Raw genomic sequence first — 56,825 nt, forward strand, 5'->3', positions numbered from 1 at the left:
GGCCATCGCTTTCTTCTCCTTCGATCTTGACTTCGCAATCACGAAGGATCACGCGATGGCCGTCCTCATTTCACGACGCCACGCCTCTACCAGCGGAAACTCTTACACCACTCCCGTGGACGCAACCCTGTCTCCCGGTGCGAACGGCGTGCCGAGCCGCGAGCGGTTGCTGTGTGACGCGTACGGATGCTTTTCCGTCTCCGGTTTCCTCGGTAAGAAGGAACTCGAGCGGCTGACGGAGGCGACGGCCGGATCACCGACTGGGCCGCTCCCGACGGTGGGGCGACGGTCCGCCACGCATCTGGCCGACGCGGCCGCCGCTCGCGTCGCTCCAAGCCCCACGACGCGGCGGGAGTGAGGCAGGGGAGGCAATGAGCCAGTTCAGTAACAGCCATATTGTCACCTTCTACTCCTACAAGGGAGGGGCGGGGAGGACGATGGCGCTGGCCAACACGGCCTGGATCCTCGCCTCCAACGGCCATCGCGTGCTGATCGTGGACTGGGACCTGGAGTCTCCCGGCCTGCACAGGTTCTTCCGCCCCTTCCTGGACGAGAAGGTGATCAGCGGCACGTCCGGCGTGATTGATCTGATCAAGGACTTCGCCTGGGCCGCAACCCGTCCCGACTCGGATACCGCCGACTGGCACACCCCGTACGCGGACGTGGGGCGGCACGTCGTGCCGGTCGAGTGGCCCCACTTCCCCTACGGCGGCTCTCTCGACCTCCTGCCGGCCGGGCGGCAGAACCGCGATTACTCCTCGCTGGCGTCCGCCTTCGACTGGGACGACTTCTACGAGCGGCTGGGCGGAGGGCAGTTCCTCGACGCCCTACGGGAGGACATGCGGCGCGGCTACGACTACGTGCTCATCGACAGCCGCAGCGGCTTGAGTGACATCGCCGACATCTGCACGGTCCAGTTCCCCGATACCGTGGTCCTCGGCTTCACGCTCAGCGACCAGAGCATCGAGGGGGCCGCGCAGGTAGGGGCCGACATCGCCGGACGCTACGCCGATCGCGACATCAGAATTCTGCCCATCCCGATGCGGGTGGACGACGCGGTAAGGGAAAAGCTTCACTCCGGTCGGGCGTTCGCCCGCAGTCAGTTCGACAGGTTTCTCACGGGCATGGACCCGGAACAGGCGAACCGGTACTGGGGGGCCGTCGAGATTCCCTACAAGCCGTTCTACGCGTACGAGGAGACCCTGGCGACCTTCGGTGACGCGCCCGGCTCGCCCGGCTCCCTGCTGGCCGCCTACGAGCGGCTCACGGGCGTCATCACCGGAGGCCGGGTATCGTCCCTTCCGCCGCTGCACGAGGACCTGCGGCTGAGGTGCTGGGAGCTGTTCGTCAGGCGCCACCCGTCGCTGCCGAACGACGCCACCCTGAACTCGCCGCCCTGCTGACCCAGGCCCGCATGTGTGAACGCGCAGCAGCAGCGGCCGCGCTGCTGCGCGCCCTCGACCGACCGGCGGGGACGGCTGCCGCCGGGCAGGGAGGGACGTCGCGGTCCCCCGATATCCAGCCAGCCATCTTGAACCTGGTCGCCGGCGAGGAACGCCGCCTCGCAGGCCACGAGGTGCTGAAGCGGCTGCTGGAACAACCCGCCAGGCCACCGGGCGCGAAGGGCCGCATCCAGGCTCTGTTCGGACTCGGCGGCGTGGGCAAGACAAAGCGGTGAGTCCGTACACCCTTTGAAGATCGCGCCGGAGATCGACGTCTTCACTCGGGGGGAGCCTGGAGCACCTGCGGCGCCCGGAAGCCGACCTCGCCGACCTGCCGCTCGCCATCGAGCAGGCCGTGGCGTCGCCTGCAAGTGCAACATCGCCTGCGACCTGGCCGCGGTGAGCGACAGGCGCTCGAACTCGCCGCGGAGGTCAGGGCGAGCTACGAGGAGACGCTGGGCGTGGACCGGTCGTCGCGGCCGTCCTCAGCCGGCGCCGCGTCGACCGCGAGCTGGAACCCCTCCCCTGGTGACCGGGCTCAGGCCTGCGGTCAGGCCGCCCGTCCGTCTCTGGCGAGCCAGCCCAGCAGGTCGGGCAGCACGTGCAGGGCGTGGAAGTGCGCCGCGCCCCGCTGGATCCGCACCGTGGCCGTCGGTATCCGCCCGGCCAGCCAGCGGGAGTGGCTGACCGGTGAGAAGACGTCGTCCTCGCCGTGCCACAGGAGAGTCGGCACCCTGATCTCGGCGGGGTCGAACCCCCACGGCGAGCAGAAGGCCATGGCGTCGTCGATCCAGCCGTACGCGGAGGTCCGCACGGCCTCCGCGTAGTTCTGCACCAGCATCGTCCGGATGCCGGCGTCCGCGATCACGCTCCTGTCCGAGTCCGGCAGTTCACCGTAGAGGGCGTTCACGAGCCGTACGGGGTCCTCGCGGATCTCGGCGGCGGCCGGGCCGAGCCGTGCCGCGAGCCGCGCCCGCCCCTGCATGGCGGTCGTGTACTCCGCGACGTTGCCATCGGACATGCCGTCGAACCAGTCGAGGCCCTCCGCCTCCAGGGGGGCGAGTCCGACGAGCACCGCGGCCCGGGTCACCCGATGGGGGATCAGGGCGGCGCAGGCGAGCGCGTGCGGCCCGCCGCCGGAGCGGCCCACCACCGCGAAACGGCCCAGGCCGAGGTGGTCCGCGATGGCGGCCACGTCCGCGGCGACGTCCCCTACGCTGCGGCCCTCGTGCCGGTCGGAGTCGCCGTACCCGGGCCGGTCGTAGGTGATGAGCCGCACGCCCAGCCGATAGAGCAGACCTTCCCGTGGAAGGGGGCCGATCCGGCTGCCGGGCGTCCCGTGGAGCAGGAACACCGGTCTGCCTCCGTGGATCTTTCCCCGCTGCGCGATCACGAGGCGCCGCTTGCCATCCGCCGACCACACCCCGTCCGTCAACGCCGGGCCCTCCGTGTCGATTGTTGAAGGATTCCAGGCCCAGCATCCTCCGAACCGGTGTGACGTGAAAAGGCTCGGCGGCCCCGGCACGGCGACGCCCTTCGCCGTACGGCCCCTGGAGCGATCCCTCTTGGCGGGTTATCTTCTATGCCGTTCGAACGGCCGGAACCGGTGGCGTACATGGCCGCCTCGGTCTTCATGCTGGAGCGGGCGGACGAGCTGTTCGCCGTCTGGGACGGGCTGCCGGCGCGCGGGTTCGGCGGCACGGCCGACGTCGTCTCGCACGCCCGCGAGCGGGAGATGCGGGTGCTGGTGCTCTGGCCGCCCGGTTCACGAAGGGACGGGTGAGCGTGACGGCAGGCAGGATCCGGCGGGTCGACGCGCTGCGCGGGTTCGCCGTGTGCGGGATCATGCTGGTCAACGCCTGGCAGCAGAGGGTGCGGCAGGGGCCGACCTCGCTGGACTGGGTGATGGAGAACCTGTTCCAGAGCCGCTTCTATCCCATTTTCGCGTTTCTGTTCGGATTGTCCTTCGCGCTCTTCCTGCGCTCCGCACGGCTGCGCACGCGGCGCCCGCGCGTCGTCATGCTGCGGCGCCTGGCCGTGCTGGCAGCGCTGGGCGCCGCGCACATCCTGATCGACCCCGGCGAGGTGCTGCTGCCGTACGCGCTGCTGGGGGTGGTCGTCCTGCTTCCGGCGAGCCTCCTGCCCCGGGCGGCCGTGCTGCTGGTGGGCTGCGGCGTCCTGGTCGCCGCCGTGCTGGATCCCCATCCGTACGTGCTGATCACCGCGCTGTTCCTGCTCGGCCTGGCCGCCGCCCCGCAGGCGGAGGCGAGGAGGGGCGCCGGACGCCTGGGAGGGGCCGACGGCCTGGGCAGTGGGCCGTTCCTCGGCGTCGTGTGCGGGGCGGCGGCCCTGCTCGCTGCCGGGCTGACCTGGTGGTGGAACCACGCGCCGCCCGGCGGCGGGGTCTACCAGGCGGCGGCGCTGTGCGGCGCGGTGGCCTACGCGACGGCGTTCCTGCTGCTCGCCCGTCATACGGCGGTGTTCGAGGCGCTGGGCCGGATGACGCTGACCAACTACGTGACGGGCACGACGGTGATCGTGATGGCGATGCCGCTTCTGAAGGCCGACGGCACGGGAGCAGCCGTCGTGGTGCTCGCCGTCGTCACCGTCGCCGCGCAGGCGGTCTTCTGCAGATGGTGGCTCGCCCGGCACCGGTACGGCCCGTTGGAATGGGTGTGGCGCACGCTTACCTGGTGGGGCACCTCACGGGGCACCTGGTGGAGCGTGGCGGCGACCGGGCAGACTGTGATCCGTGACCCGCGTAGCGCTGTGCCAGATCCCCGTCGACCACGACCCGGAGACCAACCTCTCGACCGTGCGTGACGCCCTCGCACGGGCGCGGGGGGCGGACCTCGCCGTGTTCCCCGAGGCGACGCTCGCCCGGTTCGGCCCGGGAATCGTCGAGACGGCCCAGCCGCTGGACGGCCCGTTCGTCACCGGCCTTGCCGAAGCCGCGCGTGAGCACGGCACGGCCGTCATCGCCGGTGTCTTCGAGCCCGCCGCGGACGGCAGGGTCTGGAACACGGCCGTCGCCCTGCGGGAGGACGGCTCGCTCGCCGCGGCCTACCGGAAGATCCACCTGTTCGACTCCTTCGGCGCGAAGGAGTCGAAGCTGGTCGCGCCGGGGGACGCACCGGCGGTCGTGGAGCTGGCCGGGCTCAGGGTCGGACTGATCACCTGTTACGACGTCCGCTTCCCCGAACTGGCCCGCGCGCTGGTCGACCAGGGCGCGGACACGTTCGCGGTGATCGCCGCCTGGGGCTCGGGGCCGCTGAAGGAGGACCACTGGACGACCCTCGTCAGGGCCAGGGCGATCGAGAACACCACCTGGACCATCGCGGTCGGTCAAGCGCCCAATCCCGCCATACCGGACGGGTTCGGTGTGGGCCGCAGCATGCTCGTCGATCCGATGGGCGTCGCCCGGCATGACCTGGGCACGGGCCCCGGTGTGCTGATCGCGGAGATCGACGCGGCGTGGACCGAGACAGCGCGCGCCACCCTCCCCTCGCTCGAACACCGCCGGCTCGGAGTCAGCAGATCGTAAACTTGGCCCCATGAGCGAGCCGGGACGCAGGACGCGGATGCAGAAGGTGGTTCCGCCGCGGCTGCTCGTGCCGTACCTGTCGGGCCGTCGCACGATCATCTCCGGCTACGTCTACCGCGTGCAGGACTGCGACCGCCTCACCACCCCCGCCGCGCTCGTCGAGGCCCTCGACCTGTGCTTCGACGGATCGGAGCTGACGCCGGACGTGCCCGAGCTGTACATCTTGCGCTGGGACGCGCGGGACATCGACACCTACGTCGTCCCGTACGGACCGCACATGGGCGGTGATTGGAGCGATGCACCGCCCTTCACCGGGAACGGCTTCACCGCCTCGCGCGAGCAGGTGGTGCCGCAGTTCCACACCATGCCCATGCCGATCCCCGCGGGCGCGGAGATCGTCCACCTCACCGCGGCCGGGGAGCGTCCCTTCGCCGGGTACGACGGCCTGACCTGGCGGCCGGCGCGATGAGCGAGATCGAGCCGGTCGGCCTGGGGTTCGTCGCCCGCTACCGCGACCGGGACTACGCCGCCGCGGTCGGGCCCGGCGGCGACGACGTGGTGCTGTTCAGCGAGACGCCGCAGGAGGGGTTCACCGCCGCGGGCGGCTACTGGCGGCTGCGGGTGAGCCGGGCCGCGCTGGAGCGGCTGACCCTGCTGCGCACGGTCGGGGCGTTCGGCGGCGAGCCGTGCCTCGTGCTCGACGAGGACGACGGCGGCGACGGCGGGGAGGGCGGCCTGCACATCGCCTACACCGGCCACAACGGCCTGAAGGCCGAGGCGCTCGGCTACTGGCTGGTGGACCACGGCGCGTACGAGGTGGTCGTGCCCCGCGACGAGGTCCACGCGATCCGGGTGGAGCGCGTCCCGGTGCCGCTCACTGCTGACCGGGCGGACGGTCACGAGAGCTCCTGAGGACCCGGGCCGAGGCAGCCCATTGCCGGTGGAAGCGGAGGACGGTTCAGGAGCCCAGCGACCGGTAGCGGGCGAAGCGGGCCGCCGTCCGCTCCCCCGCCGGGCGGTCCAGCAGGCCCGCGATCTCGTGTTCGAGCGTGCGGCCGGCCCTGCGGCAGAACTCCTCCGGCTCGTACGCCGCGTCCGGCCGTTCCGGCACGATCCTGTCCACGATGCCGTCCCGCCGCAGGTCGGCGGCGCGCACGCCCTGGGCGGCGGCGATCTCCGGGGCGAAGTCGACGGTCCGGTACAGCAACGCCGACGCGCCCTCCGGCGGGAGCGGCGACAGCCAGGCGTGCTGCGCGCAGACGACCCGGTCGGCCGGGAGCAGGGCCAGCGCGGCGCCGCCCGCGCCCTCCCCCAGCAACAGGCACACGGTCGGCGCGTCGAGCATGACGAGGTCGGCCAGGCAGCGGGCGATCTCGGCGGCCAGGCCGCCCTCCTCTGCCGCCTTCGACAGCTCCGCCCCGCCGGTGTCGACGACCGTGACCAGCGGCAGCCGTAGTTCGCCGGCCAGGCGCATGCCGCGCCTGGCCACCCGCAGCCCGGCCGGGCCGAGCGTGCTGCCCGCCCGCTGCCGCCGCCGGTCCTGGCCGAGGACGACGGCGGGCGCGGCGCCGAATCTGGCCAGCGCCAGCAGAAGGCCGGGGTCGCGCTCCCCCGTGCCGGTGCCGTGCAGCGGGGTCACGTCCCGCGCGCCGTATCTGAGCAGTTCGCGCACGCCGGGGCGGTCGTCGCGGCGCGAGCGGGTGATGGCCTCCCACGCCGGTGCCGGTTCGGCCGCCTCCTCGGGTTCCGGGCCGGGCTCCAGGCCCTCGCGCGGGGCGCAGAGCACGGCCAGCGCCCGGATGGCGATCTCCCGCGCGTCCTCGGCCGAGACCACGGCGTCGACCAGCCCGTGGGCGTAGAGGTTCTCCGCGACCTGGACTCCCTGGGGGAACGGGTAGCCGTGCAGCGATTCGAACACCCGAGGCCCGAGGAAGCCGATGAGCGCGCCCGGCTCAGCGGCCGTCACATGCCCGAGCGAGCCCCACGACGCGAACACCCCGCCCGTCGTGGGATGGCGCAGATAGACGACGTACGGCAGGCCGGCGGCGCGGTGGGCGGCGACCGCCGCGGTGATCTTCACCATCTGGGTGAAGGCCAGCGCGCCCTCCTGCATGCGGGTGCCGCCGCTGGCGGGGGCGGCGAGCAGCGGCAGGCGCTCGGCGGTGGCCCGTTCGACGGCCCGGACGAGCCGCTCGGCCGCCGCCACCCCGATCGAGCCGGCCAGGAAGGAGAACTCACAGGCGACGACGGCCACCCTGCGCCCGTCGAGCGCGCCCTCACCGGTGACGACCGACTCGTCGTATCCCGTCCTGGTCCGGACGCGGGCGAGTTCGGCGGCGTACTCCGACCCGGGCGCGGCCCGGTCCCGCGGAGGCTCGTCCCACGACTTCCACGAGTGCGGATCGAGCACCCTGGCGATCAGCGCCCGCGCGTCCGGCCGGCCCGCGCCGCCTTCGTTCATGGCGAGCGCCGCTCCCGTTCGGCCAGCCAGTCGAGCACGGCGTCGTTGTCCTGGCCCAGGCCGCGAGGCGCGGCGTGCCCGTCATCCGAGGCTCGGCCGTCGAACCGCAGCGGCGGGCCGGGCAGCTCGATCGGGCCGAGCACGGGGTGGTCGACGGTGACGAGCAGGCCCTGCGACCGCACCTGGTCCCAGGCGTACACCTCGTCGATCGACCGGATCGCGCCCGCGGGCACGCCGATCTCCCGCAGCGCCGCGAGCCAGTGCTCGCGATCGTGCGCCGCCAGCGCCTTCTCCATCTCGGCGATCAGCTCTTCCCGATGGGCGAACCTATCCCTGTTTGTCGCATATTTCGGCATTTCGGGATCGATGTCCAGTAGCTGGGCGACCTTGCGCCACTGCCCGTCGTTGGCCACCGCGATCTGGATCATGCCGTCGGCGCAGCGGAAGGCGCCGTACGGGGCGATGGAGGCATGGTGGTTGCCGCCCGCCTTCGGCACCGCGCCGCCGACGGTCCAGGCGGTGCCGTGGTAGGAGTGCACACCCACCACCGACGCGAGCAGGGACGTCCTGACGACCGTCCCGCGACCGGTGCGTTCGCGCTCGTACAGCGCCGCGACCACGCCGTACGCGCCGTGGATGCCCGCGAGCAGGTCGGCGATCGAGGCCCCGACCCGGTACGGCTCGTCGGGCGAAGGACCGGTCAGCGACATAAGCCCGGCCTCCCCCTGGGCGATCTGGTCGTAGCCCGGCCGGCCGCCCTCGGGACCGTCGTGGCCGAACCCGGTGATGGACAGGATCACCAGCCGGGGATTGAGCGCGTGCAGGCGCTCGGCGGAGAACCCGAGGCGGTCGAGCACGCCGGTGCGGAAGTTCTCCACCAGCACGTCGCTCTGCCGTACGAGCCGCTCGATCAGGTCGCGGCCCTCCTCGGACTTCATGTCCACCGTGATCGACCGCTTGTTGCGGTTGGCCGCGAGGAAGTACGTGGATATGTCGCGATCCGGGCCGACGAAGGGCGGGCCCCATCCGCGCGACTCGTCCCCCGACGGGTGCTCCACCTTGATCACGTGGGCGCCCAGGTCGCCGAGCATCTGCGCGCAGTGGGGCCCGGCGAGGGCCCGGGACAGATCGAGGACGACGATGCCGCTGAGAGGTCCCTGCACGGCCAGCCTCCACGGGGGTCGCTAAGGAGAACGTCCTTCGGTCTCCACCGGCAAGCCTGCCAGGTCACCCCGCCTGCACGACAGCCCTGTCCGTGCTCCGGCCGTCCGCACGGCCCGGCGCTCGCGGGCCGCGTCAGCGATGCGTGCGACGGCCGCGCCACTGGTCCATCAGCCGGCGCAGCCGCTGCTGGTTCTGCGGATCACGCACCGCGGTCCTGGCCTTTTCGACGTTCTCCCGGCCCTTGGGGCTCTGCAGGTAGTCCCTGATGCGCTGGACGATAGATGCCATTTATAACTCACCATCCCGTTTGTGCCGTTACTAAACGGCTACCCACGGACACCGCCGCCAATCACCGGTACCGGGGGCGCGCGGGGCGGTACGGTGAAAGCAGGGGACGACGTGCGGTGTCGGTACGCGACCTGGGGGCGAGACGTGGGATCGGATGCACCGGGCACGGGGCCGTTGTCTCCGGACTTCAGCGGCATATCCCCCGGGCCCATGGATCGTTTCGTCAAGGAACTGGAGCACGCCCGCGGGGTCATCGGGGAACGCGCCGAGGCCGTCCGGCGGGTGTTCGCCGCGAGGGGACTGTCCGCCGCGTCCCTGAGCCCCATCGGTGAGGTCGAACGGTGGATCGACGAACGGCTGCCCGACCTGCGCCGCCGCCACCGGATGGCCGTGGGCCTCTCCCAGGCGCCCAGCTGGTCGCCGGGCTCGCTCGTGCCGTACGACGAGAAGAACCTACTCGGGGCGGCCGAGGCCCGGCGGCTGGGCGGCGCACTCGCCGCGGCGTACAAGGACGTCGATCCGGACGCCCCGTTCGACTTCCACCTCGTGGACAAGTACCGCAAGCTCGTCGAGAACCTGGCCGCGCACGCCGACGACTCCGAGTTCACCGCCGCCTTCTTCGCCGGCATCGGCGTACGCCGGACCGTCGAACTGCCCCGGCGGCTGCGCCAGGTGCTGCAGGAGAACGTGGACGAGGCCGTGCGGACCGTGAGCCGGGCGTTCGGCTCGGCGGTGAGCGGAGGGTCCGCGGTCCCCGGCTTCGCGGCCGTCGCCGCCGCCGTGCGCACCAGGGCGGACGACGAGGAGGACCGCAGGGACATCGGCGACCTGCTGTCGGCGGGACGCCTGCCCACCGAGTGGCTGGCCGAGGTGGTGGCCACGCAGGTGTTCCTCCCCGGGGAGAAGACAGGCGGCGAGACGCTGACGCCGTACCTTGAGGCGCTGGCCGCCGATCCCGCGGCGGCGCGGCTCGCGATCGCGCTGGCGACCAGGAACAGCCCGCTGCCGAGGGACGCCGCCGCCCGCCTGCTCACGCGCCCGGGTCTCGGCTCGCGTGACCGGCGGCCCGACCTGGTGACGTTCCTGCGGGACCTGAACGACCGCGCGGCCGTGGACGCCACGTCCGCCGACGCGTTCGGGCGGGTGCTCGCCGCCGCGTCCGGCGCGTACGACGAGAGGGACGGAGCCCACAGCGACGTCGCGGCGAGGTTCGCCTTCGCCGTCGTCACCGGGACCTCGGGGTTCCGCTTCGCCCCGCCCACGCGCGTCCACCTCGCCGAGATCGCGGGCGCGTACGCCACCGAGATGACCGAGGGCGCGAACCTCGGCGACTCCAACCAGTTGCTGCCCAGCGCGTTCGGCCCGGTCGAGTCGCGCGTGCCGGGACTGTCACCGGCGTTCCGGCTGAGCCCGGAGGACACCTTCCGGTTCCTGCTCACCTTCGCGGGCGACGAGTCCGACCGCAGGCCGTTCGACCAGGGCATGGGCGACCTCGCCAAGCGCCTCGTCGGCGTGAACGTGCCACCGATGCTCAAGGCCGCGGACCCCTCTCGCCTGGACGATCTGTTCGCCGCACTGGGCAACGTCCGCGGCTTCGAACTCGCCGCCGCGGAGAAGCACCTCAAGGCTCTCGACGACGTCGCGGAGCGGAACGCCATCGCGGACGACATGGCCTGGGACGTCAGCCAGCTGGTGCTCGGCAAGGCCCTGCCGCAGGGGGAACTGTTGTGGCTGATGCTCGACCAGGGTCGTGGTCTGCTGAACAACATCGGCCCCGGCGACGAGACGAACGTCGAGCGACTGCGCGACAGCGACAACGCCGAGACCCTGGGCCGACAGCACACCGTGGCCGGGCTCCTCCTCGGTGCCGGGTTCCCCGCGGGCGTATCGCCCAAGGACTACCAGGCCGCATGCCCGCCCGGTGTCGCCATCGCGGACGGCGAGGGCAACCTGCGCCCCTTCCCCGCCATAGCCCAGTCAGGCAACCAGGGCCTGCGAGCCCTCGACCAATGGTTCATCGCCAACGGCCTCGGCGGCGACAAAAATTCCTTCGGAGAGGTCACGCGCTTTCTCGCGGATCGGTTCGACGGGCGGAAAGATGCGGCACAGCGCCGCGCAGCCATTTATTAGCCGCGCAAGCTCACGCCCAGACATTCCGTCTCACCACTCACCAAATACTGGCCATTCCCCGGTGATGCAAGTGTCAGGAGTGTGTGTGCGGCGTTGTTCCGCACGCGTACAGGTTCACCCGGATCACCAACAGCGGTGATGTCGTACGGCGCCACACGCTTCAGTGCTCCCACCAAAGAGTCCACAAGAGCAGCCGGTCCCCTCTGGGGGAGATCCTGGCCAGTGGCGGCGAAGGTTTGCTTGGCTTTGCCGTCGCCGCAGGGGATGTTCTTGCCGCCGGGGTCGGTGATGGTCACGTTCTGGGCGTTGCGCTCCTCCAGTAGTTGAAGGACGTGCTTTTTTAGGGTTTGGCCTGCTTGTGCTGCTGTGGGGGAGTTTTCTGTTGTGCAGGCGGTTGAGGTGAGAAGCGCCAGCAGGAGCGCGGCACCGATGGGGCGTAGCCGTACGGAAAGGGGCGCGCCGGGCATCGAGTTCGCCTCCGTGTCTCGCCGGAACCATATCCGGCCACATAATCTCAGGGAGTAGCACGGCACGACCACCTGTCTTTTTCGGTCATTGAAATGGGAGCCCGAAACGTGCCCACGGACGACGACCTGGTGCCGAACCCGAAGTACGACGACCTGCGGGCCGCGCTCGAGACGGTTCGGGAGCACGTTCACGTCCTGGAGACGGCCCTGGACCGGGCCTGCGCCCAGTTCGGCGGTGAACCGGTGTGGGTGGGCCCGGCCGCTCGTGCCTTCGCCGAAGAGCTCAACGGCCGGCGGGCGCGGATGAGGAGCGCCGTTCACCACGTGATCGCCGAACTCGAGACGGAGCTGCGCGCCACACCCGCCAAGGTCTCCCGTTCCGCCGCGATGAGCGGCTGAGGCCGGGGCGGGACGGATGTCCGCGCGCCAGGCCCTCGGCTTCCCGGCGCACGAGCCCACCGTCGGGCAGCGCGCGTCAGACGGTGTCCACCTCAGCGTGCGGGAGGCCCCCGGAGAGTTTGGGGTAGCCGGGACCGCGGTCGAAGAAGGCGGCGGGACGCGTCTCGCGCAGCCGCTCCCGCAGGCGCTCGGTCCCCTCCGCGTCCACGACGACCTCGCCGACGGCTCCGGCCTCGTGTGACACGGACAGCACGACGCCGTAGTCCTCGCGCGCGCCCTCGATCGAGACCTTCCCGTCGCGGACGTCGGCGGCCACCCTCTGCGCCGGCCGGTCGTACGGCGAGCCCCAGCCGCCTCCGCCGGTCGTGCGGATGCGGATGACCTGCCCGGCGCGTACGGGGAAGTCGTCGACCAGGCCCTCCATCTCCACGCCGTCCACCGTGACCTGGAAGGGACGGCCCGCCCGGCCGCCGTTGACGCCCCAGCACGACAGGATCGAGCGGTCGGCGATCGACATGAAGGAGGCGTCCCGCAGCATGCGGATGTGCTTGTCGTAGCCGAGGCCGCCGCGGAACTCCCCCGGCCCGCCGCTGTCCACGGCCAGGCCCAGCCGCTCGACCCGGAACGGCCAGCGTGCCTCGGCGAACTCCACCGGGATGTTGCGGCTGTCGGGCACCACGTGGATGGTGTCCTCCCCGTCGGCGTACCAGCGCCCGCCCGAGCCGCCGCCGAGCACCTCGCGCATGAGGTAGGGCCCGTCATCCGACTCGCCGTACACGCCGGTGTAGCGGATGGTCTCCTGGTCGGCGGGCATGCGGCCGCCGGTGGCCTTGGCCAGCACGCCCGCCAGCACGCCGAGCAGGCGCAGGATCACGAACGTACGGGCGTTGGTGGGCGCGGGGAAGATCGGCGTCAGCAGGGTGCCCTTCTCCGGGAAGACCATCCTGATCAGCGGCACGACGCCCTCGTTGACGTCGAGCTCGGCCATCCGCTCGGGCGTGTCGGCGAGGTTGCGCAGGATCGGCGCCAGCCACTTCTTCAGGAAGACGCCGTCGGCGTAGTCGCCGGCGTGGTTGATCGGTCCCTTGGCCTGGGGCGAGGTGCCGGTGAAGTCGATGGTCAGCGGGGTGTCCGCCGCGTGGTCGACGGTGAGCGTGATCCGCTGGGTGTGCAGGCGCGGCTCGTCCACGCCGTCGTGTTCGGCGTAGTCCTCCCAGACGTGCACACCCTCGGGGATCTTCGTGAGCAGCTCGCGGCGGAACGTCTCGGTCGTCTTGTCGATGATCGCGTCGAAGCACGCCTCGACCGCCTCCCGGCCGTACCGGTCGAACAGCTCGCCGAGCCGCCGGGCGCCCATGAGGCAGGCCGAGCACTCCGCGTCGAGGTCCCCCGCCAGGGAGTCGGGCATCCGCGAGTTGCGCGTCATGATGGTGAGCGCGGCGCGGTTGGGCACGCCCTGGTCCCAGAGCTTGATGGGCGGGACCATCAGGCCCTCCTCGAACGCGCTGCGCGCGTGCGACGGCATCGATCCCGGCACCGCGCCGCCGATGTCGTCGTGGTGGCCGAACGCCTGGACGAACGCGACGACGTCGCCCCCGTGGAAGACCGGCACCGTCACGCACAGGTCGGGCAGGTGGCCGATGCCGCCCTCGGAGAGGTAGACGTCGTTGTGGAAGAAGACGTCGCCCGGCCGCATGGTGTCGATCGGGAAGTCACGGACGATCGGCTGCACCAGCGCCGAATAGGAGCGCCCGGTCAGCTTGCGCAGCCGCGCGTCGTGGATGCCCGCGCGGAAGTCGTGGGCGTCGCGGATCATCGGCGAGCGGGCGGTGCGGGCGATCGCGGTCTCCACCTCCATCTCCACGGAGGCGAGCGTGCCCTCCACGATCTCCACGAGCACGGGGTCGACGGTCCTACCGGTCATCGCTCACCACCACGAGGTTGCCGTAGTCGTCCATGGTCGCCGTGAAGCCGGGGTGCACCGGCAGGGTCGAGCCGTACTCCTCGATCACGGCCGGGCCGCGCACCACGGCTCCCGCGCCGAGGTCGGCACGGCGGTAGATCACGGTCCGGCCCCACTGGTCGTAGTACACGTCGCGGGTCGCGACCGGGCTCGGCTCGTCCTCCTGGCGGGGCCTGCGCGCGATCTTCGGCCGGGTGATCGGGCCGATGCCGGACACCCGGAGGTTGACCCACTCGACGGCGTGGCGCGGGTCGTCGCGGTAGCCGTACCCGTAGAGCCTCTCGTGCTCGGCGTGGAACCGCTCGGCGATCACCCCGAGCCATGCCTCGTCCACCGGGCCGTCGGGGGCCGGCACCCGCACCTCGTACGCCTGGCCGTAGTAGCGCAGGTCGGCGCTGCGCGCGTACACGTGCCCGGCGAATCCCTCGCGGTCGAGCGCGGCCGCCGCCTGGGCCTCCAGGTCGGCGAGGATCTCGCCGAGCGTTTCCGGGGAGGGGTCGCGGGCGACGTGCGTGCGCACGTAGTCGTTCTTCACGTCGACCGTGAGCAGGCCGAACGCGGACACGTTCCCGGGGTCGGGCGGGACGATCGCGGCCCGCAGCCCGAGGATGTCGATGAGGCGGCATGCCAGCAGCGGCCCGGAGCCGCCGAAGGCGACCATCGGGAAGTCCCGCACGTCGAGGCCGCGCTGGACGGTGATCTGCCTGATCGCGTTCGACTGGTTGAACGCGCTGATCTCCAGGATCCCGGTGGCGCAGCGTTCCGGGGTCAGCCCCAGGCGGGCCGCCAGCGCCTCGACGCCCGCCCGCGCGGCGGCGACGTCGAGGGGGATCTCGCCGCCGAGCAGATGCGGGGGCACCCGCCCGAGGAAGACGTGCGCGTCGGTCACCGTCACCTCGGCGCCGCCCCTGCCGTAGCAGATCGGCCCGGGGTCCGCGCCCGCCGACCTCGGGCCGACCTTCAGCGTCCCCTCGGGGGTGACCCAGGCGATGGACCCGCCGCCCGCCCCGACCGTGACGATGTCGATCATCGGGATCTTGCACGGGTAGCGGCCGATGCTGCCCTCGGTCGTCAGCGACGGCTCTCCGTCCACCACGACGGCCACGTCGGTCGAGGTGCCGCCGCCGTCGAGGGTGATGGCGCTCGGATGCCCGGCGGCCCCCGCGATCAGCGCCGCGCCGAGCGCCCCCGCGGCCGGGCCGGACAGCACGGTCGTGATCGGCTGGTGCACCACCTCGGCCGCCGACAGCACGCCGCCGTTGCTCTTCATGACGGAGAACGGCCGGCCGAGCCGCTCCGACAGGTTCTCGATGTAGCGTCGCATGATCGGCTTGACCGCCGCGTCGACCAGCGTGGTCACCGACCGCTCGTACTCCCGGTACTCCCGCAGCACGTCGCTCGACAGCGACACGACCGCCTCGGGGTGCTCGCGCTCCAGCACCTCGCGCATCCGTCGTTCGTGCCCGGGGTTGGCGTAGGAGTGCAGGAAGCACACCCCGATCGCGGTGACGCCCCGCTCCCTGAACCACCGTGCGACGTCCGCGGCCTGCTCCTCGTCGAACGGCCGGACCTCACGGCCGAGGTGGTCGAGCCGTCCCCCGACGGTCCGCACCCGGTGGACGGGCACGATCCGCGGCGGCTTGACCCAGAAGTAGGAGTTGCCGTACCCGTCCGGCACGCTCTGCCGGGCGATCTCCAGGACGGACTCGAAGCCCTCCGTGGTGACGAAGCCCAGGTGAGACGTGCCGTCCGGGCGGTCCTCCAGCAACTGGTTGGTGGCGACGGTGGTGCCGTGGACGAGGGCGGACACGGCATCGAGGGCGCGGGACCCCGCGTGGGCCTCGAGCACCTTGTGAACGCCTGCCATGAACCCGTCGGCCGGGTTGGCAGGAGTCGAGGGAGTCTTGGTCGTGACGATCTGGCCGGACTCCTCGTCGACGAGCACGACGTCGGTGAAGGTGCCGCCTGTGTCGACCCCGATGCGGACGCTGGACATGCTCCGTGTTTACCGATCGCCGCCGACCGGAAGAACCGGCGCACTCTGCCGAAGAATCGCCGTCCTGTCGTCACACCCTGCCCGGATTGGTGCCTTACACGGCGCAGGTGCCGTCGTCGCAGTCCTCGCCGGCTGGCACGCGTACGGCCCTCTCCTCGGCCGTACGCGCCTCGACCTCCCGCAGGGCGGCCACGAGCGTCTCGACGGGCTGCGCGCCGGAGACGGCGAACTTCTCCTCGAACAGGAACAGCGGGACGGCGCGGACGCCGAGCGCACGGGCGCGGGCCAGCTCCGCGCGCACCTCGTCCGCCCCCTCACCGGTGTCCTCGACTCCCGCCTCGGCGGCCAGGGCGGCCAGCGTGGCGGGGTCGCCGACGTCGAGGCCGTCGGTGAAGTGCGCCCGGAAGAGCCGGTCGGACATGTCCGCGTCACGCCCCGCGCGGCCGGCCAGCCGGATCAGCCGGTGCGCCTCGAACGTGTTGGCGGCGACCGCCCGGTCGAAACGGAGCTCCAGCCCGTCCTGCGCCGCCACGCCCGTGACGTGACCGGTCATCTGCGCCACCTGGGCGGCGCCGCCGAACTTGCGCTCCAGCGCGCCCAGCAGCGGCTCACCGCCGGAGACCCCGTCAGGGTCGAGCTGGAACGGACGATGGGCGACCTCGACGTCTCCCTCGTAAAGGCGTACGGCCTGCTGGAGACGGTGGTGGCCGATGTAGCACCAGGGACACACGACATCGGAGAAGATCTCGACTTTCACGACAAGTGCCAACCAGCGCCAGCGACGGCCGATTCCCCGCCGACGGCGTTGCCCGAAGGTGGCGGGGACAGTCGCCGTCGCGCCCGGTGTCAACCGGCCGCGCGCGGCGCTCCTCGGTCCGTGTGGTCGCGGGCCGCACCGGGGCTGGAAGCAGGCCGCCGGCCGGTTGCGGCGCGGCCGGTGCGTCTAGTTCGCTGTGGCGCATGTCACTCGGCGGGAAGCTCCTCATCGCTCTGCTCTCGGCCGTCCTGGTCGCGTCGTGCGCCCAACCCGAGGAGGGGCGTCGTACCGTGCGCGCCTCGTCGGACAGTGACCGGCCGCAGCCGCCGGCCCGGCGCACGCCCCCGCCCGAACAGCCGACCCCGAGGTCCGCGTCCCCGGCCATGCCCGCCCCCACCCTGGCGGGACCGTGGCGGCCGGTACGTGTCCTCCCGGCGACGGAGCCTGTGACGACGTTCGCCGACGTGGCGATGCGAGCGGACGGGAGCGCCTGGGCCGTCGGCGCGGACGTCAACGACGAAGCCTGGGTGGGACGGTTCACCGTACGCGGCTGGAAGCGGGTTCCCCTGGCCGGCGTGGAAGGTCCCGGGCGCGCCGTGGTGGTGGACCGGGAGGATCGCCTGTGGGTCTTCACCGGCGCCCCCGATTACGCCCCGGACACGTCCCGGTCCTCCGCCGCGCGGTGGGACGGCCGATCCTGGCGGATCACCGATCTCGGCGGCGGCCTCGGCATCACCAGGGCGCGGGCGATCGGCCCGGAGGTGTGGTTCCTGGCGCGGAAGGCCGGCGGCGACCAGGCGAACGCCCCCGTCGTCGAGCGCCGGCTGCCCGACGGCCGCTGGACGGACACCCACGTGCCGATCTGGGCCGAGTCGATCGACGGGCACGCCCCCTCGAACGTGTGGGCGGTGGGCCGGGACATGGCCACCCGTCAGCCCGCCGCAGCGAGGTGGAACGGCCGCACCTGGACCGGTGTGGCCCTTCCCCGCCTGCCGTTGGTGCAGGGGTTGAGCGCGCTCTTCCGGGACGTCCTCGTACGCGGCACGAGGGACGTGTGGGCGGTCGGGGGCGTCTTCAACGACACCGGCGAGGAGCAGCCCGCACGATGGCTGATCGGCCACTGGAACGGCCGCGAGTGGTCCATGGACGTCATCCACGACGACGAGTTCGACGGGACCGGTCTCACCGAGATCGTGGACGACGGCAGGCACGGCGCGTGGATCGAGGCGCAGTGGGGCAGCCGGCTCCTCCACATGGACCGGAACGGCCGTATCACCCTGCGCCAGCGGCTGGAGGACGGAAAGTGCCTGGGAGGCGACGTCACGGCCCTGGCCTCCCGGCCCGGGACGCCGGTGCTGTGGGCGGTCGGGACCCGTTCCTCCTGCAAGGCCGGCGGTGTCCGCAGAGCGGCCGTCTACCGCGGCGCCTGATCCGCCCGGCCCACCCCCGGCGTACGCCAGGTCCCCGCCTTGCGGTCGATCGACTCGCAGCCGTATATTCGTTGGCGAGTAAGCGAGCAAGAGGGTGATCGGCGATGGCGAAGCGGCGCAGGGTGGCGAACCTGCTGGCATTGGCGGTGCTCTCCGCGCTCGCGCATCGGCCGATGCATCCCTACGAGATGGCGGCGGCCCTGCGCGGCTGGAACAAAGAGCACGACATGGGGATCAAGTGGGGGTCCCTCTACACGGTCGTCGGCAACCTGGCCAAGCATGGGCTGATCGAGGAACTGGAGAGCGGTCGCCAGGGGCGCCGCCCGGAGCGGACCGTCTACCAGATCACCGAGGCGGGCCGGGAGGAGCTGGTCGACTGGACCCGGGAGCTGCTCAGCGTTCCCCACACGGAGTTCCCGTGGTTTCGAGCCGGCCTGTCGGTCATGGCGGTGCTCCCCCCGGACGACGTGGCCGGGCTGCTCACCGACCGGCTCGTGGCGATCAGGAAGGGGATCGCCGGGCTGGAGGAGCTCTACGAACGTGACAGCGCGCAGGTGCCGCGGCTGTTCCTCATCGAGACGGAGTACGACCTGGCGATACTCAAGGCGGAAGAGGGCTGGATCGGGGCCCTGCTCGACGAGCTGACCGCGGGCACCTTCCCCGGACTGCAGGAGTGGCGGGCCTTCCACGAGGCCGGCGGACTGTCGGCCGAGATGAAGGAACTCGCGGAGAACAACATCACCGACATTTAGCCCTGGTGGCGGTGCTGCAACACCGCCACCAGGAGAACCTTCGAACCGGCATGCGGTGGCCCGAAGATGCAACGAATCGAGGATAACGGGTCTCCTCCCATGACGGTTCGGCGAGCACGTCAACCGACAGGAGGAGAAATGAAGAACGTCGCGATCATCGGCGGCGGCATCGCCGGCCCGGTCACCGCGCTGGCACTGCGCAAGGCGGGCATCGACGCCACCATCTACGAGGCGTACCCGACCAGCGCCCACGGCGTCGGCGGATCGCTCGTCCTCGCGCCCAACGGCATGGCGGCACTGGACATCGTCGGTGCGGCCGAAGCCGTGCGGGCGGCCGCGCAGCCGAGCACGCGCTCGGTGATGACGCTCGGCGGTCGCACGCGCCTGGAGCTGCCCAGCCTGTCCCAGGTCGGACCGCTGCACGCGGTCCGGCGCGCCGACCTCTACCGGGTGCTGCACGACGAGGCCGTGAAGCAGGGCGTCACCATCGAGTACGGCAGACGGCTCACCGGGGTCGAGGGCACCACGGCGGTCTTCGCCGACGGCAGCCGGGCCCGGTTCGACATCCTGGTCGGCGCCGACGGTGTCCACTCCACCGTTCGGCGGCTCATCGATCCGGACGCGCCCGGCCCGAAGTGGACCGGGATGCTCGGCCTGGAAGGCGTGTCCTCGTACGAGGTGCCCGAAGACCCGGAGACGATGGTCTTCGCCTTCGGCAGGCGCGGCTACTACCTCTACTGGCTCAACGTGGCAGGTGGCACCACGTGGGGCGTCAACCTGCCCTACCACCGCCCCCTGTCCCTCACCCAGGCCCGCGAGGTGCCGCGCGAGGAGTGGATGCGCATCCTGTGTGAGACGTACGGCGAGGACGTGCCCGGCGGTGATCTGCTCCGTCACACCCCGGTGACGGCGATGCAGGTGACGGGGGCCCTCTACATCATGCCCAGCGTCCCGCACTGGTATCGGGATCGGATGGTCCTGGTCGGCGACGCCGTCCACGCGCCGTCGAACAGCTCGGGACAGGGCGCGTCGCTCTCCATCGAGAGCGCCGTCGAGCTCGCCCGCTGCCTGCGGGACATCGAGGACGTGCCGCGGGCGTTCGCCACGTACGAGCGGCTCCGCCGCACCCGGGTGGAGAAGGTGGCGGCACGCACCTACAAGATCAACAACGCCAAGACGCCGGGTCCGGTCGTGCAGAAGCTGATACCGCTTCTCATGCCGCTGATGCTGAAGACGTTCATGAATCCGGACAAGACCGTGGGCCCGGAGCAGCGCTACCGCATCGACTGGGACACCCCCGTCGGCACCCTCCCCTAGGAACCCGCGGCCGGAAGCCGGACCACGACAGGCCGGGTCCGCCACGGCGGAACCGGCCTGTCGTGGAGTCGCGGGACGCCGGTGGTCGCGGCGCCCGTCCTACCCGCAGGGGCGCCCGTCCTACCCGCACGGGCGCCCGTCCTGCCTGCGGCGGCGCGTCCTACTCGCGACGGCGCGCGTCCTACCTGCGGCGGCCTTGGCGGCCGAGGAGCCAGCCGATGACGGCGCTGCCCAGCGCCACCCCGGCGCCGGCGCCGAAGGCGGCGAGCATCGTCCAGGCCGGCACACCCGGGCGGGGCGCGGCCGGGACCTCTCGCGTGTACACCCGCGGCGCGACCTCCCCGGTCACGGCCGCCGCCACCGCCGCACGCTCGTCGCCGGCCGCCGCTACCGGCGCGACCTCGGCGACGACGGTTTCCACGGATCCGGCGGGGACGGACAGCAGGTGCCGCTCGACGGCGGAGAAGAACTCCCCCGCGGTCTTCTTGGCGACCGAGGCGAGCATCCGCTGCCCCACGCCGCCGATCATGCCGCCGACGACGGCCTCGGCGTCGTAGTCGATCCGGGTGCCGCCTCCGGCGTCGCTGAGCCGTACGGCCACGGTCGCCTCGACCGTGCCGGGGGCGCCCTGGCCGCGCGCGCCGAGCGTGAACCGGTCCGGCTCCTCCTGGTCGCGCAGCGCCACCTCGCCCTGGTAGACGCCCTTGATGGAGGCGACCCCCGCGGTCACCGTCATCGCGTACACGTCCTCGCCGATCGTCTCCAGGCGCTCGCAGCCGGGGATCGTCCGAACCAGGACGCCGGGGTCCTGGAGGGCGTCCCAGACCCGCTTGCGCTCCGCCGCGACCAGCGCGCTGCCTGAGACCTTCATGGGCCACCTCCGATGCCGAGCACCCTAGAGAATCACCCGTACGGCGAGAACGGCAAGATCTGCCCCGGCACGGCGCCGCGGTCGTGCAGAGTTCACATGCCCCGGAGGCACGGCCGGCTACCCGAGCCATGGCCGTCGCGCCGGCCCTCCACCCGGCCGGCCGCCCCGTACGCCCGTCCACCGATCCGGCCTTCGCGCCGTCAACCGCACGGCGTACGGGTGAATCAGCCGCGCGGCGGACGCGGCACTTGTCATCGTTCGTCCATTCTTGATCCCGTGCCTCCCCAGGAGGCGCTCCCGGCGGGACGGGACCCCCGTCCCTGGCGACCGGGACGGTCCGACCGCAATCGTCGGTACTGCAAGCAACGGGATCCGGCACCGCGAACCGGGGTCCGGGCGGCGCACCGCCCGGCTGTGACGAAGATCGCACTTCGCGGAGCCCTAATGCTCTACAGCTTGTAGTACTACTGGTTATAGAACTACGAGCTGTAGAGCTCCGGTGTGAGGGAGACATGGACGCGCTTGACCTGGCACGGTGGCAGTTCGGGGTGACCACCGTGTACCACTTTCTCTTCGTACCTCTGACGATCGGGCTGGGCGTCTACGTCGCCGGGCTCCAGACCGCCTGGCACCTGACGGGCAAGGAGCACTACCTCAGGCTCACGAAGTTCTTCGGCAAGCTCTTTCTGATCAACTTCGCCATGGGCGTGGTCACCGGCATCGTCCAGGAGTTCCAGTTCGGGATGAACTGGAGCGAGTACTCGACCTTCGTCGGCGACGTGTTCGGCGCGCCGCTGGCGCTGGAGGCGCTGCTCGCGTTCTTCCTGGAATCGACGTTCCTCGGCCTGTGGATCTTCGGCTGGGACCGGCTGCCCAAGCGGATCCATCTCGCCTGCCTATGGGCGGCCGTCATCGGCTCCAACCTGTCGGCGTACTTCATCCTCGCGGCCAACGCCTGGATGAAGCACCCGGTCGGCTACGAGGTCGTGGACGGCAGGGCCAGGATGACCGACCTGTGGGCGGTGCTGACCAACTCGACGGCCCTCGCCCAGGTGCCGCACGTCATCGCCGCCTCGTTCGTCGTGGCGGGCGGGTTCGTCATCGCCGTCGCGGGCTACCGCATCCTGCGCGAGCGCGGGCTCGGCCTGCGGCCCGAGCGGTCTCGGAAGAACGGTCACCTCGCCCGTACGGCCGCCGGGGACGCCACCACGCCGATGCGCCGCCTCCCGGACATGTGGCGGACCAGCCTGCGCGCCGCGCTCGTCATGACGGCGATCGCGGGGGCCGTCGTCGCCGGCAGCGGCGACCTGTCCGGCCAGCTGCTGCGCGAGCAGCAGCCGATGAAGCTCGCCGCGGCGGAGGGCCTGCGCCACGACACCGCCGGGGCGCCGTTCTCGATCGCGCCCGGCGTCGAGGTGCCCGGCCTGCTCAGCCTGCTCGCCGCGCACGACCCCGGCGCGACGGTCCAGGGGGTCGACGACATCCAGGCGCGGTACGAGAAGACCTTCGGACCGGCCGACTACACCCCGAACCTGCCGGTCGTCTTCTGGTCGTTCCGCGTGATGATCGGCTTCGGCATGGCGACGGTCGGCCTGTCCGTGCTCGGCCTGTGGCTGACCCGGCGGCCCCGGCGGCGGCACGGCGGCACGGCGAAGCCCGTGCCCGGCTGGTTCGCCCGCCTGTGCGTGCTGGCGCTCCCGCTGCCCGCCGTCGCGATCATCTCGGGATGGCTGCTCAGCGAGATCGGCCGTCAGCCGTGGACCGTCCAGGGCGAGCTCATGACGGCCGCCAGCGTGTCGCCCGGGGTCTCGCTCGGCGAGGTGGCGATCACCCTGGCGATCTTCACGGTCCTGTACGGCGTGCTGGCGGTGGCCGAAGGCGTGCTGCTGGTGCGGCACGTCAAGGCGGGCCCGGAGTTGCCGCCGGTCGAGAGCGCGCCCGCAGGCACCGTTCCCGCCCGCCCCGACGAGGCGCGGCTCACGCCGACGCTCATGTACTGAGGAGCCACGAGATGACGACCTTCTGGTTCATCGTGATCGCGTTCCTCTGGACGGGTTACTTCGTCCTGGAGGGATTCGACTTCGGCGTCGGCGCGCTGCTGCCGCTGCTGTCGCGCTCCGAAGCCGACCGCAAGCAGGTGCTGGCCACCATCGGGCCGGTCTGGGACGGCAACGAGGTGTGGCTGATCACTGCGATCGGGGCGATGTTCGCCGCCTTCCCGGCCTGGTACTCCGGCCTGCTCAGCGGCTTCTACCTGGCGGTCTTCCTCGTCATCGCCGGCCTGGTCGTACGCGGCGTGGGCCTGGAGTGGCGGGGCAAGGTCCACTCCCGGCGCGAGGTCGCGCTGTGCGACGCCGGGATCGTCACCGGCAGCGTGCTCCCGGCGTTCCTGTGGGGCGCGATCTTCGGCGACCTGCTGTTCGGCACGGCGCTGGCGACCGTGCTCGGCGGGGCCCTGTCGCTGTCGGTGGCCGTGCTGCACGGCGCGGTGTTCGTGGCGCTCAAGACGACCGGCGGGGTCCGGGCCCGCGCCCGCCGTGCCGCGCTGCTCGCGGCCGTCGGGGCGGTGCCGGTGGCGATCGGCACGCTGCCGTCCGTGCCCGGCAAGGGGCCGATGTGGACGCTGGGCACGGCCCTGCTCGCCGCCGCGGCGCTGGCGGCCGGGGTGACGCTGGTGTGGGGCCGCCGGGAGGGCTGGGCCTTCATCGCGACCGCGACCGCGATCGCCGCGACGACCGCCACCGTCTTCGGCGTGCTGTGGACCGCTCCCCTGCCCGGGCTCACGCTGGCCGAGGCGGCCTCGGCGCCGTACACGCTGACCGTCCTCACCTGGATCGGCCTGATCGCCCTGCCCGGCGTCATCGCCTACCAGGCCTGGACCTACTGGGTCTTCCGCAAGCGCCTCACCGCCGAGGTCTCCTGAGTTTCTCCGGGCCTGTGCACGATCGGGCACGGAGGGCACTCGGTCCATGACCGACTGTTGTGAAATGCTGCGGGAGACGGTCAAGCTCCCGACGAGGTCATCCGCGAGGCGATCGTGATGGCCTGGCGGCTGCGGACTGGTGCGCTGAAGGTTCCCGGCTCTCGGGCCGCCGCCGTACTCAGCGGGTGAGGCGCAGGTGGTGGAGGTCGGAGGGAGAGATGGGCATCCGGGCGATCGTGATGCCCTCGGCGTCCTCGACCGCGGAGGCGATGACGGCCGAGACGGGGATGACCCCGGCCTCCCCGGCGCCCTTGATCCCCAGCGGGTTCAGCGGTGAGGGCGTCTCCAGGTGGGCCGTCTCGATGCGCGGCACCTCCGTGGCGTACGGCATCAGGAAGTCCATGAACGAGGCGTTCAGCAACTGGCCGTGCTCGTCGTAGACCATCTTCTCGTACAGCGCCCCGCCGACGCCCTGGGCGACCCCGCCGTGGATCTGCCCCTCGACGATCATCGGGTTGATGAGCTTGCCGCAGTCGTGGACGACGGCGTAGCGCAGGATGCTGATCTCCGCGGTCTCCGGGTCGGTCTCCACGATCGCCGCGTGCATGCCGGCCGCGAAGGTGGACCTGACCGGCGAGTAGTAGTCCCGGCCCTCCAGGCCCGGCTCCTCCCCCTCCGCCACCGGCGGGCGGTCGTCGGAGGCGGGCCCGGCGAACTGGGTGGCCCGTTTGGCCTCCTCGTCGAAGGCGTACCGCAGCGGGTTGGACAGCACGGCGACGGTCGCCAGCGGGATCGACGCCGACGGCACGCCGGCGACGTGGACCATCCCGTCGGTGATCTCCAGGTCGCGCGGGTCGGCCTCCAGCGCCTCCGCCGCGATCCGCAGCGCCTTCTCCCTGACCTTCCGGCAGGCGAGCGCGATCGCGTTGCCGCTCATCACGGCCGCCCGTGAGGCGAAGGTGCCCACGGCGTACCCGAAGCGCCGGGTGTCGCCGGTGACGACCGACACCTTCTCGATCGGCACGCCGAGCTCGGTGGCCGCGATCTGGGCGAACACGGTCTCGTGCCCCTGCCCCTGCGAGGTCAGGCCGGTCGAGACGTGCACCCGGCCGTCGGAGGTGATCTGTACGTGCCCGCCCTCGTAGGGGCCGACGCCGGTGCCCTCGACGTAGCAGCCGACGCCGATGCCGATCCTGCGTCCCTCGGCCGCCGCGCGGGCCTTCTCCTCCGGGAAGGAGTCCCAGCCGATCAGCTCCTTGAGCATGCGCAGCGCTTCCGGGTAGTCGCCGCTGTCGTAGATCAGCGGGCGCCCGTCCTGGAACGTCATGCCCTGGTCGTACGGGAACTCGTGCGGCTGGATGAAGTTGGCCGCGCGGACCTCCGTACGGTCCCTGCCGAGGTGGGCGGCGATGCGGTCCATCGTCCGCTCCATACAGAACACGCCCTGCGGGCGGCCCGCGCCACGGTAGGGCGTGACCTGCACCGTGTTGGTGTAGATCGAGGAGAACTCGACCCGGTAGGCCCCCACCTTGTACGGCCCGAGCAGCTGCGTCGAGGTGATGATCGGCACGATGATCCCGTACGGCGTGTAGGCGCCGTGGTCGTGCAGGATCTCGACCTCGAGGCCGAGGACGCGCCCCTCGTCGTCGAACCCGACCCGCACGTGCTGGACCTGGCCGCGCTCGTGCGACGACGAGACGAAGTGCTCGCGCCGGTCCTCGGCCCACTTCACCTCGCGGTTCAGCAGCCGGGCCGCCCATGGGACGAGGACCTCCTCGGGCCACGGATGCACGATCTTCACGCCGAACCCGCCGCCGACGTCGGGCGCGATGACCTCCACCTTGGGCAGCGGCAGCCCGAGCTTGGCCGCGATCGCCATCCGCACGCTCGTGGACGTCTGAGTGGAGGAGTAGACGCGCAGCGACCCGTCGTCGGCGTCCCAGCGGGCGTACACGCCCTTCCCCTCCAAGGGCGTGCACGCGCTGCGCTCGACGTCGAGGCGGAACTCCAGCGTGTGCGGGGCGGCCTCGATCGCCTCTCGCGCGGTCACGCCGCCCGCTCCCGGCACCTCCTGGACGAGGTGCGCGCCGACGTTGCCCGGCACGTCCTCGTGCACGAGATGAACCCCGCGCACGGCCTCCTCGATGCCCACGACGGGCTTGAGGATCTCGTAGTCGACCCGGATCAGGGCGCAGGCGTCCTCGGCAAGGTAGCGGTCGCGGGCGACGACCATCACGACCGGCTCGCCGACGTGCCGGACGATCTCCCGGGCCAGCGGGTACGCCGTGCGGCCGTGGGTGAGCGCGGGGTGCGGGATCAGCAGCGGCAGCGGCTCGGCCAGCGCGCCCGGCAGGTCCTCCCACGTGTAGATCGCGACGAGGCCCTCGACGTCGAGGGCGGCGGACACGTCGATGTCGAGGATCCGCGCGTGCGCGTGCGGCGACCTGACGAATGCGGCGGCCAGCGCGCCCGCACCCAGGTCGTCGAGGTAGCGCCCCTGACCGGTGATCAACCGGGCGTCCTCGCGCCGCCGGACCGGCTCGCCGAACAACTTGGTCGTCACCGGTCCTCCTCTGCTTGAAGCTCCGCCTGAAGCTCCGCCTGAAGCTCTGCCGCCCGGTGGACGGCCTTGAGGATGTTCTGGTAGCCGGTGCACCGGCACAGGTTGCCCGCCACGGCCTCCAGCGCCTCCTCCTCGGTCGGCGCGGGGTTGTCCCGCAGGAACGCGGTGACCGTGCACAGGAACCCCGGCGTGCAGAACCCGCACTGCAGGGCGTGACACTCGGTGAAGGCCCGCTGGACCGGCGACAGCTCGCCGTCGCGCGCCAGCCCCTCCACCGTCGTGATCTCGTGGCCGTCCACGGTGACGGCGAACGTCAGGCACGACCGCACCGGCTCGCCGTCCAGCAGCACGGTGCAGGCGCCGCAGACGCCGTGCTCGCAGCCCACGTGGGTGCCGGTGAGGCCGAGGTCGTGGCGCAGACAGTCGGACAGCAGCCGCCGCCCGGGCACCGTCGCCTCCCGCACGACCCCGTTGACGGTCAGCGTCACGTGATGGCGTGTCTCGTTCACGATTCCTCCCCGCGGGCGGCGGAGGCGGCGTTCCGCAGCGCCCGTGCGGCGAGCACCCCGGTGAGGTGCCGCCGGTAGTCCGCCGTCGCGTGGATGTCGCCCTCCGGATCGATCCGGTCCCGTACGGCTTCCGCCACGGCCTCCCAGCCGGCCGAGGCGGCCGGGCGCGCACCGCACGCGGCGGTCACGTCCACGACCACCGGGACCGGTCCCACGCTCACGCACGCGACGCGGGCGGCGGCGATCCGCAGGTCCTCGTCCAGCGTGACGGCGGCGGCCACCCCGGCCACCGCGTAGTCGCCGTGCCGCCGGGCCACCTCGTGGAAGGCCGTGCCCGACCGAGGGGGCAGCGCCGGGAAGAACGCCGACACGGCCAGTTCGCCGGGCCGCAGGGCCGACTCCATCGGGCCGGTGAAGAACTCCGCGGCCGGCACCTCCCGCTCCCCGCCCCGGCTCGCCAGCCGTACCGACCCGCCGAGCAGGGCGAGCACGGCGGGCATCTCGGCGGCGGGGTCGGCGTGCACGAGGCTGCCCACCACAGTGCCGCGGTTGCGGATCACGGGGTGGGCGACCAGCCGCAGCGCCTGCCGCAGCAACGGCTGCGCGGCGGCGGCCCGCGGCGAGCGCTCCACGGCGGCGTGACGGGCCAGGGCCCCGACGCGTACGCCGGGCGGCCCGGCCTCGATCCCGTCCAGGCCGGGCACGCGGTTGACGTCGACGATGTGGGCGGGCGCGGCAAGCCGCATGTTGAGCAGCGGGATCAGGCTCTGGCCGCCCGCCAGCACCTTCCCGCCGGGCCCGGCCTCGGCGAGGACGTCGAGCGCCTCGCCGAGGGTGGCCGGGCCGTGGTAGCAGAACGGAGGCGGCTTCACCGCGTTCGCATCCGCGGGGCGGGCCGTTCAGACGGCCGGGTCGCGTTCGAGCCCGATCTCCCCACCCGTGACCTCCTTCGCTCGTCTGCCCGCGATGGCGCGGAGCAGGTGATAGCCGGCGAGCACCACGATCGTGCCGAGCGCGATCCCGGCGAGCGAGAAGTCGCCGGTGATCTGGTGGGTGACCGGCCCGATCGCGAGGATGATCCCCGCGCCGATCGGCACCATGTTGACCGGGTCGGCGAAGTCCACCCGGTTCTCCACCCAGATCTTCGCGCCGAGCAACCCGATCATGCCGTACAGGATGACCGTGACGCCGCCGAGCACGCCGCCGGGCGTGGCGGAGATCAGCGCGCCGAACTTGGGGGACAGGCCGAACAGGATCGCGATGACCGCGGCGATGTAGTAGGCGGCCGTCGAGTAGACCCGCGTGGCCGCCATGACGCCGATGTTCTCGGCGTACGTCGTGGTGGGCGAGCCGCCGACGGCGGTGGCGACCACGGTGCCGACGCCGTCGGCGATGACCGCTCTGCCCATCTGGGGGTCGACGTCGGCGCCGGTCATCTGGCCCACGGCCTTGACGTGGCCGACGTTCTCCGCGATCAGGGCGATCACGGCGGGCAGCACGACCAGCACGGCCGACACGTGGACCGACGGCGCGTGGAAGTGCGGCAGCCCGAACAGGTCGGCGTCGGCGACGCCCTGGAAGCTCACCCGCGGGTGGGTGTCGATCTTCCCGGTGCCCGCGTTGTAGGCGGTGATGTTCCCGAACACCTTGTCGGCGAGCCAGGAGACGACGAACCCGAAGATCAGTCCCAGCAGGACGCCGATCCGGCCGAGGAAGCCGCGGAACACCACGATGAACACGAAGGTCGCCAGCATCGTGATCAGTGCGATCCACGGGTCCTGCGGCCAGTAGACGTCGGCCACCACGTACGCCAGGCCGAAGCCGATCAGCATGACCACCGCGCCGGTCACGACCGGCGGGAAGATCCGGTGGATGACCTGCACGCCGAGCACGTGGATCACGACGCCGCACACCGCGAGCACCAGGCCGGCGACGAGGATGGAGCCGGTCACGACCTTGTCGGCCGCCGGGGTGTCGCCGCCGAACATCTCGCGCACGGCCGCCACGCCGCCGACGAACGAGGCCGACGTGCCGAGGTAGCTGGGGATCCGTCCCTGCGTGATCAGTAGGAACAGGATCGTCGCGACACCGGACATCATCACGGCCGTGTTCGCGTCCAGCCCCATGACGAGGGGGAACACGAAGGTCGCGCCGAACATGGCGATCACGTGCTGGGCGCCGATGCCGACCATGCGCGGCCAGCTCAGCCTCTCGTTCGGTTTGACGACCTCTCCGGGGGCCAGCCCTCTCCCGTCGCCGTGCACTGTCCATCTGAAAGCCATTTACGCCCCTCTTGGTACTGGGCCGTGGGCCGGTCGGCCACCCCGCAGGCGTCCCTCCGCGGCGTTCTAGACCGTTTGGGGCACTTTAGGACTGGCGTGCGCGACAGACATGGGCATGATCTGCCAAACCGGCGAGCTCCGGAGCGTCACACCACGCGGATCCTGTACCCCTCGCCGGTGACGACCTGGCCCGCCCGGATTTTGCAGGCCTTGCGCAACTCCACGCGTCCGTCGACACGCACCCGGCCCTCCGCCACGAGATGCTTGGCCGCGCCGCCGCTGTCGGCGATCTGGCAGAACTTGAGGAGATCGCAGAGCGGGATGTAGTCGCCGTCCAGCTCGAAGGTGATCGCTGGGGCCTTCGCGTCGTTCACGCCGCCAGCTTAGATAGTCAGATACCCCTCATGCGCAGGACGTGCAGGGCGAGGGTGAGGTTGAGCCGCAGGTGCGCGTCCTCGGTGAAGTTGCCCAGCATGCGCTCCAGCTTGCCGATCCGATAGCGCAGGGTGTTGTAGTGGAAGTGCAGCCGGCGCGCGGTCTCCGCGACGTTGAGGTTGGTCTCCAGCAGCGCCTGCAGGGTGCGGCGCAGGTCGGCGTTCTCCGCGTCGTCGTCGCCCGCCAGCGGGCCCAGGGTCTCGCGGACGAAGGCGTGCAGCTCGTCGGTGTCGTTCACCAGCGACAGCAGCCGGTAGACGCCCAGCTCGTCGAAGTGGGCGACCGCGCCGGCCCCGTGGAGCTGCCGGCCCACCCTGGCGGCCTTCAGCGCCTGGCCGTACGCGCCGGGCAGGGCGTCCACCCCGGAGGCGACCCGGCTGAGGCCGGTGGAGAACGTGCCGTCGGAGACGGCGGCGAGCGCGTCCCTGGCCACCTTCGCCGGGTCGGCCGCCGCCCCGACGATCGCCACGACCTCGTGGGAGAAGCCGGCGACGGCGCCGCGCGGGTCGTGCTTGCGCACCGACGCCTGCCACGCCGCCAGCATGCGGTCCTGGACCGGTCGTTCCTCGGCGTCCGGGTCGATCTCGGCGACCAGCACGCTCACCGGGCGCTCCAGGTCCCAGCCGAACGCCTGGGCGCGCTCGGCCACCCGCAGCCCGCCCCTGCCGGTGAGCACGTCGCGCAGGAAGTCGGCACGGTACTTGCTCTCGACGGCGGTGACCGCCTCCTGCTTCGTGATCACCAGCGCGGCGACGGTCGCGGCGCGCTCCAGGATGCCGATGTCGCTGGAGGTCAGCGTGCCGTGGGCGCTGTAGGCCGCGATCCTCCCGTGATGGTGCCCGCCCGCGACGACGGGCACCGCCGCGTAGTGCCCGTCGCCGGCCGCGGGCGTGGCCGCCGGCGTCCGCGCGAGGACCGCGTTGATCTCCCGCAGCCGGGCCACCTGCGCGGACTCTCCGGCGGCCGCGAGGAGATGACCCGCGGCGTCGGTCGCCCCCACGGCCACCTGCAGCAGCCCGGCCACCTCCGCCGTGACCTCCCGCATCCCGCCCCCGGCCAGCACGATCTGCACGAGCGCCCGGTGCGCCTCCTCCGTACGGGCGAGGATCGCCGCCTGGCGGTTGAGTATGTCGGTGAGCACCTGGTTGAGGATGTCGTCGAAGCCCACGTCGTTGGGCAGCAGGATCAGCGGGAAGCCCAGCCGGTCGGCCTGCTCGACCATCTCACCCGGGAGCTCGTCCAGGTAGCGGCCGAGCTTGATCGCCAGAGCGGCGAGGCCGCGCTCGTCCAGGTCGGCCACGAGCCGGTCGAGCGACTGCGGCGTGTTGCGCAGCGGGTAGCCCGTGGTGAGCAGCAGCTCGTGCGGCTTCACCCACGCGAGGATGTCGGGCACCTCCATCACGTTGAGGCGCTGCACGATGCGATCGAGGCCGGCCCGACCGGCGATCAGGCGGGCGTCCGCCAGCGTCGAGACCCCGAGCACCTCGCCCACCGACACGCCGTGGAGGATCGTTCCAGTGCTCGCCAGGCGCATGGCGGGCGGGGCCGGGTCGTTCTGCAATGCCGTCTCCGAGAATGCCGTCATGGGGGGTCGCGACGTCCTCGGGTCATCGGTCGCTCACCGCTCCTCGTTCGCTACGCGGGCCGCTCGTTCCTCGCGGACCCGCTCCGGGGACGTCTCAGGCCGATTCTGCCCGACCGTGGTCCTGTCAGGAAGAGCCAAGCATTCGGCCGACTGTTGGCATCTTTCTCCGTACGGAGGGGGGAGACCGGGCCTTAGCGTCGGCAACGACTGGCTTCGGGAGGTCCGGTGAGTGTTGGCACGCGCCCGAGAGGGCGGCGGGCGACGACGCCCGCGTCCCGCCCCCCGGCGGCCCCCGCCTACGTGAGCGGCGCCGCGAGCGTCGCCGTACGGCCCGCGCTCGAGGCGCCCCGCCGCCCGGCCAGGGTGCTCGCGGTCTTTCCTCTCGCGCTCTACCTGGAGATCAGGAGCGAGGCCGAGCCGCACGTCGTCGCCGTGGTGACGGGCGAGGCCACCCGCCTGCCCAACGCCGTGGTGCTCGCGGAGCGCCTCGACGGGGTGTCGGCGGGCGACGACGCCTGGGTCGGCGAGGGCTCCGTCGAGGTCGGCGGCGTGTCGATCTGCGTGCGCCGCTGGTGGGACCCCGCTCCCCCGCTCGGCCCCGCCGACCCCGTACGGCTCGCGCCCGCCCTCGGCCTGCTCGGCCGTGCCCGCACGGCCTCACCCCGGCGGCCGGGGCTGGACCCGGACGGCGCCCCGGCGCTGCTCGAGAGCGGCTGCCGCGCCGGTTCGCTGGTGGAGAGCATCACCGCGGCCGAGCGGCTGATCGGCCTCGGCCCGGGGCTGACCCCGAGCGGCGACGACATGCTCGCCGGCCTGCTGGTCGCGCTGCGGCACCTCGGTGCGGCGGCGGGAGTGCCGCGCGCCGTCTGGCTGGCCGACTGGCTCGCCGCGGCGGTCACCTACGACGCCCGCACCCGGACCACGCCCATCTCGGCCACCCTGCTGCACTGCGCCGCCAGGGGCGAGGCGAGCCCGGAGGTCACCGGGGTGCTGCGCGGCGTGGCCGGGCACCAGCCGCTTGAGCCGGCCGTGCACCGCCTGCTCCGCCTCGGCCACACCTCGGGCGCCGATCTGGCGTGGGGCGTGCAGATCGGCCTGTCCGCCGTCCTCGCCCACCGGGAGGGCCGTTGAACGATCTGGTCGAGGTGCGCCCCGGGGTCTACCGCGACTCCGTGACGCTGATGCGGGTGAGCCGGGCGCTCACCGGATCGCCCGGAGTGGCCGTCGCCGTCGTCGCGATGGCGACCGAGCTCAACCTGGGCCTGGCCCGCGATCTCGGCTTCGCGGTGCCGCCCGCGACGCCCGGCGACCTGCTGGTGGCGGTCCGGGCCGGCTCGCCTGCGGAGCTGGAGGACGCCGCCGCCGAACTGGAGCGACAGCTCGCCGCACGGGCGCCGGCGAGCGGGACGCGGGGCGAGGCGCCGCCGCGTACGACCCGGTCGGCGGCGCGGGCCTTCGAGGCGAGCCTGGCGCTGGTGAGCGTGCCGGGCGAGCACGCCTTCGCCGAGGCGCTCGACGCCGTGGAGGCCGGGCTCTCCGTGATGATCTTCAGTGACAACGTGCCGGTGGAGCAGGAGATCCTGCTCAAGGACCGGGCACGGGCCAGGGGTGTGCTCGTGATGGGGCCCGACTGCGGCACCGCGGTCGTGGGCGGGGCCGGCCTGGGTTTCGCCAACGTCCTGCACCCCGGGCCCGTCGGTCTCGTGGCCGCCTCGGGGACCGGCGCCCAGCAGGTGACGAGCCTGCTCGACCTCGCCGGCGTCGGCGTGTCCCACGTGCTCGGCGTGGGCGGCAGGGACCTGTCCGCCGAGGTGGGCGGGCGCTCGGCCGTGCAGGCGCTGCGCGCGCTCGACGAGGACCCGGCGACCGAGCTGATCGTGCTGGTCTCCAAGCCCCCCGCCCCCGAGGTGGCCAGTGCCGTACGGGACCTCGACCTGGCGACGCCGGTCGTCGCCGCGCTGCTCGGGCCGGGGCAGGACGACCTGACCACCGCCGCGGAGAAGGTGCTGCGGGCCCTCGGCCGCGACGTCCCCGAGTGGCCGTCCTGGCCCGCACCGGCGCGGGCCGGGCGCCGGGACGCGGCGGGGACCCTGCGAGGGCTCTACGCCGGCGGCACGCTGTGCGCGGAGGCGGCGCTCGTCGCGGGCACGGGCGAGTTCACCGACTTCGGCGACGACGCCTACACCCAGGGCCGGGCCCATCCCATGATCGACCCGGCGCTGCGCCTGGAGGCGCTGCGGGGCGTCGCCTCCGGCGTCGTGCTGATGGACGTCGTGCTCGGGCACGGCGCCGACCCCGACCCGTCCTCCTGGCTCGCGCCCGCCATCGGCGACGCGGCGGCCAGGGGCGTGGACGTGGTCGTGGCCGTCGTCGGCACCGACGGCGACCCCCAGGGGCTGCGCGCCCAGGCCGCCCGGCTGAGCGAGGCCGGGGCGGCGGTCTTCACCTCGAACGCCGCGGCCGCCCGGCACGCCCGCCTCCTCGCGGGCGGGTGACGGGTGTGGCCGCGCCGACCTCGATCGGAGCTTGATGACCCTCTCCATGCTGTACGGCGAGCCGCGCGTCATCACGGTGGGCGCGCAGGTGCTGGGCGAGGCGCTGGACCGGCAGGCCGTGCCGCGGCGGGAGGTCGACTGGCGGCCGCCGCTGCCGGGCGCCTCGGCGGCCCTCGCGCGGGTGCTGGCCGACCCCCGGCGCGAGAGCGCCAACGCCACCGCCGTCGGGCGGATGCTGTCCGCGCGGCCCATGCTCACCGGCGTACGTCCGGCACGTGAGGTTCTCGGCCTGGGGGCCGGGGAGTTCTTCCACGCCGGTCCGCCGATCACCTGGGAACGGGCCTCAGGCCCGATGCGGGGGGCGCTCGTCGGGGCGATGCTGTTCGAGGGCCTGGCGGCCACCCCCGAGGAGGCGGAGGACCGCCTGGCCTCCGGCGCGGGGATCACCCTCGACTCCTGCCACCACCACCGCACGGTCGGCCCGATGGCGGGGGTGGTCGGCCCGTCCATGTGGATGCTGGAGGTCGCCGACGCCGAGCACGGCGGCACGGCCTACTGCTCACTGAACGAGGGGCTGGGCAAGGTCCTGCGCTACGGCGCGTACGGGCCCGAGGTGATCGAGCGGCTGCGCTGGATGGGCGAGGTGCTCGGGCCGGTGCTGGCGGCGGCGCTGGAGCGGTGCGGCCCTCTCGACCTGCGCACGCTCATCGCGCAGGCGCTGCAGATGGGCGACGAGCTGCACAACCGCAACCGCGCCGCGACGTCCCTGCTGGTGCGCGAGATCGCGCCCGCGATCGTGGAGGCGGCTCCGCACCACGCGGCCGAGGTGCTGCGATTCATCAATGGAAATGATCATTTCTTCCTGAACGCGGGAATGGCGGCGGCGAAAGTCAGCGCCGACGCGGCGCGCGGCGTGCCCGGGTCGAGCCTGGTCGTGGCGATGGCGCGCAATGGAACCGATTTCGGAATACAGGTGTCGGGCCTCGGCGACCGGTGGTTCACCGGCCCCGCCGGCGTGCCCGACGGCCTGTACCTCGGCGGGTACGGCCCGGACGACGCCAACCCCGACATCGGCGACTCCACCATCACCGAGACGGCGGGCCTGGGCGGCTTCGCCATGGCGGCGGCCCCCGCGATCGTCCGGTTCGTCGGCGGCGAGGTGGCCGACGCCGTGGCGGCCACGACCTCGATGTACGAGATCACCATGGCCGAGCACCCGGCCTACCAGATCCCGGGGCTGGGCTTCCGCGGCACGCCGGCCGGCATCGACGTCGCGCTCGTGGCCAGGACCGGTCTGCTGCCCGTTGTGAACACCGGCATCGCGGGCAGGATCGCCGGAACCGGGCAGGTGGGAGCGGGTCTGGTCAGCCCGCCGGCCGAGGCCTTCACGGCCGCGCTCGACGCGCTGGGCGAGGCATGAATTCCCTTTGACCGTCATCAGACCGTAATATCGTCGTCAACCTCAGATATCCGATGCAATTCGCACGGTCCGGTCGGGGGATCTTGCGGAGCGAGCGTGAATTGGGGACCTAATCTATGACGACAGATCGCCTGCTCGGTATGGTCCCCCCTATGCCAGAGGGTCAGGGACCTGTGGGCCGCATCCCCGCGGGGAGCGCCCCCGAAGGGCAGGGCCGTCTCGTCGGCCGGCGCTACCGGCTGCTGTCCCCCGTGGGCCGCGGCGGCATGGGGATGGTGTGGCACGCCCACGACGTGCTGCTGGACCGGGACGTCGCGGTCAAGGAACTGCTCCTGCCGTTCGGGCTCGACAACGCCGGCGCGCAGACCGCCCATCGGCGCATGCTGCGCGAGGCGCGCTCGGCCGCCCGGCTCAGCCATCCCGGCATCGTCACCGTCCACGACGTCGTCGAGGAGGACGGGCGGCCGTGGATCGTCATGGAGCTCGTCCGCGCCTGGTCCCTGGAACAGGCCGTGCGGCAGAGCGGCCCGCTGCCGGTCGTGCAGGCCGCCGAGATCGGCATCCGGGTGCTCGACGCGCTGCGTCACGCCCACGCCGCCGGCATCCTCCACCGGGACGTGAAGCCCGGCAACGTGCTGCTCACCGCCGACCGCGTGGTGCTCACCGACTTCGGCATCGCCGCCATCGAGGGCGACGTCACGATCACCCAGACCGGGCTGCTCATGGGCTCGCCCGCCTACATCCCGCCGGAGCGCCTGCAGGGCCGCCCGATCACCCACGCCGCGGACCTGTGGTCCTTCGGCGCGACGCTGTACGCCGCCGTGGAGGGCCGCCCGCCGTACGAGGGGCCGGACGCGGTCGCCGTGCTCGGCGCCGTGCTCACGCAGGAGCCCAACCGGCCGCGCCGGGCGGGCGCGCTGCTTCCGGTCATCGAGGGCCTGCTCCGCAAGAACCCGGCCGACCGCCTTCCGGCCGCGCAGGTCGCGGAGATGCTGGAGCGGGTGCTGCACAGCCACGGCGCCGGGCTGCCGGGCCGCGCCGGCACGCCGACGTCGGTGCCGACCCCGCAGGACTCCACGCCCGCGGGGTTGCTGCCGCCGCTCGACATCCCCTCGGGGCCGCTGCCCTCGCGCATCATCGAGACGCCCTCGGGTCCGGTCCGCGTGCCGCTCACGGCGGAGAACCTCGCCCCGGGCGCGGCCACCCCGCCCGGCGCCGCGCCCCGTCCCATGGAGCCCCGTCCCATGGAGCCCCGTCCCATGGAGCCCCATGCCGGGGAGCCCAGGCCCGCCGACCCCGCGTACGAGCCTCCGGGCGCGTTCGGGCCCGTGAACGCCTTCGGGCAGACCCCTGCCTTCGAGACGGGCTTCGACCCGCTGTCGTCCCCCTCGGGGTCGACGCACGCGCCGGAGCGGCCGAAGGAGGCCATGTGGCCGACGCCCACGCCGGGCGACATGCCCGGCGACCTGGGCGGCACGCCGCGAGCGCCGCACCGGCCAGGGCAGCACGCGACGCCCCAGCAGACGGGACCCCAGCACGTGGCGCCGCAACACGGGGCGCCACAACACGCGGCGCCGCAACAGGCCGTCGCGCAGGCCGTCTCGCCGCAGACCGGCGACTCCGGGCCGATCGCGGACACCACCGGTCCGCACGGGCCCCGGGTGGGGCGCAGGCGCAAGGAGCTGGCCGACGAGATCGCCGACGGCGAGGGCCGGTCGAAGGTGCTGCTCGTCGTCGCCGCGGCGGCCGTGGTCGCGGTGATCGTCGCGATCGTGTTCGTGCTGCTGCCGAGCGGCTCGGACGACGAGACCGTGGTCTCACAGCAGGACGGCAGGTCGGGCACCACCCTCGCGCCCACCGACGCCCCCACCACGACCGCGCGCCCGCTGTCGGCCGTACGCGTGCCCGAGGGCTACCACCTGGTGACCCAGGGCGGGGTGTCGCTGGCGGTGCCGAAGGAGTGGACCTCCACGGCCGACGACGGTGTCGTCAGGCTCACGGGCCCGAAGGACAGCGGGCAGAGCATCACGATCAAGAGGATCCCCGACGGCAGCCTGGCGGCGCTGCGGTCCGCCGAGCAGAACCTGGACATCAAGGACTTCACCGACTACACGCAGGTCCAGCTGCGCCAGGTGGACTACCGCTACCCCGCGGCCGACTGGGAGTACACCTACACCAACACCAGCGAGGTCACCGTCCACGCGGTCATTCGCTACCTGGAGGCGGGCGAACGCGCCTACGCGATCATGTTCGCCTCGCCCGACTTCGACTGGAACGAGTCCGCGGCACCGGTTCGGCAGGCCCTCTGGAGCACCTTCCGCCCCGCCTGACGCCCGGTCCTCGCCGGGGCGACGCAGCAGCCCGTGCCTCGCCTCGGCGGCGTCGCGTGGCGACCTGTTCCCGCACTCTTTGGACAGAATGTCCTGATCGACCACGCGTGAATCCGGATTCCGAGGAGTGCCGGTGCGGACCTTCGAGGCGCTGCGGGAGGACGATCCCCGGCAGGTGGGGCCCTTCCGGATCGAGGCACGCCTGGGCGAGGGCGGGATGGGCCGCGTGTATCTCGGGCGTTCGCGGAGCGGGCGGGCCGTCACGGTGAAGGTGGTGCGGCCCGAGTTGGCCGGCGACGCCGAGTTCCGCCGCAGGTTCGACCGCGAGGTCGCCACGGCCCGCAGGGTCAACGGCTTCTTCACCGCGGGAGTGGTCGACGCCGACCCGCAGGGGTCGCCGCCGTGGCTCGCGACGGCGTACGTGCCCGGCATGTCGCTGGAAAACGCCGTGGACGAGCACGGGCCGTGGCCGGAGGAGTCCGTCCTGGCCCTGGCCGCCGGTCTTGCCGAGGCGCTGGAATCGATCCACGCGGCCGGGGTCGTCCACCGGGACCTCAAGCCGTCGAACGTGCTGCTGGCCGGGGACGGCCCCCGCGTCATCGACTTCGGCATCTCCCTGGCCGCCGAGGGCGGCTCGCTGACGAGGACCGGCATCACCATGGGCACTCCCGGGTTCATGTCCCCTGAGCAGCTCAAGGGCGCCCGGGTCGGACCGGCGAGCGACGTGTTCTGCCTGGGGCTCGTGCTGGCGTTCGCCGCGACGGGCACCGGGCCGTTCGGACAGGGGTCGTGGCAGGGGCTGTGGTATCGCATCGTCCACGAGGAGCCCGCCCTCCACGCGCTGCCGCCCACGGTGCGGACGCTGGTCGCGCGGTGCCTGGCCAAGGAACCGGAAGGGCGGCCGACCCTGTCGGCCGTGCTGAACGAACTGGCAGGCGGTGGCCCTGACGCCGCCTCGCCCACCCAGCAGGGCGGGTGGCTTCCCCCGACCGTGGCGCAGGCGGTGCGTACGCGCGTCGCCCCGACCCTCGCCTCGACCGCGTCGCCGGAGCCGCCGCGCTCGCCGCTGTTCGACCGGCCGGGCCCGCAGGTGCTCGCACCCGGTCCGCGGCCGGCCTTCCCCGCGCCGAACCCTCCGTACATTCCTCCCGCTCCCTACGCGGCGGGGCCCGTACGCCCGGCGAGGCCGTACGCGCCGCCGATGCGTCCCGCGGCCGGGCGACGGCCCAGGCGATACCCCGCCTGGCTGCGGCGGACCACACGCGCCTGGGCGGCCCTCTGCGGGCTCCTCATGGCCGTCGCCGCCGTGTGCGAGGTCGGCATGGGCATCTCCGCCACGCCGAGGAGCGTTTCCGGCGACGGCTCTGCGTTGACCGTCGCGCTGAACCCCGCGTTGAAGCCGGCGATCTACGTCTCCGGCGCGTCACCCGATCCGCGCTGCGAGGTCGAGAACGGCCATGGCCGGAACGCCAGGCTCGTCCGGCCGGCGGCGAGCTACCGGCCGTTCGCCACGGGCGACGCCAAGTGGCGGCTGCTCTACGAGATCCGCGCGCCGAAGACGGCCACCTACACGGTGACGTGCTCCGGCGAGGACACCGTGTTCGGCGTCGGAGCGGCGCCCTCGGCCGAGGTCCGGAGCGTCGCCGGCGCCGCCGCGGCGCTCCTGGTGCTCCTCGCCGCCTTCGGAGCGCCGGCCCTGCTTGTGGCCGCTCTCGTCACCAGGAAGTCGCGCCCGGCCCCCTGAGCCGGAAGCGCGCCCGCGCTCACTTGGCGTCGGCGTAGCAGGTGACGGCCACCGCCTCCATCGGGAAGCGGACCGTGGTGTCGCCGAACAGCAGCCGGGTCGCCTCGTGCGCCGCGCGTCCGACGGCCTCGCGGACCTCGCCCGCCACGTCGAGCGGGCAGTGCACCATCACCTCGTCGTGCTGGAAGAACACCAGCCGCGCCGGGTCCGGCAGCAGCCCGCGCAGCACGGCGAGGAGCGTCAGCGCCCACTCGGCCGCCGTGGCCTGCACGACGAAGTTGCGGGTGAACCTCCCCCGGTCCCTGGCCGCCCTGGCGCCCTCGGGACCGGCCACCAGCCGCCGCCACCGGTCCGACGGGGGCGGGCAGGTGCGGCCCAGCCACGAGCGGACCAGCCGCCCCTCCTCCCCCGCGCGTGCCGCGTCCTCCACGAACGCGTACGCCTTCGGAAACCGCTGCCGCATCACGGCCAGCAGCTTGGAGGCGTCGCCGCTGGTCCCGCCGTACATCGCGGACAGCATGGCGATCTTGGCCGACTCGCGGACCCCGCCGAACGCCTGGGCCAGCGCGGCGTACAGGTCGATCTCGCCGGCCGCCCGCGCGAGCCCCCGGTCCCCGGACAGCGCGGCCAGCACCCGGGGCTCGAGCTGCGCGGCGTCGGCGACCACGAGCGTCCAGCCGTCGTCGGCCACCACGACCCTGCGCATGACCTTGGGGATCTGCAGCGCGCCGCCGCCGCTGGTGGCCCACCGGCCGCTCACCACCCCGCCCACGACGTACTCGGGCCGGAAGCGGTCGCCGCTGACCCATTGATCGGCCCAGGTCCAGCCGTGGAAGCTGTACAGGCGGGCCAGTTCCTTGTACGCCAGCAGCGGCGCGACGGCGGGGTGGTCGACCGTCTTCAGCACGCGGGAGCGGGTGGACGGGATCTCGATCCCCGCGGTCTTGAACGCCCGGACGATCTGCTGCGGGGAGTCGGGGTTGACCAGGTGGCCGAAGGCGGCCGACACCTCGTCGGCCAGGGCCTGGAGCTTCGCGGGCCGCATGCCGTGGGCGGGGCGGGGCCCGAGCAGGTCGGTCAGCAGCGCGTCGTGGACGTCCTCGCGCCAGGGCATGCCGTCGTGGGCCATCTCGGCCGCGATGAGCGCGCCGGCCGACTCTGCGGCGACGAGCAGGCGGAACCGCCCGGGATCGGGCGTGCGCGCGACGCGGCGGCGCTGGTCCTCGAACACCTCGGCGACCATGTCGGCCTCGGGCACGCCGTGTCCCTGCGGCGCCGGGTCGAACAGGCTCGCCTGCGTGCCGCGCGCCTGATGCGCGTCAGACGCCTCGTGCGGGTCGTCGGGCACAGGGAGGCCGCGCAGGCGCGCGTAGGCCGCCTGGACCTGTCTGGGCTCCCCGTAGCGCCCGTCCGCCGCCAGCAGGAGGTTCTCGGTCAGCACGACGTCGTGGCAGCGCGACAGCCGTACGCCGGCGGACAGGAGCGCCGGGTAGACGCGGCGCGCGTCGGCCCACACCCAGCGGGGCCGCTCGGCGGCCTCCAGCGAGCGCACGGCCGCCGCGAGATCGGGGACCCGGCTCGCCGGCTCGCCGAGGGGCTTCATGGTGCCGCCCCCCTCGGCGTCGGCCGCCACCACAACGTGCACCCCACCAGCGTGCCAGGCGGCGCCGACATTTCCCCGGCCGCGCCCGTCCGATCAGAGCGGGATCTCGACCTCGTCCTCCAGCGGCGGCTCCTCCTCCTGGGGCAGGCAGCCCGTGGCGGCGAAGCAGCGCAGCCGGAGCGTGTCGCCGGTGACCGACAGGTGGAGGAAGCTCTTGAAGAAGGGCGGGGTGTCCCAGTCGGACAGTTCTGAGATGTACCGGTGGAAGACCCGCCCCACCGGCAGGCGGAACGGCATCGGCCAGCCGCCGAGCAGCCGGGCCGCCCACTTCACCCGCGCGCCGAGCGGCGCCCCCGGCGTCGGCCGGGGCGGGGTGTTGCCGATCCGCCGGGACATCAGGGCCAGCCCCTCCTCAGGGGTGATGTAGAGCCCGCGCAGCCGCAGCCTCCTGCTGTAGAGCAGGCTGTAGAAGGACAGCGAGTCGCCGCGCAGCGGATAGCACTTGAAGTCGTCCTCGTGGACGCCGCCCGCGTCCACCCGGGGGATCGTGTGGGTGGCGTGCATGAACGCCCCGCCGCCCCCGGACACGACGTACTGGATGAGCCGTCCCTCCGCCCGGACCGGGTAGCGCTGGTAGTTGTGCACGTCGCCGCCGATGGCCGCGACGTAGTTGTGCGCGGGGTCGCGGACCACGTCGTCCACCGTGCCGCCGCCCTCGATCTCGCAGGGGTGGTAGGCGTTGTTGACGTAGATCGGCTTGCCGGTGATCAGGATCTTGGGCCGGGGGTCGGTGGAGACCCGGCGCAGCCACTCGCCCTGCTCGCGGTCGAGGGTGCCCTTGATCCCGGTGTCGATGCCGACGAGCAGCAGGCGGCCCGTGTCGATCATCCAGTAGGGCCCCGTCAGCGCCGGGCCCGGGTTGGGCCGCATCTTCCTGGCCTCGGCGAGGGCGTCCTCGTCGATCGTCTCCGGCTTCTTCCACAGCAGCCCGCGCAGCCCGTCGGGCGACAGGCGGAATCCGCGCTGTTCCGCGGACAGGGGGTGGGCGTCGCAGAAGACCCGCATGAAGCCGCCGAGCCCGTCGTACCAGTCGTGGTTGCCGGGCACGGCGAAGATCGGGGCCGGGTAGTCCTTGTAGGGCCGGAAGAACTTGTCGCCGTACTCGTTGCCCGAGCCGGTCGGGTAGATCACGTCGCTCGCGATGACGGCGAACGCGGTGTCCGCGCCGAGCTTGAGCAGCCCGGGCACCACCGCGTACTGCGAGGCGTCGCCCTCGCCGGTGTCGCCGAGCACCAGGAACGAGAACTCCTCCCCCAGGTCGAGCCTGACACGGAAGTCCGGGTCGGCGCCGCGATCGCGCTGGGCCGCCACCCAGCGGCGGCGCACCTGCGGCGAGGGGTCGCCGAACAACTGGGCGAGGACCTCGTTGCGGGACCGCCACAGCGTCGCGGGGTTCAGCCAGGTGAAGGAGTTCCGGTTGGGCCGCAGCGCGTCGAACGTGCCGATCTGCGGGCAGTCCCAGCCCGCTCCGGCCTGCGACACCCGTGACGAGACCTGCTTCCCCCGCGCGGCGGCCGCGCCCACATCGACCATGGGAACAATCTTGGCGTTTCTAGCGCCTCGATCGACAAGATTTGCCCGAACTGAGCGGTGTCCAGAGTGGTGCATCGCAAGGCGGAGGAGGAGCTCGTAGCGGAGCCTACGACCGATCTTCCCGGGCCCCGCGGGAATCCCGAGCCCGCGAGGGATTTTCGTGGGTGGGGCGACAACGTAGCGAGGTGCCGCTCTGGGCGACGCGAAGGGGCGAAGATCGGAGGGAGAGGCGTTAGGGGATCAGCACACCCGGGTTGAGGATCCCGGCGGGATCGAGCCGTTCCTTGATCCCCCGCAGGATGTCGCCGCCCAGGTCGCCGATCTCGGCGGCGTACGCCTCGCGGTGGTCGCGGCCGACGCCGTGGTGGTGCGAGATCGTGCCGCCCGCCTGCACGATCGCCTCGTTCGCCGCGCGCTTGGCGGCCGCCCACTGCCCGAGCGGGTCGCCGGTCTGCGCGGTCACCACGGTGAAGTACAGCGACGCCCCCGTGGCGTACACGTGGGAGATGTGGCACATGACCAGCGGTGAACCCAGCGCGCCGAGCAGGGCCAGCCGTACGGCGTCGTACAGGCGCGGCAGGTTCGACCAGAAGCAGGCGGTCTCCAGCGTCTCCACCGTCGCCCCTGCGGCCAGCAGGGAGTCGCGCAGGTAGGGGACGGAGAACCGGCCCTGCGCCCACTTGTCCCCCGGTTCCGGCCCGAGGTGCACCCCGCCCGCCTCCACCAGCACGGCGGAGGCGCTGTCCCGCCGGTGGGCCACGTCGCCAGGGGAGCCTTCGAAGCCCGCCACCAGCAGGCAGCCGGAGTCGCGCCCCGCCGCGCCGAGGTCGGCGGGCTTCGCCAGCCCGACCATGGTCTCGGTCTCGTCCGACAGCCTCAGCACCGTGGGCGGCGGGGCCTCCTGCTGCGCGAGCCGCCGCATGGCGGCCGCGCCCTCGGCGAAGGTGGCGAAGCGCCAGCCCTCGTACGTCCTGACCTCCGGGGCCCGGCGGACGCGCAGCCGCAGCGAGGTGATCACCCCGAAGGCGCCCTCGGAGCCCAGGAACACCTGGCGCAGGTCCGGCCCGGCGGCCGACCTGGGCGCACGGCCGAGCTCCAGCGTGCCCCGGGGCGTCGCGACGGTCATGCCGGCGACCATGTCGTCGAACCTGCCGTACCCGGCCGAGGCCTGCCCGCTGGACCTGGCCGCCGCGAACCCGCCCAGCGTCGCGTACTCGTACGACTGGGGGAAGTGCCCGAGCGTCAGCCCGTGCGCGGCGAGGAGCTGCTCGGCCTGCGGCGCGCGCAGGCCCGGCTCCAGCTCGGCGATCATGGACACGGGGTCGACGGAGACGAGCCGGTTGAGCCGGGCCAGGTCGAGCGCGACCACGCCGGTGAAGCCCCGCCGGGCCGCCACGAGGCCGCCGACCACCGAGGTGCCCCCGCCGAACGGCACCACGGCCACCCGCTGCTCCGCGCACACGCGCAGCACGGCGGCCACCTCGTCGTGCGAGCCGGGGAGCACGACGGCGTCGGGCGCGTCCGAGGCGTCCCCCGCGCGCATGAGCAGCAGGTCGGGGGTGGACTTGCCCCGGGTGTGCCGGATGCGGGCGTCGTCGTCGGCCCGCACGTTCCCGTCCCCTGCGATCGCGGCCAGCGCGGCCAGGACGGGCGGCGGCAGCGTCACCGGCGGCAGCCGCACCTCGCCGAACGTCGCCGCCGGTGTCGCGGGCGCCCGGACGCCGAGGAGCTCCGCGAGCAGGTCGCGCACCGGCGCGGGCAGCTCGGCGGCCTTGGCGGGATCGCCCCAGCCCGACCAGAGCATGGGTTCCGCCGCGGTGAGAGGGGTTTCCATAGCCGTCGCGCCTCCAGGTAGGTTACTAGAGGGTAATGCGGAAGTAGTGGAGGGGACATGAACTCCTCACTGAACGCGGCCAGGCGCCGGTGGGAGCTCGACGAGGCGGGCACGGACGTCGTGGACGTGCTCGTGGTCGGCCTGGGAGCGACGGGAGCCGGGGCCGCGCTCGACGCCGCCTCGCGCGGGCTGTCCGTGGTCGCCGTGGACGCTCACGACCTGGCGTTCGGCACATCTCGGTGGAGCTCCAAGCTGATCCACGGCGGGCTGCGCTACCTCGCGAGCGGGCAGGTCGGCGTGGCATGGGAGAGCGCGGTGGAGCGCGACGCCCTGCTGCGCTTCACGGCGCCTCATCTGGTCGCCGCCCACCCGTACCTGCTGCCGCTGACGCCGGCCGTCCCCCGGGCCCAGGCCGCGACCCTCATGGCCGGCTACCGCCTGGGCGACGCGCTGCGGGCCGCCGCGGGCACGCCGCGGCGCCTGCTGCCCGGCCCCTCGCGGCTCGCGGCCGGCCGGGCGCTCGCGCTCGCCCCGTCGCTGCGCGCGGACGGCCTGCGCGGGGCTCTGCTGTCGTGGGACGGCCGGGTGGTGGACGACGCCCGCCTGGTCGTCGCGCTGGCGCGTACGGCCGCCGCCCACGGCGCGCGGATCCTCACCCGGTGCCGGGCGCTGGCCCTCGCCGGGGACGGCGCCCGGGTGCGCGACGAGCTGACCGGCGGCGAGTTCGACATCCGGGCCCGTGCGGTGATCAACGCGACCGGCGTGTGGGCCGGGGAGCTGACGCCGTCGGTGGCGCTGCGTCCCTCGCGGGGCACGCACCTCGTCCTGCGCCCCGGGGCCCTCGGCGCGCTGCGCGCGGGGCTGCACGTGCCGATCCCCGGCGAGCGCGCCCGCTTCGCGCTGGTGCTCCCCCAGGCCGACGGGCGGGTCTACGCCGGGCTGACGGACGAGCCGCTCGACGGCCCGATCCCGGACGTCCCCGAGGCCCCTGAGAGCGACGTCGCCTTCCTGCTCGAGGTCATCGGGACGGCGCTGGACCGGCCGCTGTCCCGCGCGGACGTCGCCGGCGCCTTCGCCGGGCTGCGGCCCCTGGTGGACACGGCGGACACGGCCGACGCACCGGACTCCGCCGGCGGCCGGACGTCCGACCTATCCCGCCGCCACGCCGTGCTGCGCTCGCCGGACGGCGTCGTGACGGTCGTGGGCGGGAAGCTCACGACGTATCGGCGGATGGCTGAGGACGCCGTCGACGCCGCCTGCCCCCACGCCCGCGCGAGCCGTACGGCGCGGCTTCCCCTCGTCGGGGCCGGGCCGGTGCGTCCGGGCGCGCCCGGACGGCTGGCCCTCAGGTACGGCTCGGAGGCCTGGGCGGTGCGCGACCTGATGCGCGAGGACCCGGCCCTGGCCGAGCCGGTGGCGCTGGGGATCACCCGGGCCGAGCTGGTGTGGGCCGTGCGCCACGAGGGCGCCCTGGACGCCGGCGACCTGCTGGACCGGCGGACCAGGATCGGGCTGGTGCCCGAGGACCGCGCGGCGGCCCTCCCCGCCGCCGAGGCCGCCCTGGCCTACTCCTGAACGGCGCCCATCCCTCCGGCACCGCCCCTGTCTGGTTCTCGATCGCCGCCGTACATACCGGCAGTATCCGGACATTTACGGATTTAACGTGGATTTACACCCCCGCCCCCGCGACCTCTGACGCAATTGGTTAAGGTTAGTCTTACCTAAGAAACACGAGTGAAGGACGGGACCGGATGGCCAACGGGTGCGAGCACCCCGCCGCCTGCCACACAGGGGAGGCGCCGATCCTGGCGAGCGCGACCAGGAAGGGCCGGCTCTGGCTGCTCATCGAGCACGCGGGGCCCTGGGCCGCGGAGCTGGAGGAGTGCCGGCTGCCGAATGACGTCCACCGGCTGATCTCCCGCGCCAGGGCTCTTGACATCCGGCCGCAACTGATCCGCCGGCCCGGCCGCCGCGAGGCCCTCACGGGCCCCCTGCACGTCTACGTCGCCGCGTCCGCCGTGGACGATCCGTGGCTCGCCGAGGGCTTCGTGGAGCGCCCCGACGATCTTGACCTGGGCGCTCTCGTGCACGGAGTGGTTCCGGAGTCCTGCATACTGGTGAACGAGCCGATGTACCTGGTCTGCACGCACGGCAGGCACAACGCGTGCTGTGCGCGTCTTGGACTCCCGCTGGCGCGGTTCCTCGACGAGAACCTGCCCGGCGAAGTGTGGGAAACCACACATGTCGGCGGCGATCGATACGCCGCCAACCTCGTATGCTTGCCACACGGGCTTTACTACGGCAGCATGTCTCAGGCTGCTGCGATCGCGGCGGCAAACGCGTACCGGCACGGCGAGGTCGTCCTCGACCGTTTCCGGGGACGCGCGGGTATCCCTGAGCCACTGCAGGCCGCCGAGCACTTCGTCCGGGCGCATACCGGCGAGATCTCGGTCGGCGGGGTGGCCGTGGAATCCTCCCGGTCGGTTGACGACACCACGATCTGCGTCGTGCGACGCACGACGGAGCGTGGGACGTCGCGATTCCGGGTCGTGGTCGAGCCCACGGTGTTCACCGCACCGTGCGGGTTGACCTGCGCCGACGGAATCCCGACCTACAGGTTGGCCGAACTGAGCGAGCTCACGCCGGTATTGACCTGAGGGCTCCGCCCCGGAGCCGGGAACACCACGGCCCATCCCGGCGTTGGCACAAGGGACGCCACAAGCGTCCAATGCGGCACAAACACTGAAATACCTCTCACCAAAGGTGGTTTCTCATGTCTCAGGTACGTCGGCAGCTCGCCCGCCCGCGCCCCAGCTGGGGTTGGCAGGATGATGCCGCGTGCCGGGGAGAGGACCTGGTGCTGTTCTTCGGTCCTGACGGCGAGCGTCAGCCCGAGCGCGACATCCGGGAGCGCAAGGCCAAGGCCATCTGCGCTCAGTGTCCTGTGCGAGCGGAGTGCCTCGACTACGCGCTCTCCCGTCCGGAGAAGTACGGCACGTGGGGCGGCCTCAACGAGGACGAGCGCGCGTCCGAGCGTCGCCGTCGTATGCGTCGCGCCGCCAGCGCCGGAATCAGCGCCGTCGCCTGAGCGTTTCCCCCTTCCCCGACACGCGTCACCGCTGGGCGCTTCGCGTCCCGTCCCCCCTTGGGCGACGGCGCACGCGGAGCGCCCTTCAGGTCTCATCCGTCCCTCCGCGCCCCGCGGCGGCCAGCAGGCCCAGCACGTCGTCATCGGTGAGCTGGCCGAACCGCCGATACCACTGGCCCACCGCGCGGAAGTTCTCCGGCGTGGCCGGCACGACGACCTCGTCCGCCTCGCCCCGCAACGCGTCCACCGTCTCCGGAGCGGCGACCGGCACCGCCAGCGTCACGCGGCCCCGCCCCGCCTGGATCGTCCGTACGGCCCGCAGCGCCGCGCGTGCCGTGCCTCCGGTCGCCAGGCCGTCGTCCACCACGATCACGTCACGGGCGCGCAGTTCCGGCAGCGGCCGGTCTCCCCGGTAGACCCGCACCCGCCTGGCCAGCTCACGCCGCTCCCGCCCGGTCACCTCCGCCACGTCCTCCGGCTCCAGGCCGAGCCGGTCGAGCATCTCGGAGTCGAACACGGGCCGCCCGCCCTCGGCGATCGCGCCGACCCCGAGCTCGGGCCGGGCCGGATGCCCGATCTTCCGGGTCACCAGCACGTCGAGCGAGGCGCGTAGCCGCTCCGCGATCGGCGCGGCCACCGCCACGCCGCCGCGCGGCAGGGCGAGCACCACCGGATCCCGCGGGTTCATGCCCCACAGGACCTCGGCGAGCAGCTCACCCGCCTCTGCGCGGTCGGCGTACGGCAGCCGCACCCGCATCGTCTTCACGCCTCGGTCATACCCACCCGAAACGTGAGGCACCCGAGCCTACGGGCGGCTCATTCCCCGCATCTGCTTGTGGATGGTCTTCCACTTGCGGGTCTCCTCGGCGCGCAGCCGGGCGTCGGTGCGGCGGGCCATCCAGGCGGCCTCGCGCTGAAGCCTGTTCCAGCTCTCCAGCCGCCGCTCGGGCAGCTCGCCCGACTCGACCGCCGCCAGCACCGCGCAGCCCGGCTCCTCCTGGTGCCGGCAGTCGGAGAACCGGCAGCCCTCGGCCAGCTCCTCGATGTCGGAGAAGACCAGGTCGACGCCCTCGCTCATCTCGTACAGCCCGACGCGGCGGATGCCGGGGGTGTCGATGACGAGCCCGCCGCCGGGCAGCGGGATGAGCTGCCGGTGGACGGTGGTGTGCCTGCCCCGCCCGTCGGCGGCCCTGACCTGCTGGGTCTCCATGACCTCCGCGCCGGCGAGTGCGTTGACGAGCGTGGACTTGCCCGCGCCCGACGGGCCGAGGATCACCGCGGTCCCCGAGGGGCCGAGGTGGGCGCGCACCAGGTCCACGCCGTCGCCGGTGAGCGAGCAGACCGGGTGGACGTCGACGCCCGGCGCCGCCGCAACGACGTCGGCGAGGAGATCGTCCAGCCCCAGGTCGAAGAGGTCGGCCTTGGTGACGAGCACGACCGGCCGGGCGCCGCTCTCCCAGGCGAGCGCCACGAGGCGCTCGATCCTGCCGAGGTCCGCGAAGTCCGTGGCGTGCATGGACGGCTCGGCCACGAAGACCACGTCGACGTTGGCGGCCAGGACCTGGCCCTGGCCGTCGCCCGACAGCCCTCCGCGCGAGTCGCGGCTCACGCCGCCCCGGACGAAGGCCGTACGGCGGGGCAGCACCTCGGCCAGTTCGTAGCGGCCCTCATCGAGCCGGGCGAGCGCGACCCAGTCCCCCACGCACGGGAGCGCGAGCGGATCGGCCGCCGCGGCCCTGCGTACGCGGGCGCCGAACCGCGCCTGATGGTTTCCGTCGGCGGCGATGACCTCGGCGGCGCCCCGGTCGACCCGCGCCACACGCGCGGGAACGGCGCCGCCGGGCAGGTCGGGAAGCTGCTCCGCGAGCCCGTCGTGCCAGCCGAGAAGAGAAAGATCGTTGAACACTGCTGGTGAACACCCTTCGGAAACCGAGTGTCCCAGCGAGAAGAGACTAGGCGGACACCCGGGAGTTGACGGACGGCATGGTCGTCAGAAAGACCCGCATAGTCCTCACCTCCCTGGTCCTGGCCGCCCGGTGGCGGCGACGGGGGAACAGTAGCAGCACCCCGGCGGCCCCGCGCAACCGATTAAATCCGTCCGGGCCCGCGGCCCCGTGGAATACGAGAACGGCTTCCCGCGACCTCGAAAGGCCGCGGGGAGCCGTCGCTCGTCGATATCGAGGATCAGGACAGGCCGGGCGCGGGGAACCGGCCGGTCAGCTCGGTGACCTCGCCGTGCACCCGTGCGATCACGTCCTCCGCGTCGCCCTTGGCCACGGCGGTGACGACCTCGTCCATCCACGCGCCGATCTGGCGCATCTCGGCCTCGCCCATCCCACGCGAGGTGACCGACGGCGTGCCGATGCGGATGCCGGACGGGTCGAACGGCTTGCGCGGGTCGAAGGGCACGGTGTTGTAGTTGGTCTCCAGGCCCGCCCGGTCGAGGGCCTGCGCGGCCGGCTTGCCCCCGACGCCCTTGGACGTGAGGTCCATCAGGATCAGGTGGTTGTCGGTGCCGCCGGAGACCAGGTCGAACCCGCGGGCGAGCAGCTCGTCGGCGAGCGCCCGGGCGTTCTTGACGATCTGCGCGGCGTACGCCTTGAACTCCGGCTGGGCGGCCTCGTGCAGGGCGACCGCGATGGCGGCGGTGGTGTGGTTGTGCGGGCCGCCCTGCAGGCCGGGGAACACGGCCTTGTCGAGCGCCTTGGCGACCTCGTCGGTGTTCGCCATGAGCATCGCGCCGCGCGGGCCGCGCAGGGTCTTGTGGGTGGTCGTGGAGATCACGTCCGCGTGCCCGACCGGCGAGGGGTGGGCGCCGCCGGCGACGAGGCCCGCGATGTGGGCGATGTCGGCCGCGAGCACCGCGCCGACCTCCTTGGCGATCTCGGCGAAGGCCGGGAAGTCGATCGTGCGCGGGATCGCGGTGCCGCCGCAGAAGATCAGCTTGGGCCGGTGCTCGAGCGCCAGCGCGCGCACCTCGTCCATGTCGATGCGGCCGGTGTCGCGGCGCACGCCGTAGCGGACCGAGTTGAACCACTTGCCGGTGGCGGACACCGACCAGCCGTGGGTGAGGTGGCCGCCGAAGGGCAGGCCCATGCCGAGCACGGTGTCGCCCGGGTTCAGGAACGCCAGGTAGACGGCGAGGTTGGCGGGCGAGCCCGAGTAGGGCTGGACGTTGGCGTGGCTCACGCCGAAGACCGACTTGGCCCGCTCGATCGCCAGCGTCTCGATCTTGTCGATGACCTGCTGGCCCTCGTAGTAACGCTTGCCCGGGTAGCCCTCGGAGTACTTGTTGGTGAGAACGGTCCCGGTGGCCTCCAGGACGGCCCTGGACACGTAGTTCTCGGACGCGATCAGCTTGACGGTGTCGGCCTGCCGCCGCTCCTCCGCCCTGATCAGTTCGGCGATCTCGGGATCGACGACGTTCAGCGAGTTCCCAGCCATGGCGCCTTCCTTCTCCACGTCGACGGCGGCGGCGACCCAGGCGCACGGCCTCCGCAGATTCGCTCCCCGGTGGTGCCCCACCTGCGCCCATCGGGCGCTCCAGCGCCAGTCGCGATGCCTTCAACACTAGCGGAGCGCGCCTCGTCCGAGAGCCGCGTGCGGCCCGGAGCGAGGCTCGAAGTGACGGCGTCGTCACCCGCCCCGTTTGTGCGGATCGATCAGTCTTCCGCGACGGATTCGCCGAGTTCCGTGCCGCCCTGTCGCGTCCTGTCCGGCCGGTCCGCGCCCTCCGGCGCCGCGCCCGCGCGGCGGGTCGTCTCGGCGGGTCAGCCTTTACCGGACTTGCGGTGATGGTGCTCGTGCCTGGTGGCGCCGCCCAGCGGCCACAGCCGGTCCACCTCCGCGTTCAGCGTCGCCCCGATGAGCACGGCGAGCGCGGTGATGTAGAGCCACAGCAGCACGGCGATCGGCGCCGCGAGCGAGCCGTAGATCGACAGCGGGGTGAACCAGGCCGCCAGCACCTCGCGCAGGAACGCGGCGCACACGATCCATATCACCAGTGCCAGCACGGCCCCCGGGGTCTCGCGCCACCAGCGCGTCCGGTGCGGCACGCTCACGTGGTAGAGCAGCGTGAGCATCAGCACCGAGCCGATCACGACCACGGGCCAGTAGAGGACGGTCACGAGCGCGGCGTATTTGGGCAGGGCGTTGGACATCAGGGTCGGCCCGATGACCAGGATCGGCATGACGACCAGCCCGATCAGCAGCGCGGCGAGATAGAGGAGGAACGACAGGACCCGGGTGCGGATGATCCCCCGGGTCTCCCCCAGGCCGTACGCGATGGATATGAGGTCGACGTAGACGAACAGGGCCCGCGAACCCGACCACAGCGACAGCAGGAAGCCGACGGAGATCAGCGAGACCTGCCCGCCGCTCAGCACGTCGGCGAGCAGCGGCTTGACGACCCGCTGCACGGTGTTGTCGGTGAACAGCAACTCGGACTGGTCCACGACCCAGCGCCTGATCTCGGCGATGGCGGCGGGGCCGAGCAGCCCGCTCAGGTGGCCCATGACGCCGAGCAGCCCGAGCACGAACGGCGGCAGCGACAGCAGCGCGAAGAACGCCGCCTCGCCCGCGAGGCCGGTCACCCGGTAGTTGACGCCCGCCATCGTGGTGGCCTTGGCCAGGGACCAGAGGTTCGTGTCGCGCAGCCAGGTGAGGCGCGCCCGGGCGAGCGCCATGCCCTTGCGCGTGAGACGCCGCGGCCTGCGCGACGGCGCGTCCGTGGAGGTCATGGCACCCAACCGGTCATGAGAACTGGGCTCTACCCGCTGCCGCCGCGGTTAGTACGTGACCTGCGGGCGGATTGTCGCCGCCAACAATAGGGGCCCCCGCCCCCTGCTCGCGAGAACCTCTCACGAACCGATCGGCGCCGTGCCCGTGTCATCTGCCCGTGACAGGCGGTGAACAATGGAGACATGATCTGCCCAGCGTGCAGGGAGCACCGGCACGAGGAGTGCCGCGGTGGATCCTGGTGCGACTGCCAGCACCAGGATCCGTCCGAGAGGGAGCACGAGGCCGAGCCGCCGGAGAACTGGGTCCGCAAGGGCTGACGCGCGTCACATTGCCGTCACAATCCCGCATCCTGGACACGAACTTGGACATCCAGGATCTCAGAGGTATCGTTTGGGACATGCCAGCGGACCCGTTGCTCGTCGTGCGACGCCACGTCGATCTCCTGCGTGTCCGTAGCGCGATCTGTATCGACGCCGGCTGACCGTCGCCCTCCGCTGATCCATCCCGGGCGCTCGGCCAGGCGTCGTTTTCGTATGCCCTCACACTCGACGGCGAGGTGAGAGGCCGCCTGCGCCGGTGTCCGCCGAAACCCGATCTCAGACCGAGCCTCGGAGAAGGACGTGTGCCCATGAGCACCCCGGCCCGCCCGGCGAACCGCCACCACAAGCGCCCGCGCGGCGAAGGTCAGTGGGCTCTCGGTTACCGTGAGCCGCTGAACAAGAACGAGGAGAACAAGAAGGCCGACGACGGGCTGAACGTCCGTCAGCGGATCATCGACATCTACTCGAAGGGCGGGTTCGACTCGATCGACCCCGCCGACCTGCGCGGCCGCTTCCGCTGGTTCGGCCTGTACACCCAGCGCAAGCCCGGCATCGACGGCGGCAAGACCGCGATCCTGGAGCCCGAGGAGCTGGACGACCGCTACTTCATGCTGCGCGTCCGCATCGACGGCGGGCAGCTCAGCCTGGAGCAGCTACGCGCCATCGCCGACATCTCCAACGACTATGGCCGGGGCACCGCCGACGTCACCGACCGGCAGAACATCCAGCTCCACTGGATCGAGATCGAGTCGGTCCCGGACATCTGGCGGCGGTTGGAGGCGGTCGGGCTGTCCACCACGGAGGCCTGCGGCGACACCCCCCGCGTCATCCTCGGCTGTCCCCTGGCCGGGATCGACGCCGGCGAGGTGATCGACGGCACGCCGCAGATCCAGGAGATCTACGACCGGTACATCGGCGAGAAGGCGTTCTCCAACCTGCCGCGCAAGTTCAAGACGGCGATCAGCGGCTGCACCGCCCACTGCACGGTCCACGAGATCAACGACGTGGCGTTCGTCGGCGTCGTGAACGAGCAGGGTGAGCAGGGCTTCGACGTCTGGGTCGGCGGCGGCCTGTCGACCAACCCGATGTTCGCCAAGCGGCTCGGCGTGTTCGTCCGGCCCGACCAGGTCCACGAGGTGTGGGCCGGGGTCTGCGGCGTCTTCCGCGACTACGGCTACCGCCGGCTGCGCCACCGGGCGCGGATCAAGTTCCTGGTCAGCGACTGGGGCGCGGAGAAGTTCCGCCAGGTCCTGGAGACCGAGTACCTGGAGTACGCCCTGCCCGACGGCCCGGCTCCGGAGGAGCCGCGCGGCGGGCGACGCGACCACGTCGGGGTCCACCCCCAGCGGGACGGCAACTTCTACGTCGGCTTCGCTCCCCGCGTGGGCCGGCTGGACGGCGACACGCTGCACCGCATCGCCGACATCGCCGAGCGCCACGGGTCCACCCGGGTCCGCACGACGGTCGAGCAGAAGATGGTGATCCTCGACGTCGCCCCCGACCGGGTGGAGTCGATCGTCGCCGAGCTGGAGGCCGCCGACCTCCAGGTCAACCCGTCCACGTTCCGCCGCCAGACGATGGCCTGCACCGGCATCGAGTACTGCAAGCTGGCGATCGTCGAGACCAAGGCCACCGCGTCGGCCCTCATCGACGAGCTGGAGCGGCGCCTGCCGGACTTCGCCGAGCCGCTGACGATCAACGTCAACGGCTGCCCGAACTCCTGCGCCCGCATCCAGGTGGCCGACATCGGCCTCAAGGGCCAGCTCGTGGTCAACGACGCGGGCGAGCAGGTCGAGGGCTTCCAGGTGCACTTGGGCGGCTCGATCGGGCTCAACCCGACCTTCGGCCGCAAGGTCCGCGGCCTCAAGACCACGGCCGAGGATCTGCCCGACTACATCGAGCGGGTCGTACGCAACTACGAGAAGCAGAAGAACGACGGCGAGACCTTCGCCGAATGGGTCCAGCGCGCCGACGAGACCGACCTCAAATGAGCACTGAGGGCGCGGTGGCGTCTGGACTGAGGAGCGCGCGGGAGCGAAGCGACCAGAGCGCGACGAGGGAAGCGCCACCACAAAAGCGCCCGAGGCCAGCGAGCGGAGCGAGCGAATGAGCACAGAGCGGGCGGCGCCGTTCTACTGCCCGTACTGCGGCGAGGAGGACCTGGAGCCCTACGTGACCGAGGAGGAGAGCCACGGATGGTACTGCAGGTCCTGCGCCCGTGCCTTCCGGGTGAAATTCCTCGGCCTCGGCGTGCGTTCGTGATCCCCGAGGGCTTTCATCCAATCATCCGATGAACCAATGAACGACGTGTGAGGAGTACCGATGTCGGTGGCGGAGATAGAGGCAGGGCTGGAGCGGCAGCGGGTGACGCTGGACCTCCAGGGAATCGTGGAGTCCGCGGCGCGCTTCCTTGAGGACGCGCCCGCCCGGGAGATCATCCGTTGGGCCGCGGCCACCTTCGGCGACCGCCTCTGTCTCACCTCGTCGATGAGCGACGCCCTGCTGATCGACCTGGTCAGCAGGGTCAAGCCCGGCGTCGACGTGCTGTTCATCGACACCGGCTACCACTTCGCCGAGACCATCGGCACGCGGGACGCGATCGAGGCGGTCTACAAGGTCAACGTGATCAACGTGAAGCCGTCCAGGACCGTTGAGGAGCAGGACCGCGACCTGGGGCCGCGCCTCTACGGGCGCAACCCCGACCTGTGCTGCTACCTGCGGAAGGTCGAGCCGCTCAACCGGGCGCTGGAGCCGTACCTCGCCTGGGTGTCGGGCATCCGCCGCGACGAGTCGCCCACCAGGGCGAACACCAAGGTCGTGGAGTGGGACGCCAAGCGGCAGATGGTGAAGGTCAACCCCATCGCCCGGTGGACGCAGGAGGACGTGGACAACTACATCGCCGACAACGGCGTCCTTATCAACCCGCTGCACTACGACGACTACCCCTCGATCGGCTGCGCCCCCTGCACCCGCCGGGTGGCGCCGGGCGAGGACCCGCGCAGCGGCCGCTGGGCCGGCCTCGGCAAGATCGAGTGCGGCATCCACCTGTGACGACCGTCCCGCACGCAGGCGCGCCGCTGATCGCGGTGGCGCACGGGTCCCGCGACCCGCGCGCCACCGCGACCGTGGAGGCGCTGCTCGACGGCGTACGGCGCGCGCGGCCCGGCCTGGACGTCCGCGCCGCCTATCTCGACCACGCCCCGCCGTCGCTGCCGCAGGCGCTGTCGGGGCTGGACGAGGCCGTGGTGCTCCCCCTGCTGCTCACCGCCGCCTATCACAGCCGGGTGGACATCCCGGCGGCGCTGCGGGAGGCGGCCGGCCGCACGCCGCGACTGCGGGCCGTCTGCGGCCCCACGCTCGGCCCGCACCCGCTGCTCGTCCGGGCCCTCGAACGCCGCCTCGCCGAGGCCGGTGTGGAGATCGGCGACCCGGACACCGCCGTGGTGCTCGTCTCGGCCGGCTCCAGCGACCGCCGGGCGAACGCGACGATCGCCGCCGTCGCCCGCGAGTGGGCGCGCACCCGGCCCTGGTGGTCGATCACCGCCGCCTACGCCTCGGCCGCCGCGCCCGCCCCGGGGGACGAGGTCGTACGGCTGACGCGCGCGGGCGCCCCGAAGGTCGTGGTGGCGCCTTACCTGCTGGCCCCCGGCTACTTCGCCGACGCGGTGGAGCGCGACACCCTGGAGGCCGGGGCGCACGCCGTGGCCGGCGTCCTCGGCCCCGCCCCCGAACTGGTCACGCTCCTGCTCGAACGCCACGCCCAGGCCGTACGCGCCGCCTCCGAGGCCGCCTAGTCCACGGGCAAAGGGAAGCCGGTGGGCCGGTCGCACGCCGACGACAGGATCTCCTGCCCGTTCGGTTTGCGGATGACGATGTCCCTGTCGCAGTTGATCGGTGTCGGCGCCGGGCGCAGCAGCCACGCCTCCCGGATCGTCACCCTGGCGTGGGTGCGATACTCGCCGGTCTCCGCGATGACGCGCTCGGCCTCCTGCTCGCCCAGCGCGGGAATCGGCGCGTCCGGGTCGCGGTCCGCCGCCGCCCGCCGGACCGGCACCAGCGCCACGGCCACCTCGTTGTGTCCCGCGAGATTCCTGCCGGACTCGTTGATCCACGAGATCGGGTGGTCGACATGGTCGCTCTGGAGGCCGCAGACGCCCTGGGCCTCCAGCCGGCCGTTCAGCCAGACGAACCCGTACGACGGCTCACGGCAGTCGACCCGCACGTTCACCGACTCGCTGATGCCCGTGTAGGGGAACCGCAGGACGCGTCCGCCCGTCTCGATCTCCTCCACAAGAAACGCCCGCTGCCCCGCGAGGTACGACACCCCAGGAGTCAGGGAAGGCGGAGTCAGCGAGGGGCCGGCCGTCGCGGCGGCGGCGG

At 72.5% G+C, this 56,825-nt stretch carries 51 protein-coding genes and 1 riboswitch (1 of these 52 running past the window's edge); of the genes, 28 read left to right on the forward strand and 23 right to left on the reverse strand.

Going from position 1 to position 56,825, the window contains the following annotated elements; genetic code table 11:
- The 3 genes from FLW16_RS44685 to FLW16_RS44010 all read left to right on the forward strand — a co-directional run.
- Window positions 1-358: hypothetical protein (locus FLW16_RS44685; protein ID WP_221891383.1), on the forward strand; the 358-nt coding region annotated here is incomplete at its 5' end.
- Window positions 359-371: 13 nt separating this feature from the next.
- Entirely contained in the window at window positions 372-1,403 is a 1,032-nt protein-coding gene (locus tag FLW16_RS31670; protein WP_142563799.1) for a KGGVGR-motif variant AAA ATPase, read from the forward strand.
- Window positions 1,404-1,531: 128 nt separating this feature from the next.
- The gene (locus FLW16_RS44010; RefSeq protein WP_185949680.1) at window positions 1,532-1,678 is read left to right on the forward strand and encodes a hypothetical protein; all 147 of its coding nucleotides are present in this window, start codon (window positions 1,532-1,534) and stop codon (window positions 1,676-1,678) included.
- 314 nt (window positions 1,679-1,992) lie between these two features.
- Here FLW16_RS44010 and FLW16_RS31675 read toward each other — a convergent pair whose 3' ends face one another.
- Complete coding sequence (locus FLW16_RS31675; RefSeq protein WP_142563800.1) at window positions 1,993-2,877, reverse strand: alpha/beta fold hydrolase; 885 nt, start codon at window positions 2,875-2,877, stop codon at window positions 1,993-1,995.
- Window positions 2,878-3,024: 147 nt separating this feature from the next.
- Between FLW16_RS31675 and FLW16_RS31680 the strand changes: the two genes are divergently transcribed.
- From FLW16_RS31680 to FLW16_RS31700, 5 genes are read left to right on the forward strand one after another with little or no spacing between them, the layout of a single operon-like run.
- Window positions 3,025-3,225: a hypothetical protein gene (locus FLW16_RS31680; RefSeq protein WP_142563801.1), complete on the forward strand. Its 201-nt coding sequence runs from the start codon at window positions 3,025-3,027 to the stop codon at window positions 3,223-3,225.
- Window positions 3,226-3,227: 2 nt separating this feature from the next.
- Window positions 3,228-4,265 (forward strand): DUF418 domain-containing protein, encoded by a 1,038-nt coding sequence (locus FLW16_RS31685; protein WP_142563802.1) that lies wholly within the window; start codon window positions 3,228-3,230, stop codon window positions 4,263-4,265.
- A complete protein-coding gene (locus tag FLW16_RS31690; protein WP_142563803.1) occupies window positions 4,195-4,986 on the forward strand; it encodes a carbon-nitrogen hydrolase family protein in 792 nt (263 codons plus the stop codon). Before FLW16_RS31685 ends, FLW16_RS31690 begins: the two co-directional genes overlap by 71 nt.
- 10 nt (window positions 4,987-4,996) lie before the next feature.
- Window positions 4,997-5,455: a hypothetical protein gene (locus FLW16_RS31695; protein WP_260615788.1), complete on the forward strand. Its 459-nt coding sequence runs from the start codon at window positions 4,997-4,999 to the stop codon at window positions 5,453-5,455.
- Window positions 5,452-5,898 (forward strand): hypothetical protein, encoded by a 447-nt coding sequence (locus FLW16_RS31700; protein ID WP_142563804.1) that lies wholly within the window; start codon window positions 5,452-5,454, stop codon window positions 5,896-5,898. The genes FLW16_RS31695 and FLW16_RS31700 overlap by 4 nt, the downstream gene beginning before the upstream one ends.
- Before the next feature lie 46 nt (window positions 5,899-5,944).
- Here FLW16_RS31700 and FLW16_RS31705 read toward each other — a convergent pair whose 3' ends face one another.
- The 3 genes from FLW16_RS31705 to FLW16_RS44015 all read right to left on the reverse strand — a co-directional run bounded on the left by FLW16_RS31705 (window position 5,945) and on the right by FLW16_RS44015 (window position 8,899).
- Window positions 5,945-7,447, reverse strand: coding sequence for a carboxyl transferase domain-containing protein (locus tag FLW16_RS31705; RefSeq protein WP_142563805.1), 1,503 nt, complete (start codon window positions 7,445-7,447; stop codon window positions 5,945-5,947).
- Entirely contained in the window at window positions 7,444-8,610 is a 1,167-nt protein-coding gene (locus tag FLW16_RS31710) for a CaiB/BaiF CoA-transferase family protein (RefSeq protein ID WP_142563806.1), read from the reverse strand. The genes FLW16_RS31705 and FLW16_RS31710 overlap by 4 nt, the downstream gene beginning before the upstream one ends.
- Before the next feature lie 133 nt (window positions 8,611-8,743).
- The gene (locus FLW16_RS44015; RefSeq protein ID WP_185949681.1) at window positions 8,744-8,899 is read right to left on the reverse strand and encodes a hypothetical protein; all 156 of its coding nucleotides are present in this window, start codon (window positions 8,897-8,899) and stop codon (window positions 8,744-8,746) included.
- Between the two features lie 210 nt (window positions 8,900-9,109).
- On the opposite strand from FLW16_RS44015, the gene FLW16_RS31715 reads away from it, so the two are divergent.
- Window positions 9,110-11,029, forward strand: coding sequence for a hypothetical protein (locus tag FLW16_RS31715; protein ID WP_142563807.1), 1,920 nt, complete (start codon window positions 9,110-9,112; stop codon window positions 11,027-11,029).
- Here FLW16_RS31715 and FLW16_RS31720 read toward each other — a convergent pair.
- Window positions 11,026-11,496, reverse strand: coding sequence for a hypothetical protein (locus FLW16_RS31720; protein ID WP_142563808.1), 471 nt, complete (start codon window positions 11,494-11,496; stop codon window positions 11,026-11,028). The two genes, FLW16_RS31715 and FLW16_RS31720, sit on opposite strands and share 4 nt — an antisense overlap.
- A gap of 108 nt (window positions 11,497-11,604) precedes the next feature.
- On the opposite strand from FLW16_RS31720, the gene FLW16_RS31725 reads away from it, so the two are divergent.
- Window positions 11,605-11,895 carry a hypothetical protein gene (locus FLW16_RS31725; protein ID WP_142563809.1) on the forward strand — a complete coding sequence of 97 codons (291 nt, stop codon included), beginning with the start codon at window positions 11,605-11,607 and terminating at the stop codon, window positions 11,893-11,895.
- Between the two features lie 76 nt (window positions 11,896-11,971).
- Here the strand turns inward: FLW16_RS31725 and FLW16_RS31730 are convergent, their stop codons facing one another.
- From FLW16_RS31730 to FLW16_RS31740, 3 genes are all read right to left on the reverse strand, one after another.
- Window positions 11,972-13,819: a hydantoinase B/oxoprolinase family protein gene (locus FLW16_RS31730; protein ID WP_142563810.1), complete on the reverse strand. Its 1,848-nt coding sequence runs from the start codon at window positions 13,817-13,819 to the stop codon at window positions 11,972-11,974.
- Complete coding sequence (locus tag FLW16_RS31735; protein ID WP_142563811.1) at window positions 13,809-15,854, reverse strand: hydantoinase/oxoprolinase family protein; 2,046 nt, start codon at window positions 15,852-15,854, stop codon at window positions 13,809-13,811. The genes FLW16_RS31730 and FLW16_RS31735 overlap by 11 nt, the downstream gene beginning before the upstream one ends.
- Window positions 15,855-15,948: 94 nt before the next feature.
- Window positions 15,949-16,611 carry a DsbA family protein gene (locus FLW16_RS31740; protein ID WP_142563812.1) on the reverse strand — a complete coding sequence of 221 codons (663 nt, stop codon included), beginning with the start codon at window positions 16,609-16,611 and terminating at the stop codon, window positions 15,949-15,951.
- A gap of 446 nt (window positions 16,612-17,057) precedes the next feature.
- Between FLW16_RS31740 and FLW16_RS31745 the strand changes: the two genes are divergently transcribed.
- The 3 genes from FLW16_RS31745 (at window position 17,058) to FLW16_RS31755 (ending at window position 20,110) form a co-directional block, all read left to right on the forward strand.
- Complete coding sequence (locus FLW16_RS31745; protein ID WP_142563813.1) at window positions 17,058-18,041, forward strand: hypothetical protein; 984 nt, start codon at window positions 17,058-17,060, stop codon at window positions 18,039-18,041.
- Between the two features lie 104 nt (window positions 18,042-18,145).
- Entirely contained in the window at window positions 18,146-18,793 is a 648-nt protein-coding gene (locus FLW16_RS31750) for a PadR family transcriptional regulator (RefSeq protein WP_142563814.1), read from the forward strand.
- A 138-nt stretch (window positions 18,794-18,931) separates the two neighbouring features.
- The gene (locus tag FLW16_RS31755) at window positions 18,932-20,110 is read left to right on the forward strand and encodes an NAD(P)/FAD-dependent oxidoreductase (protein ID WP_142563815.1); all 1,179 of its coding nucleotides are present in this window, start codon (window positions 18,932-18,934) and stop codon (window positions 20,108-20,110) included.
- Between the two features lie 181 nt (window positions 20,111-20,291).
- On the opposite strand, the gene FLW16_RS31760 is transcribed toward FLW16_RS31755, so the two are convergent.
- The gene (locus tag FLW16_RS31760) at window positions 20,292-20,981 is read right to left on the reverse strand and encodes a carbon monoxide dehydrogenase subunit G (protein WP_142563816.1); all 690 of its coding nucleotides are present in this window, start codon (window positions 20,979-20,981) and stop codon (window positions 20,292-20,294) included.
- Window positions 20,982-21,493: 512 nt separating this feature from the next.
- Here FLW16_RS31760 and FLW16_RS31765 point away from each other — a divergent pair.
- Window positions 21,494-22,981, forward strand: a complete 1,488-nt coding sequence (locus FLW16_RS31765) for a cytochrome ubiquinol oxidase subunit I (protein ID WP_142563817.1) — start codon at window positions 21,494-21,496, stop codon at window positions 22,979-22,981.
- 11 nt (window positions 22,982-22,992) lie between these two features.
- On the forward strand, window positions 22,993-23,904 hold the full coding sequence (gene cydB / locus FLW16_RS31770) for a cytochrome d ubiquinol oxidase subunit II (RefSeq protein WP_142563818.1): 912 nt from the start codon (window positions 22,993-22,995) through the stop codon (window positions 23,902-23,904).
- 178 nt (window positions 23,905-24,082) lie between these two features.
- Here cydB and cutA read toward each other — a convergent pair whose 3' ends face one another.
- From cutA to FLW16_RS31800, 6 genes are all read right to left on the reverse strand, one after another.
- The gene (gene cutA / locus FLW16_RS31775; RefSeq protein WP_142563819.1) at window positions 24,083-26,467 is read right to left on the reverse strand and encodes an aerobic carbon-monoxide dehydrogenase large subunit; all 2,385 of its coding nucleotides are present in this window, start codon (window positions 26,465-26,467) and stop codon (window positions 24,083-24,085) included.
- The gene (locus FLW16_RS31780) at window positions 26,464-26,976 is read right to left on the reverse strand and encodes a (2Fe-2S)-binding protein (RefSeq protein WP_142563820.1); all 513 of its coding nucleotides are present in this window, start codon (window positions 26,974-26,976) and stop codon (window positions 26,464-26,466) included. The genes cutA and FLW16_RS31780 overlap by 4 nt, the downstream gene beginning before the upstream one ends.
- The gene (locus FLW16_RS31785) at window positions 26,973-27,848 is read right to left on the reverse strand and encodes a xanthine dehydrogenase family protein subunit M (RefSeq protein ID WP_142563821.1); all 876 of its coding nucleotides are present in this window, start codon (window positions 27,846-27,848) and stop codon (window positions 26,973-26,975) included. Before FLW16_RS31785 ends, FLW16_RS31780 begins: the two co-directional genes overlap by 4 nt.
- A gap of 27 nt (window positions 27,849-27,875) precedes the next feature.
- Window positions 27,876-29,258 carry a uracil-xanthine permease family protein gene (locus FLW16_RS31790; RefSeq protein WP_142563822.1) on the reverse strand — a complete coding sequence of 461 codons (1,383 nt, stop codon included), beginning with the start codon at window positions 29,256-29,258 and terminating at the stop codon, window positions 27,876-27,878.
- A gap of 146 nt (window positions 29,259-29,404) precedes the next feature.
- A complete protein-coding gene (locus tag FLW16_RS31795) occupies window positions 29,405-29,632 on the reverse strand; it encodes an RNA-binding S4 domain-containing protein (RefSeq protein ID WP_142563823.1) in 228 nt (75 codons plus the stop codon).
- Window positions 29,633-29,649: 17 nt separating this feature from the next.
- Window positions 29,650-31,278 carry a PucR family transcriptional regulator gene (locus FLW16_RS31800; protein ID WP_221891384.1) on the reverse strand — a complete coding sequence of 543 codons (1,629 nt, stop codon included), beginning with the start codon at window positions 31,276-31,278 and terminating at the stop codon, window positions 29,650-29,652.
- A 225-nt stretch (window positions 31,279-31,503) separates the two neighbouring features.
- On the opposite strand from FLW16_RS31800, the gene FLW16_RS31805 reads away from it, so the two are divergent.
- From FLW16_RS31805 to FLW16_RS45540, 5 genes are all read left to right on the forward strand, one after another.
- The gene (locus FLW16_RS31805; RefSeq protein ID WP_142563824.1) at window positions 31,504-32,409 is read left to right on the forward strand and encodes a DUF2877 domain-containing protein; all 906 of its coding nucleotides are present in this window, start codon (window positions 31,504-31,506) and stop codon (window positions 32,407-32,409) included.
- Window positions 32,406-33,773, forward strand: coding sequence for an FdrA family protein (locus tag FLW16_RS31810; RefSeq protein ID WP_221891385.1), 1,368 nt, complete (start codon window positions 32,406-32,408; stop codon window positions 33,771-33,773). The genes FLW16_RS31805 and FLW16_RS31810 overlap by 4 nt, the downstream gene beginning before the upstream one ends.
- Window positions 33,774-33,807: 34 nt before the next feature.
- Window positions 33,808-35,193: a DUF1116 domain-containing protein gene (locus FLW16_RS31815; protein WP_142563825.1), complete on the forward strand. Its 1,386-nt coding sequence runs from the start codon at window positions 33,808-33,810 to the stop codon at window positions 35,191-35,193.
- 152 nt (window positions 35,194-35,345) lie between these two features.
- Window positions 35,346-37,523 carry a serine/threonine-protein kinase gene (locus FLW16_RS44690; RefSeq protein WP_221891386.1) on the forward strand — a complete coding sequence of 726 codons (2,178 nt, stop codon included), beginning with the start codon at window positions 35,346-35,348 and terminating at the stop codon, window positions 37,521-37,523.
- 133 nt (window positions 37,524-37,656) lie between these two features.
- Window positions 37,657-39,267: a serine/threonine-protein kinase gene (locus FLW16_RS45540; protein WP_260615791.1), complete on the forward strand. Its 1,611-nt coding sequence runs from the start codon at window positions 37,657-37,659 to the stop codon at window positions 39,265-39,267.
- A gap of 19 nt (window positions 39,268-39,286) precedes the next feature.
- Here the strand turns inward: FLW16_RS45540 and FLW16_RS31830 are convergent, their stop codons facing one another.
- The 3 genes from FLW16_RS31830 to FLW16_RS31840 all read right to left on the reverse strand — a co-directional run bounded on the left by FLW16_RS31830 (window position 39,287) and on the right by FLW16_RS31840 (window position 44,297).
- Entirely contained in the window at window positions 39,287-40,912 is a 1,626-nt protein-coding gene (locus FLW16_RS31830; protein ID WP_221891387.1) for a bifunctional 3'-5' exonuclease/DNA polymerase, read from the reverse strand.
- 51 nt (window positions 40,913-40,963) lie between these two features.
- Window positions 40,964-42,463: a metallophosphoesterase gene (locus FLW16_RS31835; RefSeq protein WP_142563826.1), complete on the reverse strand. Its 1,500-nt coding sequence runs from the start codon at window positions 42,461-42,463 to the stop codon at window positions 40,964-40,966.
- Between the two features lie 232 nt (window positions 42,464-42,695).
- Entirely contained in the window at window positions 42,696-44,297 is a 1,602-nt protein-coding gene (locus FLW16_RS31840) for an FAD-binding oxidoreductase (protein ID WP_260615792.1), read from the reverse strand.
- Window positions 44,298-44,354: 57 nt separating this feature from the next.
- Here FLW16_RS31840 and FLW16_RS31845 point away from each other — a divergent pair, with 57 nt between their 5' ends.
- The 3 genes from FLW16_RS31845 (at window position 44,355) to FLW16_RS31855 (ending at window position 47,385) form a co-directional block, all read left to right on the forward strand.
- Entirely contained in the window at window positions 44,355-45,872 is a 1,518-nt protein-coding gene (locus FLW16_RS31845) for a glycerol-3-phosphate dehydrogenase/oxidase (protein ID WP_142563827.1), read from the forward strand.
- A gap of 176 nt (window positions 45,873-46,048) precedes the next feature.
- Window positions 46,049-46,954 (forward strand): sucrase ferredoxin, encoded by a 906-nt coding sequence (locus FLW16_RS31850; protein WP_142563828.1) that lies wholly within the window; start codon window positions 46,049-46,051, stop codon window positions 46,952-46,954.
- Window positions 46,955-47,070: 116 nt separating this feature from the next.
- Window positions 47,071-47,385, forward strand: a complete 315-nt coding sequence (locus FLW16_RS31855; RefSeq protein ID WP_076434697.1) for a WhiB family transcriptional regulator — start codon at window positions 47,071-47,073, stop codon at window positions 47,383-47,385.
- An 85-nt stretch (window positions 47,386-47,470) separates the two neighbouring features.
- Here the strand turns inward: FLW16_RS31855 and FLW16_RS31860 are convergent, their stop codons facing one another.
- The 4 genes from FLW16_RS31860 to FLW16_RS31875 all read right to left on the reverse strand — a co-directional run bounded on the left by FLW16_RS31860 (window position 47,471) and on the right by FLW16_RS31875 (window position 52,124).
- Window positions 47,471-48,142 (reverse strand): phosphoribosyltransferase, encoded by a 672-nt coding sequence (locus FLW16_RS31860; RefSeq protein ID WP_185949687.1) that lies wholly within the window; start codon window positions 48,140-48,142, stop codon window positions 47,471-47,473.
- Window positions 48,143-48,190: 48 nt separating this feature from the next.
- Window positions 48,191-49,291, reverse strand: coding sequence for a ribosome small subunit-dependent GTPase A (rsgA, locus tag FLW16_RS31865; protein WP_185949682.1), 1,101 nt, complete (start codon window positions 49,289-49,291; stop codon window positions 48,191-48,193).
- A 278-nt stretch (window positions 49,292-49,569) separates the two neighbouring features.
- Entirely contained in the window at window positions 49,570-50,829 is a 1,260-nt protein-coding gene (glyA, locus tag FLW16_RS31870; RefSeq protein ID WP_142563830.1) for a serine hydroxymethyltransferase, read from the reverse strand.
- Window positions 50,830-50,856: 27 nt separating this feature from the next.
- Window positions 50,857-50,952: riboswitch (ZMP/ZTP riboswitch) on the reverse strand.
- A 203-nt stretch (window positions 50,953-51,155) separates the two neighbouring features.
- Window positions 51,156-52,124 (reverse strand): YihY/virulence factor BrkB family protein, encoded by a 969-nt coding sequence (locus FLW16_RS31875; RefSeq protein WP_260615794.1) that lies wholly within the window; start codon window positions 52,122-52,124, stop codon window positions 51,156-51,158.
- Window positions 52,125-52,307: 183 nt separating this feature from the next.
- Here FLW16_RS31875 and FLW16_RS45545 point away from each other — a divergent pair, with 183 nt between their 5' ends.
- The 5 genes from FLW16_RS45545 (at window position 52,308) to FLW16_RS31895 (ending at window position 56,239) form a co-directional block, all read left to right on the forward strand.
- On the forward strand, window positions 52,308-52,442 hold the full coding sequence (locus tag FLW16_RS45545) for a hypothetical protein (protein WP_260615795.1): 135 nt from the start codon (window positions 52,308-52,310) through the stop codon (window positions 52,440-52,442).
- A gap of 311 nt (window positions 52,443-52,753) precedes the next feature.
- A complete protein-coding gene (locus FLW16_RS31880) occupies window positions 52,754-54,436 on the forward strand; it encodes a nitrite/sulfite reductase (protein ID WP_142563832.1) in 1,683 nt (560 codons plus the stop codon).
- A 115-nt stretch (window positions 54,437-54,551) separates the two neighbouring features.
- Complete coding sequence (locus tag FLW16_RS31885; protein WP_142563833.1) at window positions 54,552-54,707, forward strand: Insertion element protein; 156 nt, start codon at window positions 54,552-54,554, stop codon at window positions 54,705-54,707.
- Between the two features lie 60 nt (window positions 54,708-54,767).
- On the forward strand, window positions 54,768-55,496 hold the full coding sequence (locus FLW16_RS31890) for a phosphoadenylyl-sulfate reductase (RefSeq protein ID WP_142563834.1): 729 nt from the start codon (window positions 54,768-54,770) through the stop codon (window positions 55,494-55,496).
- Window positions 55,493-56,239, forward strand: coding sequence for a sirohydrochlorin chelatase (locus tag FLW16_RS31895; RefSeq protein WP_260615797.1), 747 nt, complete (start codon window positions 55,493-55,495; stop codon window positions 56,237-56,239). The genes FLW16_RS31890 and FLW16_RS31895 overlap by 4 nt, the downstream gene beginning before the upstream one ends.
- On the opposite strand, the gene FLW16_RS31900 is transcribed toward FLW16_RS31895, so the two are convergent.
- Window positions 56,236-56,825 carry the 3' portion of a hypothetical protein gene (locus tag FLW16_RS31900; RefSeq protein WP_142563835.1) on the reverse strand. 214 nt of this gene lie beyond the right edge of the window, so 590 of the gene's 804 nt are visible here — the last part of the coding sequence; the start codon falls outside the window, past its right edge; its stop codon occupies window positions 56,236-56,238. The genes FLW16_RS31895 and FLW16_RS31900 overlap by 4 nt on opposite strands.

The organism is Microbispora sp. KK1-11 (assembly GCF_006874435.1).
In the GTDB taxonomy this organism is placed as follows: Bacteria; Actinomycetota; Actinomycetes; order Streptosporangiales; family Streptosporangiaceae; genus Microbispora; species Microbispora catharanthi.

Bases quoted from the DNA above. Each gene is read 5' to 3' on its own strand.
- FLW16_RS31700 (WP_142563804.1), top strand. From the start codon at position 5,452: ATGAGCGAGATCGAGCCGGTCGGCCTGGGGTTCGTCGCCCGCTACCGC.
- FLW16_RS31840 (WP_260615792.1), bottom strand. From the start codon at position 44,297: ATGGAAACCCCTCTCACCGCGGCGGAACCCATGCTCTGGTCGGGCTGG.
- FLW16_RS31750 (WP_142563814.1), top strand. From the start codon at position 18,146: ATGGCGAAGCGGCGCAGGGTGGCGAACCTGCTGGCATTGGCGGTGCTC.
- FLW16_RS31790 (WP_142563822.1), bottom strand. From the start codon at position 29,258: ATGGCTTTCAGATGGACAGTGCACGGCGACGGGAGAGGGCTGGCCCCC.
- FLW16_RS31715 (WP_142563807.1), top strand. From the start codon at position 9,110: ATGGATCGTTTCGTCAAGGAACTGGAGCACGCCCGCGGGGTCATCGGG.
- FLW16_RS31885 (WP_142563833.1), top strand. From the start codon at position 54,552: ATGAGCACAGAGCGGGCGGCGCCGTTCTACTGCCCGTACTGCGGCGAG.
- FLW16_RS31730 (WP_142563810.1), bottom strand. From the start codon at position 13,819: ATGACCGGTAGGACCGTCGACCCCGTGCTCGTGGAGATCGTGGAGGGC.
- FLW16_RS45545 (WP_260615795.1), top strand. From the start codon at position 52,308: ATGATCTGCCCAGCGTGCAGGGAGCACCGGCACGAGGAGTGCCGCGGT.
- FLW16_RS31760 (WP_142563816.1), bottom strand. From the start codon at position 20,981: ATGAAGGTCTCAGGCAGCGCGCTGGTCGCGGCGGAGCGCAAGCGGGTC.
- FLW16_RS31670 (WP_142563799.1), top strand. From the start codon at position 372: ATGAGCCAGTTCAGTAACAGCCATATTGTCACCTTCTACTCCTACAAG.
- FLW16_RS31680 (WP_142563801.1), top strand. From the start codon at position 3,025: ATGCCGTTCGAACGGCCGGAACCGGTGGCGTACATGGCCGCCTCGGTC.
- FLW16_RS44690 (WP_221891386.1), top strand. From the start codon at position 35,346: ATGCCAGAGGGTCAGGGACCTGTGGGCCGCATCCCCGCGGGGAGCGCC.
- FLW16_RS31695 (WP_260615788.1), top strand. From the start codon at position 4,997: ATGAGCGAGCCGGGACGCAGGACGCGGATGCAGAAGGTGGTTCCGCCG.
- cydB (WP_142563818.1), top strand. From the start codon at position 22,993: ATGACGACCTTCTGGTTCATCGTGATCGCGTTCCTCTGGACGGGTTAC.
- FLW16_RS31755 (WP_142563815.1), top strand. From the start codon at position 18,932: ATGAAGAACGTCGCGATCATCGGCGGCGGCATCGCCGGCCCGGTCACC.
- FLW16_RS31735 (WP_142563811.1), bottom strand. From the start codon at position 15,854: ATGTCCAGCGTCCGCATCGGGGTCGACACAGGCGGCACCTTCACCGAC.
- FLW16_RS44015 (WP_185949681.1), bottom strand. From the start codon at position 8,899: ATGGCATCTATCGTCCAGCGCATCAGGGACTACCTGCAGAGCCCCAAG.
- FLW16_RS31765 (WP_142563817.1), top strand. From the start codon at position 21,494: ATGGACGCGCTTGACCTGGCACGGTGGCAGTTCGGGGTGACCACCGTG.
- FLW16_RS31875 (WP_260615794.1), bottom strand. From the start codon at position 52,124: ATGACCTCCACGGACGCGCCGTCGCGCAGGCCGCGGCGTCTCACGCGC.
- FLW16_RS31815 (WP_142563825.1), top strand. From the start codon at position 33,808: ATGACCCTCTCCATGCTGTACGGCGAGCCGCGCGTCATCACGGTGGGC.
- FLW16_RS31835 (WP_142563826.1), bottom strand. From the start codon at position 42,463: ATGGTCGATGTGGGCGCGGCCGCCGCGCGGGGGAAGCAGGTCTCGTCA.
- FLW16_RS31890 (WP_142563834.1), top strand. From the start codon at position 54,768: ATGTCGGTGGCGGAGATAGAGGCAGGGCTGGAGCGGCAGCGGGTGACG.
- FLW16_RS31850 (WP_142563828.1), top strand. From the start codon at position 46,049: ATGGCCAACGGGTGCGAGCACCCCGCCGCCTGCCACACAGGGGAGGCG.
- FLW16_RS31860 (WP_185949687.1), bottom strand. From the start codon at position 48,142: ATGCGGGTGCGGCTGCCGTACGCCGACCGCGCAGAGGCGGGTGAGCTG.
- FLW16_RS31705 (WP_142563805.1), bottom strand. From the start codon at position 7,447: ATGAACGAAGGCGGCGCGGGCCGGCCGGACGCGCGGGCGCTGATCGCC.
- FLW16_RS31845 (WP_142563827.1), top strand. From the start codon at position 44,355: ATGAACTCCTCACTGAACGCGGCCAGGCGCCGGTGGGAGCTCGACGAG.
- FLW16_RS31880 (WP_142563832.1), top strand. From the start codon at position 52,754: ATGAGCACCCCGGCCCGCCCGGCGAACCGCCACCACAAGCGCCCGCGC.
- glyA (WP_142563830.1), bottom strand. From the start codon at position 50,829: ATGGCTGGGAACTCGCTGAACGTCGTCGATCCCGAGATCGCCGAACTG.
- FLW16_RS31720 (WP_142563808.1), bottom strand. From the start codon at position 11,496: ATGCCCGGCGCGCCCCTTTCCGTACGGCTACGCCCCATCGGTGCCGCG.
- FLW16_RS31800 (WP_221891384.1), bottom strand. From the start codon at position 31,278: ATGACGGCATTCTCGGAGACGGCATTGCAGAACGACCCGGCCCCGCCC.
- FLW16_RS31855 (WP_076434697.1), top strand. From the start codon at position 47,071: ATGTCTCAGGTACGTCGGCAGCTCGCCCGCCCGCGCCCCAGCTGGGGT.